Source organism: Calyptranema fuscum S582 (assembly GCF_055793305.1).
This window is the reverse complement of record NZ_JBSLYH010000043.1, coordinates 1-57,671: the sequence shown is the minus strand read 5'-3', so window position 1 is coordinate 57,671 and position 57,671 is coordinate 1. Positions and strand designations below refer to the sequence as shown.

44 protein-coding genes (1 of these 44 running past the window's edge) are annotated in these 57,671 nt (G+C 49.5%); 30 read left to right on the top strand and 14 right to left on the bottom strand.

Annotated features, from left to right (window positions below; genetic code table 11):
• From ACR6Z4_RS24180 to ACR6Z4_RS24160, 5 genes are all read left to right on the top strand, one after another.
• Positions 1-162 carry the final stretch of a hypothetical protein gene (locus tag ACR6Z4_RS24180; protein ID WP_479719898.1) on the top strand. 975 nt of this gene lie to the left of the window's left edge, so only the last 162 of its 1,137 coding nucleotides appear in the window; the start codon falls outside the window, past its left edge; its stop codon occupies positions 160-162.
• 458 nt (positions 163-620) lie between these two features.
• A complete protein-coding gene (locus ACR6Z4_RS24175) occupies positions 621-2,360 on the top strand; it encodes a hybrid sensor histidine kinase/response regulator (RefSeq protein ID WP_479719897.1) in 1,740 nt (579 codons plus the stop codon).
• Positions 2,357-7,123 carry a PAS domain S-box protein gene (locus ACR6Z4_RS24170; RefSeq protein WP_479719896.1) on the top strand — a complete coding sequence of 1,589 codons (4,767 nt, stop codon included), beginning with the start codon at positions 2,357-2,359 and terminating at the stop codon, positions 7,121-7,123. Before ACR6Z4_RS24175 ends, ACR6Z4_RS24170 begins: the two co-directional genes overlap by 4 nt.
• Complete coding sequence (locus ACR6Z4_RS24165) at positions 7,120-8,568, top strand: hybrid sensor histidine kinase/response regulator (RefSeq protein ID WP_479719895.1); 1,449 nt, start codon at positions 7,120-7,122, stop codon at positions 8,566-8,568. Before ACR6Z4_RS24170 ends, ACR6Z4_RS24165 begins: the two co-directional genes overlap by 4 nt.
• Positions 8,569-8,674: 106 nt before the next feature.
• The gene (locus ACR6Z4_RS24160; RefSeq protein ID WP_479719894.1) at positions 8,675-8,848 is read left to right on the top strand and encodes a hypothetical protein; all 174 of its coding nucleotides are present in this window, start codon (positions 8,675-8,677) and stop codon (positions 8,846-8,848) included.
• A 91-nt stretch (positions 8,849-8,939) separates the two neighbouring features.
• Here ACR6Z4_RS24160 and ACR6Z4_RS24155 read toward each other — a convergent pair whose 3' ends face one another.
• A complete protein-coding gene (locus ACR6Z4_RS24155) occupies positions 8,940-9,236 on the bottom strand; it encodes a hypothetical protein (RefSeq protein WP_479719893.1) in 297 nt (98 codons plus the stop codon).
• Positions 9,184-9,315, bottom strand: coding sequence for a hypothetical protein (locus ACR6Z4_RS24150; protein ID WP_479719892.1), 132 nt, complete (start codon positions 9,313-9,315; stop codon positions 9,184-9,186). The genes ACR6Z4_RS24155 and ACR6Z4_RS24150 overlap by 53 nt, the downstream gene beginning before the upstream one ends.
• 176 nt (positions 9,316-9,491) lie before the next feature.
• Between ACR6Z4_RS24150 and ACR6Z4_RS24145 the strand changes: the two genes are divergently transcribed.
• Positions 9,492-9,686: a hypothetical protein gene (locus ACR6Z4_RS24145; protein WP_479719891.1), complete on the top strand. Its 195-nt coding sequence runs from the start codon at positions 9,492-9,494 to the stop codon at positions 9,684-9,686.
• A 175-nt stretch (positions 9,687-9,861) separates the two neighbouring features.
• Here the strand turns inward: ACR6Z4_RS24145 and ACR6Z4_RS24140 are convergent, their stop codons facing one another.
• The 4 genes from ACR6Z4_RS24140 to psaC all read right to left on the bottom strand — a co-directional run bounded on the left by ACR6Z4_RS24140 (position 9,862) and on the right by psaC (position 12,971).
• On the bottom strand, positions 9,862-10,131 hold the full coding sequence (locus ACR6Z4_RS24140) for a DUF4926 domain-containing protein (protein ID WP_479719890.1): 270 nt from the start codon (positions 10,129-10,131) through the stop codon (positions 9,862-9,864).
• Positions 10,132-10,133: 2 nt separating this feature from the next.
• Entirely contained in the window at positions 10,134-10,472 is a 339-nt protein-coding gene (locus tag ACR6Z4_RS24135; protein ID WP_479719889.1) for a DUF6883 domain-containing protein, read from the bottom strand.
• A 26-nt stretch (positions 10,473-10,498) separates the two neighbouring features.
• The gene (gene glmS / locus ACR6Z4_RS24130) at positions 10,499-12,406 is read right to left on the bottom strand and encodes a glutamine--fructose-6-phosphate transaminase (isomerizing) (RefSeq protein ID WP_479719909.1); all 1,908 of its coding nucleotides are present in this window, start codon (positions 12,404-12,406) and stop codon (positions 10,499-10,501) included.
• A 319-nt stretch (positions 12,407-12,725) separates the two neighbouring features.
• Positions 12,726-12,971, bottom strand: a complete 246-nt coding sequence (gene psaC / locus ACR6Z4_RS24125; protein ID WP_012307203.1) for a photosystem I iron-sulfur center protein PsaC — start codon at positions 12,969-12,971, stop codon at positions 12,726-12,728.
• A 782-nt stretch (positions 12,972-13,753) separates the two neighbouring features.
• On the opposite strand from psaC, the gene ACR6Z4_RS24120 reads away from it, so the two are divergent.
• Positions 13,754-14,134, top strand: coding sequence for a phospholipid-binding protein (locus ACR6Z4_RS24120; RefSeq protein WP_479719888.1), 381 nt, complete (start codon positions 13,754-13,756; stop codon positions 14,132-14,134).
• 459 nt (positions 14,135-14,593) lie between these two features.
• Positions 14,594-15,139: a DUF937 domain-containing protein gene (locus tag ACR6Z4_RS24115; RefSeq protein ID WP_479719887.1), complete on the top strand. Its 546-nt coding sequence runs from the start codon at positions 14,594-14,596 to the stop codon at positions 15,137-15,139.
• 99 nt (positions 15,140-15,238) lie between these two features.
• On the opposite strand, the gene ACR6Z4_RS24110 is transcribed toward ACR6Z4_RS24115, so the two are convergent.
• Complete coding sequence (locus tag ACR6Z4_RS24110) at positions 15,239-18,505, bottom strand: CHAT domain-containing protein (RefSeq protein ID WP_479719886.1); 3,267 nt, start codon at positions 18,503-18,505, stop codon at positions 15,239-15,241.
• 654 nt (positions 18,506-19,159) lie between these two features.
• Between ACR6Z4_RS24110 and ACR6Z4_RS24105 the strand changes: the two genes are divergently transcribed.
• The 4 genes from ACR6Z4_RS24105 to ACR6Z4_RS24090 all read left to right on the top strand — a co-directional run bounded on the left by ACR6Z4_RS24105 (position 19,160) and on the right by ACR6Z4_RS24090 (position 23,181).
• Complete coding sequence (locus ACR6Z4_RS24105; RefSeq protein ID WP_479719885.1) at positions 19,160-20,098, top strand: class II glutamine amidotransferase domain-containing protein; 939 nt, start codon at positions 19,160-19,162, stop codon at positions 20,096-20,098.
• A 248-nt stretch (positions 20,099-20,346) separates the two neighbouring features.
• Entirely contained in the window at positions 20,347-20,628 is a 282-nt protein-coding gene (locus ACR6Z4_RS24100; protein WP_479719884.1) for a glutaredoxin family protein, read from the top strand.
• 84 nt (positions 20,629-20,712) lie between these two features.
• Positions 20,713-22,212: a UDP-N-acetylmuramoyl-L-alanyl-D-glutamate--2,6-diaminopimelate ligase gene (locus tag ACR6Z4_RS24095; protein WP_479719883.1), complete on the top strand. Its 1,500-nt coding sequence runs from the start codon at positions 20,713-20,715 to the stop codon at positions 22,210-22,212.
• Between the two features lie 462 nt (positions 22,213-22,674).
• A complete protein-coding gene (locus tag ACR6Z4_RS24090) occupies positions 22,675-23,181 on the top strand; it encodes a DNA topology modulation protein (protein WP_479719882.1) in 507 nt (168 codons plus the stop codon).
• Positions 23,182-23,246: 65 nt separating this feature from the next.
• Here ACR6Z4_RS24090 and hisG read toward each other — a convergent pair whose 3' ends face one another.
• Entirely contained in the window at positions 23,247-23,894 is a 648-nt protein-coding gene (gene hisG, locus ACR6Z4_RS24085) for an ATP phosphoribosyltransferase (protein ID WP_479719881.1), read from the bottom strand.
• Between the two features lie 508 nt (positions 23,895-24,402).
• On the opposite strand from hisG, the gene ACR6Z4_RS24080 reads away from it, so the two are divergent.
• Complete coding sequence (locus ACR6Z4_RS24080; RefSeq protein WP_479719880.1) at positions 24,403-25,812, top strand: J domain-containing protein; 1,410 nt, start codon at positions 24,403-24,405, stop codon at positions 25,810-25,812.
• Positions 25,813-25,910: 98 nt separating this feature from the next.
• Here ACR6Z4_RS24080 and ACR6Z4_RS24075 read toward each other — a convergent pair whose 3' ends face one another.
• Complete coding sequence (locus tag ACR6Z4_RS24075; protein WP_479719879.1) at positions 25,911-29,363, bottom strand: DUF4394 domain-containing protein; 3,453 nt, start codon at positions 29,361-29,363, stop codon at positions 25,911-25,913.
• A 486-nt stretch (positions 29,364-29,849) separates the two neighbouring features.
• Between ACR6Z4_RS24075 and ACR6Z4_RS24070 the strand changes: the two genes are divergently transcribed.
• A complete protein-coding gene (locus tag ACR6Z4_RS24070) occupies positions 29,850-30,374 on the top strand; it encodes a Tic20 family protein (RefSeq protein WP_479719878.1) in 525 nt (174 codons plus the stop codon).
• 227 nt (positions 30,375-30,601) lie between these two features.
• Here the strand turns inward: ACR6Z4_RS24070 and ACR6Z4_RS24065 are convergent, their stop codons facing one another.
• A complete protein-coding gene (locus ACR6Z4_RS24065; protein ID WP_479719877.1) occupies positions 30,602-31,411 on the bottom strand; it encodes a fumarylacetoacetate hydrolase family protein in 810 nt (269 codons plus the stop codon).
• A 155-nt stretch (positions 31,412-31,566) separates the two neighbouring features.
• Between ACR6Z4_RS24065 and rpsF the strand changes: the two genes are divergently transcribed.
• The 9 genes from rpsF to ACR6Z4_RS24020 all read left to right on the top strand — a co-directional run bounded on the left by rpsF (position 31,567) and on the right by ACR6Z4_RS24020 (position 37,400).
• Positions 31,567-31,866 (top strand): 30S ribosomal protein S6, encoded by a 300-nt coding sequence (gene rpsF, locus ACR6Z4_RS24060; RefSeq protein ID WP_479719876.1) that lies wholly within the window; start codon positions 31,567-31,569, stop codon positions 31,864-31,866.
• Between the two features lie 25 nt (positions 31,867-31,891).
• The gene (locus ACR6Z4_RS24055) at positions 31,892-32,899 is read left to right on the top strand and encodes an NAD(P)/FAD-dependent oxidoreductase (RefSeq protein WP_479719875.1); all 1,008 of its coding nucleotides are present in this window, start codon (positions 31,892-31,894) and stop codon (positions 32,897-32,899) included.
• Positions 32,896-33,450 carry an Npun_F5560 family protein gene (locus tag ACR6Z4_RS24050; protein WP_479719874.1) on the top strand — a complete coding sequence of 185 codons (555 nt, stop codon included), beginning with the start codon at positions 32,896-32,898 and terminating at the stop codon, positions 33,448-33,450. The genes ACR6Z4_RS24055 and ACR6Z4_RS24050 overlap by 4 nt, the downstream gene beginning before the upstream one ends.
• Complete coding sequence (locus ACR6Z4_RS24045; protein ID WP_479719873.1) at positions 33,450-34,190, top strand: hypothetical protein; 741 nt, start codon at positions 33,450-33,452, stop codon at positions 34,188-34,190. The genes ACR6Z4_RS24050 and ACR6Z4_RS24045 overlap by 1 nt, the downstream gene beginning before the upstream one ends.
• Positions 34,191-34,612: 422 nt before the next feature.
• Entirely contained in the window at positions 34,613-35,251 is a 639-nt protein-coding gene (locus ACR6Z4_RS24040) for a DedA family protein (RefSeq protein WP_479719872.1), read from the top strand.
• A gap of 2 nt (positions 35,252-35,253) precedes the next feature.
• Entirely contained in the window at positions 35,254-35,508 is a 255-nt protein-coding gene (locus ACR6Z4_RS24035) for a DUF3285 domain-containing protein (RefSeq protein WP_479719871.1), read from the top strand.
• A 9-nt stretch (positions 35,509-35,517) separates the two neighbouring features.
• The gene (gene ybeY, locus ACR6Z4_RS24030) at positions 35,518-36,096 is read left to right on the top strand and encodes an rRNA maturation RNase YbeY (protein ID WP_479719870.1); all 579 of its coding nucleotides are present in this window, start codon (positions 35,518-35,520) and stop codon (positions 36,094-36,096) included.
• Positions 36,097-36,270: 174 nt separating this feature from the next.
• The gene (locus ACR6Z4_RS24025) at positions 36,271-36,756 is read left to right on the top strand and encodes a diacylglycerol kinase family protein (protein ID WP_479719869.1); all 486 of its coding nucleotides are present in this window, start codon (positions 36,271-36,273) and stop codon (positions 36,754-36,756) included.
• A 35-nt stretch (positions 36,757-36,791) separates the two neighbouring features.
• Entirely contained in the window at positions 36,792-37,400 is a 609-nt protein-coding gene (locus ACR6Z4_RS24020; RefSeq protein WP_479719868.1) for an anthranilate synthase component II, read from the top strand.
• A gap of 314 nt (positions 37,401-37,714) precedes the next feature.
• Here ACR6Z4_RS24020 and ACR6Z4_RS24015 read toward each other — a convergent pair whose 3' ends face one another.
• Together ACR6Z4_RS24015 and ACR6Z4_RS24010 are read right to left on the bottom strand one after the other, a co-directional pair.
• Positions 37,715-38,830, bottom strand: a complete 1,116-nt coding sequence (locus ACR6Z4_RS24015; protein ID WP_479719867.1) for an ATP-binding protein — start codon at positions 38,828-38,830, stop codon at positions 37,715-37,717.
• A gap of 296 nt (positions 38,831-39,126) precedes the next feature.
• Positions 39,127-43,437: a PAS domain-containing protein gene (locus tag ACR6Z4_RS24010; RefSeq protein ID WP_479719866.1), complete on the bottom strand. Its 4,311-nt coding sequence runs from the start codon at positions 43,435-43,437 to the stop codon at positions 39,127-39,129.
• 852 nt (positions 43,438-44,289) lie between these two features.
• On the opposite strand from ACR6Z4_RS24010, the gene ACR6Z4_RS24005 reads away from it, so the two are divergent.
• Positions 44,290-46,221, top strand: a complete 1,932-nt coding sequence (locus ACR6Z4_RS24005) for a response regulator (protein WP_479719865.1) — start codon at positions 44,290-44,292, stop codon at positions 46,219-46,221.
• Positions 46,222-46,409: 188 nt separating this feature from the next.
• Positions 46,410-46,796, top strand: a complete 387-nt coding sequence (locus ACR6Z4_RS24000) for a response regulator (protein WP_479719864.1) — start codon at positions 46,410-46,412, stop codon at positions 46,794-46,796.
• A 286-nt stretch (positions 46,797-47,082) separates the two neighbouring features.
• Here the strand turns inward: ACR6Z4_RS24000 and ACR6Z4_RS23995 are convergent, their stop codons facing one another.
• Positions 47,083-49,215, bottom strand: a complete 2,133-nt coding sequence (locus tag ACR6Z4_RS23995) for a sensor histidine kinase (RefSeq protein ID WP_479719863.1) — start codon at positions 49,213-49,215, stop codon at positions 47,083-47,085.
• Between the two features lie 350 nt (positions 49,216-49,565).
• Between ACR6Z4_RS23995 and ACR6Z4_RS23990 the strand changes: the two genes are divergently transcribed.
• The 3 genes from ACR6Z4_RS23990 to ACR6Z4_RS23980 all read left to right on the top strand — a co-directional run bounded on the left by ACR6Z4_RS23990 (position 49,566) and on the right by ACR6Z4_RS23980 (position 51,455).
• Positions 49,566-49,859 carry a hypothetical protein gene (locus tag ACR6Z4_RS23990; protein ID WP_479719862.1) on the top strand — a complete coding sequence of 98 codons (294 nt, stop codon included), beginning with the start codon at positions 49,566-49,568 and terminating at the stop codon, positions 49,857-49,859.
• Positions 49,860-49,883: 24 nt separating this feature from the next.
• Complete coding sequence (locus tag ACR6Z4_RS23985) at positions 49,884-50,198, top strand: hypothetical protein (RefSeq protein WP_479719861.1); 315 nt, start codon at positions 49,884-49,886, stop codon at positions 50,196-50,198.
• Positions 50,199-50,411: 213 nt separating this feature from the next.
• Positions 50,412-51,455, top strand: a complete 1,044-nt coding sequence (locus tag ACR6Z4_RS23980; protein WP_479719860.1) for an EAL domain-containing protein — start codon at positions 50,412-50,414, stop codon at positions 51,453-51,455.
• Positions 51,456-51,552: 97 nt separating this feature from the next.
• On the opposite strand, the gene uvrA is transcribed toward ACR6Z4_RS23980, so the two are convergent.
• Positions 51,553-54,663 (bottom strand): excinuclease ABC subunit UvrA, encoded by a 3,111-nt coding sequence (gene uvrA, locus ACR6Z4_RS23975; protein WP_479719859.1) that lies wholly within the window; start codon positions 54,661-54,663, stop codon positions 51,553-51,555.
• A gap of 242 nt (positions 54,664-54,905) precedes the next feature.
• Between uvrA and ACR6Z4_RS23970 the strand changes: the two genes are divergently transcribed.
• Together ACR6Z4_RS23970 and ACR6Z4_RS23965 are read left to right on the top strand one after the other, a co-directional pair.
• Positions 54,906-57,155 carry a tetratricopeptide repeat protein gene (locus ACR6Z4_RS23970; RefSeq protein ID WP_479719858.1) on the top strand — a complete coding sequence of 750 codons (2,250 nt, stop codon included), beginning with the start codon at positions 54,906-54,908 and terminating at the stop codon, positions 57,153-57,155.
• A 299-nt stretch (positions 57,156-57,454) separates the two neighbouring features.
• Positions 57,455-57,671 (top strand): hypothetical protein (locus ACR6Z4_RS23965; protein ID WP_479719857.1); only part of this gene is annotated, 217 nt, incomplete at its 3' end.

Sequence of the window (57,671 nt, the reverse complement as noted above, 5' to 3'; positions counted from 1 at the left end):
ATCTATCTAGGCATGATGGGTGGCATCAAAAAAGGTAAACCTTACAAACGGGCGGAACTGTCGTGGGTCTATGAAGACAACATGCCATCCCGCAAACTGATCGAAGCCTCCGGCGGCAAGATCTATAAAACCTATCGCATTTATGAAAAGTCGCTGGTGTAGAGGCATGGCATCGGCTGATCGTGCTCAGAACCTTTGTGGGAGAGATAATTTTGGACAGGTTCCAACCTGACATGGCTAAGCACAGAGGCAGTAGTGGGCATACTATATTGGAAATATCCTTTGACAGCACTTTATTTTGTAGTGAACCCTGCTTACGGTTTGAGAGCGGCGTGACGCGAAACTCTCAAACCGTAAGGTAGTAATGGTTTGGGGTATGAATGTGCAGGTGAAGCCTACACATTCATACCCCAAACCAGTAACATCCAAAAATAACGTATGGCTAATATAGAGGGCTAGAGGGCTTTATCCCCGTATGGGAGACGAAGTCACACACATGTCCTGTTTCCAGATCTACCGTGGTACTAAAATTTTGCACCATGGGTGTGGGGGCAGTGCTTGCACGCAAGAGTGGAACCTCTGCACCCCGCTACAAAACTTGATTGAGTCTACTAGGCTTTATGGGTAAACCCGTCATTATATGTGTCGATGATGAGCCGACCGTTCTAGAGAGTCTCAAGATAGAGCTAAAGCGTGTATTGGGTGACTCGTGTTTGATTGAGACGGCTGAAGGTGGAAGCGAGGCACTAGAACTGATTGCAGACTTGCAGGAGGACGACTATGAAGTTGCCTTAGTTCTGGTGGACTACATCATGCCCGATATTAAGGGGGATGAGTTATTACGAGAAATTCATACGCGATCGCCTCATACCCTTAATATTATGATTAGCGGGCAAGCTGACCTGGAAGCTGTCAGCAATGCCATTCGAGAAGCCAAACTATTTCGATATATCGCTAAACCCTGGAAGTCTGACGACCTACAATCCAGTGTGGTTGAAGCGGTTCAAAGTTTTCTGCAAGACCGCAAGCTAGAGGCACAAACACATCGGCTACAAGAGCTTTATCAGCAAGTGCAAGCGTTTAATCTGGTGCTAGAGCAGCAGGTAGATGAACGAACGGCTCAACTCAATCGGTTGCTTGAGTTTGAAGCCATGCTCAATCGTATGACCGACAAAGTACGAGAAAGTTTAGATGAACGTCAGATTCTCCAAACGGCTGTGCAAGAGCTAGTTACAGAGCTGAAATTGAGTTGTTGTACAGCATCTTTGTATGACCTCGATCAGGGCACGACTGAAATTCGTTATGAATCTGTTGCGTCCGATGCGGAATCGTTTAGAGGCGTGATTACCCATCTAGAAGATAGCCCCCATCTTTACGCCCACATCTTGCAGGGACAGCAGATGCAGGGCTGCATCATTCCTCTGGCAACAGAGCCGCACTGTGAGTTAAAAACACAATCAACGGTGCTTATTTGTCCGTTGCGTGATCAGCACAGTGTGATTGGGGATCTGTGGTTATTTAAGCCCCAGTTAGAGATATTTGATCAGATCGAAATTCGGATTGTGCAACAAGTGGCAGATCAATGTGCGATCGCCCTACGTCAATCACGGCTTTACCAACTGTCGCAAGCACAAGTCAAAGAGCTAGAGCGACTCAGCCAGATCAAAGACGACTTCCTCAGCAGCATTTCCCATGAGTTGCGATCGCCCCTCACCACGATTCAGATGGCAATTCACCTGTTAGATGCCATGTTGACCTCTGCCGGGATGGGAAAAACTGTGCAAGATCAGGCAGCTCGATATCTACAAATTCTGCGGGATGAATGCCAGCGAGAGACCCATCTGATTAATGAGTTGCTGGATATGGCACGGCTAGAAGCGGGTGCGGCTCCGCTGAATGTCACCACCATCAGCCTGTCTCTCTGGCTGCCGATCATCGCTGAGCCATTTATAGAACGGACTCGCAACCAGCAGCAACAATTAGTCTTAGATATTGCATCCGAGATTCCTGACCTGAAAACCGATCCATCCTATTTAGAACGGGCGTTGAGCGAGCTACTCCACAACGCCTGCAAATATACTCCGGTTGGCAAAATGATTGTGTTAACGGTTCGTGCCAGTGGGGCAACCGTTCAGCTCACCATCAAAAACTCTGGGGTTGAGATTCCGGCAAGCGAATACGACCTGATTTTTGATAAGTTTTATCGCATTGCTAATAGCGATCGCCGACATCAGGGTGGCACTGGGTTGGGGCTGGCACTGGTTAAAAAGCAGATCGAGCGCCTTCACGGCAGTATCGCCGTCACCAGTGGCAATGATTGGACAATATTTACGATTCAACTTCCCAATCTTACGGTATGAAGCGGATTCAACCACTGAGCAGGCTCAAGGTCAGACGGGGCAACCGACTGAGATTACCGTTGCAAACGATTTTGATTGCGGCATTTGTCATTCCCATGGTTGGAGCCGTGGGGTTAACGGGTTATTTTTCGTTTAAGAATGGGCAGCAGGCGGTTGAAGATTTAGCGCAGCAATTGATGGCAGAAGTCAGCGATCGCGTTCAGCTGCACCTGTATCACTATTTAAGTCATGCTCAGATCATTAACCAACTCAATGCGAACGCCATTCAAACCGGACAACTGAATACTCAAGATCCGAATGACTTGATCCAATATTTTTGGCAGCAGCGATTTTTGTTTGATAGTGTCTGTGGAACTGCGATGTATTTTGGCAATCCTCAGGGAGAATTTATTGGACTGGGGCGGCACCGACCGAGCAACACCTGGCGGGTCGGGCGATCGGGTCAAAGCACTGGGGGTAGATATTATAGCTATGCCACCGATACTCAGGGTCATACCACCCAGATCTTGGAACAGGGTAATTTCTTTGATCCGAGAGTTCGTCCCTGGTATCAGGCAGCTATCCGATCGGGTCATTCAACCTGGAGCGAGGTTTATCCCGACATCAGTCAACAAGATTTGAAAATTGCGCTCAGTCAACCTATCTATGACACCGCTGGGCAATTGCAAGGGGTGGTTGGGGTAGACTGCCTGTTCTCAGCCATCGGAGACTTGCTCAAAGCGACCCAGGTGGGGCAATCGGGCATTATTTTCATTACAGAACGATCGGGTGACTTAATTGCCAGTTCTACTCACCCGCTTCCCTTAAATCAACAACACTTACGCATTAATGCCCGTGATCTGGATGATTCTTTGATTCAGCAATCAACCCAAGTCTTGCAAGCCGAAACTGGAACGCTGGCGAGAAGCGATCGCGCTCAGCCGTTGATGTTTTATCACCAGGGTGAGCCATACTTTTTGCGGGCAACTCCCTTCACAAAAGAAATGGGACTGGATTGGTTGATTGTGGTAGTGGTGCCTGAATCTGATTTTATGGCACGCATTGATGCCAACACCCATATCACACTGGGGTTATGTTTGGCGGCATTGGGTCTGGCGATCGCCATTAGCGTGATCACCGCTCGGCGGGTAACACGACCAATCATGAGAATGAGTGCTGCCAGCCATGGCATTGTTAATGGTGAATTACAACAACCGATTGCAGATTCTACCATTCAAGAAGTCAAAACCCTGGCGGATGCTTTTAATGGCATGAGTCAGCAAGTCCGTTTATCTCGTCAACAATTGCAAGACTATGCGCGATCGCTAGAAGACAAGGTTTTAGAACGCACGCAAGCACTGGAGCAAGAGATCTTAAAACACCAGCAAACCGAAACGGCATTGCAACAGGGAAAAGAAGCATTGCGACTGATTGTCGAAGGCACCGCATCCCAAACCGGCACCGAGTTTTTTCGGGCCTGTGTCCGTTACTTAGCCAAAGTATTGCAGGTGAAGTATGCCATCGTCTCTGAATTTGCCAATGGCGAAAAAACACAGGTGCGCTCATTAGCCTATTGGACAGGCACCGATTGGAGTCAGCCGATCGCCTATGACATTGCCAATACACCCTGTGAAACAGTGCTGGCAGGTCAAATTTGCTATTACCCAACAGATGTCCAAACGAGATTTTCAGGCGATCGCGAGCTGATTGAACTGGGCGTCGTCAGCTATTTGGGGATGCCGCTGGTTAACTCTGCGGGGCGGATATTGGGTCATTTGGCAGTGTTGGATGTCAAACCGATGGGCACAGACCCCGATCGAGAACTGATTCTGCAAATCTTTGCGACCCGTGCCGGGGCAGAGCTAGAACGCAACCACATCGAAGATGACATTCGGCGACGTGCCCAGCAAGATACCCTGTTGAGTGATATTTCGCGGGCGTTTGTCAATCAAGACATGGAATCTGCGATCGCCTATACGCTTTGTAAACTGGCAGAATTAACCGGCAGCGACCACAGCTATATCCATAAATACGATCGGGAGTTGCACGAGTGGAGCACCACCCACGAATGGCACACGCAGGGGATTCAGCCGCTCAAGCCTTCATTTCAAAGGGTTCCCATTCACCAGTTTGCCTGGGCATGGACTCGGGTGCTCAACGGGCAAGTTGTCGCCATCACGTCCATTGATGACCTGCCGCCAACTGCCGATCAAGAGCGAGCCGCATTAGAGCGGTTAGGCATTCAAGCCTTTTTGCTCATCCCTATTATTTACAATCAGAATGTCTATGGAGTAATTGGCTTCAATCAAGTATTTGACCCGCACCCCTGGAATCCAGACCATACCCAGCTGATTCAAGTGGTGGGCGAACTGATCACAATCGCCCGCATTCGTGAACAAAGCGAATTAGCATTGCAAGAGCAAGAAGCCATGCTACGTTCGATTGGCGACAACTTAAGCAACGGCGCAATTTATCAACAAATCCGCCAACCAGATGGACGCGATCGCCTCACCTATATCAGCGCTGGAATTGAGCAAATTGCTGAAGTGAAGCCTGCTGCTATCTTAGACGATATCACCGTGTTATATAGTCAGATTGTTGCGGCAGATTTGCCCCAGGTGATGGCAGCGATGGAGCGATCGAGTCATGATTTGTCGGTGTTCAATCAGCAATTTCGCCAGCGAACTCCCAGTGGCAAACTCAAGTGGATGCATTGCCGTTCTACCCCTCACCGTTTAGCCAATGGAGACATCTTGTGGTCAGGCATTGTTCTCGATATTACTGATTTGAAGTATGCCGAAACGGCTCTGCGCCAAAGCGAAGAAAGGTTTCGCAGTATCGTCGAAAATGTCAATGATGTCATTTATATCCTCAATCCAGATGGCACGTTTGCTTACTTTTCTCCCAGTTTGACGGCTGCACTCCAGTATGATCCGCTTGAATTTGTCGGGCATCATTTTGCCCCCATGATTCATCCAGACTACCTTCAGCTATGTATGGATGCTGTGCAGCAATTAGTGGAAACCGGGCAAACCATTTGGGGTCTGGAGTATTTGATCAAACCTAAATATGGAGATTGGCTTTGGTATATTTCTAACATTTCTGCTGTGTATGATGATGCCGGTAATGTGCTGTACTGTGTTGGGGTTGCCCGTGACGTGACACAACGCAAGCGCATCGAAGAAGAATTGCGGCTGGCAAAGGAAGCAGCGGATGCTGCCAACCAGGCTAAAAGTGAATTTTTGGCAAACATGAGTCATGAGTTGCGATCGCCCCTGAATGCGATTCTTGGATTTTCACAACTCTTAAATCGCAGTACCACCCTGAATGCCGATCAACGAGAAAATGTAGACACCATCATTCGCAGTGGCGAGCATTTATTAACCCTGATTAATAGCGTCCTCGACCTCTCTAAAATTGAAGCCGGACGCACGACGCTGAATGAAACTAATTTTGATTTATATCAATTGCTGAATGATGTAGAAGCCATGTTTCAGATAAGAGCACAAGAAAAACAGCTTCAGTTGATCTGCGATCGCGATGCCCAGTTACCCCAATATATTTGCACCGACCTGATTAAACTGCGTCAGGTATTGATCAACCTGCTGAGCAATGCCGTTAAATTTACCCCATCTGGACAGATCACCTTGCGTGTGAAAGTAGGAGAACGCCCCTCCAACCCATCCCTTCATCCCACTACCCCTTCATCCCTTCATCCCTCCCCCTCTCCATCCCTTCATCCCTCCCCCCCTTCATCCCTTCACCCCACCCCCTCTCCATCCATCCATCCCCCCTGTGTCCTTCACTTTGAGATAGAAGATACGGGAGTTGGCATTGCTCCAGAAGATGTGGAAAGTTTGTTTGAAGCGTTTGCCCAAACCCAATCAGGAAAAGTTCAAGAGGGCACGGGGCTAGGCTTAGCAATCAGCCGCAAATTTGTTGAGCTGATGGGAGGGATGCTTTCACTCAGCAGCCGATTAGAGAAAGGCACTGTTTTTCACTTTGATATCGTGGCGACCCTGGCAGATGCTGGGGATCTGTCTCAACGCTTGCAGCCTCCGTCCCCGCAAGTGGTGGGATTAGAACCCAATCAATCTCATTACCGCATTCTCGTGGTGGATGATAAAGTAGCAAATCGTCAATTACTGATCAAACTTCTGGCTCCTCTGGGGTTTGAGCTACGAGAAGCCAGTGATGGTAAAGAGGCGATCGCTATTTGGAGTGAATGGCAACCACACCTGATTTGGATGGATATGCGAATGCCGGTAATGGATGGCTATGAAGCCACCAAGCAAATCAAATCAACGACCCAGGGACAAGCCACTGCCGTGATTGCGCTAACTGCCAGCGCCTTAGAAGAACAGAAAGCAATTGTTTTGTCCGCCGGATGCGATGACTTTATTCGCAAGCCATTTCGAGAAACTGACATTTTCGCCGCGATGCAAAAACATATTGGAGTGCGCTATATTTACGCGGAACCATTGATACCAGAGAGTCGGCGATCGCAGTCTCAAGCATCATTCTCCCGCCAGCACTTATCAGAGCAACTGCGATCGCTGCCAGCATCCCTGCTTACCGCACTGACACAAGCCCTCTACAACGTTGACCTGGAGACGCTGACGAGCCTGATTGCTCAGATCGATGAAATGAATCCGGCGATCGCAACAGTACTACACCAGCAAATTAGTAACTTTGAATATGAGCGAATTTTGGCGGCCATGCAAGCGATCGAACCACCGACTCCAGCGATTGAACCGCCCACTACAGGGGAATTATCACTATGATTGCCACTGAGATCGATCGAACCGCTTTCAGCATTTTGGTGGTGGATGATACGCCCGATAATTTACGCCTATTGGTCGATCTATTATCTGAACAAGGCTACAAAATCCGTCCAGTAACCAATGGCAAAATGGCACTTTCTGCCGCTCAAGGGATGCCGCCTGATCTAATTTTGCTAGACATTAATATGCCTGAAATGGATGGCTATCAGGTCTGCGAACAACTGAAAGCCGACTCACGCACTTGCCACATTCCCGTCATCTTCTTAAGCGCTTTGAATGATGTGTTTGATAAAGTCAAAGCCTTTGCCATTGGCGGAGTTGATTACATCACCAAACCGTTCCAGATTGAGGAAGTATTGGCTCGCATGGATGCTCATTTAGCTATTCGCTCCTTACAAAACCATCTGCAACAAAAGAATCAAGATCTAGAGCACACCTTGCAAGACTTGCAAACCACTCAAACACAATTACTGGAGTCTGCAAAGCTGGCAGCTCTGGGGCAATTGGTAGCAAATGTTGCCCATGAAATGAATACACCGTTAGGCGCGATTCGCTCGTCTGCTCATACAATTACCAACTTCTTCAATCAGCATTTAGAATCGTTGCCTCAGTTTCTTCAGACCCTCTCCAGCGAACGACAACAAGACTTTTTCAGATTACTAAATCATTCGGCGCAATCCCATGACATGCTGCGATCGCTCTCCAGTAAAGAAAAACGTCAGCACAAACGTAGTTTAATTCAACAGCTTGAAGCCTATGAGATCGCAAACGCTGATACGATCGCCGATACGTTGATTGACATTGGCGTATTAGATCAGCTTTCGACTCTGTTGCCGTTGCTGCAAGACGCCAATAGTTCCACCATTTTGAGTATGGCGTATGAATTGGTCAGCATCCGCAGAAGTGCCCAAACAATTGAGACAGCGAGCGATCGCGCTACAAAGGTAGTGTTGGCATTAAAAAGCTATGCCCATCAAGACTCTACCGGCATCACCGTGCAGACCCATGTGATTGAGGGAATCGAAACAGCGTTGACGCTCTATCACAATCAACTCAAACAGGGTGTTGAAGTGATTCGACACTATGCGGACTTACCGCCCATTCTCTGTTTTCCAGATGACCTCAATCAAGTCTGGACTAATTTGATTCAAAATGCATTGCAAGCGATGAATTATAAAGGGACACTTACCATTGATGCCGTTCAACTCGACAATCAGATCCAAATTAGTATCACCGACACTGGCAGTGGTATTCCCTCAGAGCTGCAATCAAAAATTTTTGCCCCCTTCTTTACCACCAAAGCAATGGGAGAAGGCAGCGGCTTAGGATTGAGCATTGCCAAGCGGAATGTAGAAAAACAGGGGGGTGCGATCGCTGTAGACAGCATCCCTGGCAAAACCACCTTTACAGTCTCTTTGCCACTCTCTGGGATAGAGGTAACATAAAGTCAAACATTCTTTCTAGCTTCTCATGATTTTTCAATCATGAAATGGCTGGATTCTCAATAAAATTTCAGACGATGTGTACGATCGCGGCACCCTCGAAATCCGTATGCCTCTCGATTCCTACAAAACTTACAACAAACTCCTCGGTTATCTGATTGAAGCCACAACCGAAGAACTCGATCTGGAAATGCGCAGCTTAGGCTCCCGCACCTGCGATCGCGAAGACCTGGAAAGGGGATTGGAACCAGAGCAATGCTATTACATTCAGAACGAGCATTAGTACGAGATATCGAGCAAATTGATTTAGCGCATTTCCTACACCCCAATCTAGCGGTTGAAGTGGACATCACCGGAAGTCCCTTCGATCGTTTTCAATTTACACCGATTTGGGAGTTACAGAAATCAGGTACTATGACGGGCAATCGCTCTTTGGGCAAAAAGGGAGCATAAAACGGATAGAGCGTATGATGTTGAATCAACTCTTCAACCGTAACGGGTGAGATGAATCCTAGATTTGCAACCAGGGGCTTTAAGTTGCAGGGAAGGTCAGCCGTGGCGATCGCACAGTTGGACTGAAACAACTCTTGCAGTGTGAGTTTGAGACTGAGATTACCACTACGAATGAGACTGGCGATCGCCTTTGCTGAGAATGACCAGAGCTTTATCAATCTCTTTGGTTTTGATGCCGCGCAGAGCAATTAACAAGGATTTGAGCAGAGCAACTTCATCATCGGAAAGGGTAATCACGTATAAAACTCCGCAGGAATATTGCCCAGACACCTTGGTATCCGAGTGTTTTTGATTTGAGATTAATCATACATTAATTGCGGCGTTACGCAAATACGCATAAAAGCGTAAATCAAAAACGGCGCTAAGCCTGTGAGATGATTGAGCCTCTGAGTTAGGTAGCTAGAGGCTTAACAGTGGCTAAGAAAAAGGAATTTCGGGGGTATATCACACAGGATTTAGATAGGCTAGTTCGTGCCTTAGCTGCGCTCAAAAATGGCGATCGCGATTGGTCAATTTCTGACGTTTTACAAGATGCTTTAGAGAATTGGGTGAATCTGCCCGAAAATCAAGAACTAATCAGAAAACATAATTTGAATCAACTAGACTAAAACTGAAATTTCTACTTGTTTGAAGTGTGAGTAGTTGAACAGAGAATTCATATGATCTGATTGCGATCGCCATTCCTGCTTTAGAATAAAGTACTTTGAAGCATTGATTCATGAAAGAGATGCGATCGCATCCAACCCACAACTTTGGAGTGATTTAGACATAACACAATTAGCCTTAATACTTGACTAATCGGAGTTGCTGCGGGGAAACAACTTCAACGCCCAAAGTCTGCATAAATGCCCCCTCTTCGTTGGGTTGTGCAGGGATGAAGCACCCCTGTGAATCTATTTTCATCCAGCCATCAAAGAGTTCCACCATATAAGCTTCGCCCTGGTTAAATACCTCGACAATTGCTCCTGGTGTGCCAGCTTCTGCTATGCCCCCGTCGGTCAGGGGGATGGATTCGTTGAGTTTTACAGAATCGAGCAGTTGGAACTGATTCATAGCTACGTCTTGGGTCTTGCTGGATAAGCGGTTACAAATCTAGCGATGTCTTCATCCAACAGGACGATCCAACAAGTTTCAATGGATCGAATGATGCCAGATGTTGAAGTAATTGAAATCGTTGCTTGGTATCTTTCGCCGTAGGAGTTTTGCCCTTTAGCTTCGAGGAGATCGACAGATAGTTCTCTTAAAATCACTTCACGGATGGCTTCAGCAGATCGAAAACCCATGATGGTGTACCAAAACTTGCGTTTATCACCTCCGTCTCCTGCTTCAGTCGTGTAGTTGAGTAGGTATTCCGCTTTAGCGAGTGAAAACTCTAAACGCTTAGGTTGACGCATAGTGTAGGAATAAAGCACACCATGACTTATTCAACCGTAACACTTTTAGCCAAATTCCTGGGCTGATCGACGTCTAGACCGCGTCGTGCGGCGATGTGATAGGCAAGGAATTGCAACGGAATCACGGTTAGCAGTGGCGACAGCAATTCATCGACGGAGGGGACGGGTAAGATGTCGTCAAAAATTTCGGCAGCGTGGGGGTCGGTGGTGGGGGTGACGCCGATCAGTCGAGCATCGCGGGCTTTGGCTTCTTGAGCATTAGATAGCACTTTTTCGTAAACCTGACCCGGCATGGCGATCGCCACGACGGGTACTTTGGCATCGAGCAAGGCAATCGGTCCATGTTTCATCTCTCCGGCTGGATAGCCTTCGGCATGGATGTAGCTAATTTCTTTGAGTTTGAGTGCTCCTTCCAAGGCGATCGGGAAGTTGATGCCTCGACCGACGAAAATAAAGTCTTGGGTTTCGGCAAATTCATGTGCCAGTTCTTCAATTCGTTGTTCTTGACCTTCGAGTAAGATTTCCATCGCCGAGGGTACTTGGCGTAGCTGGGTGACGATCGCCACAATGCGCTCATAGGGTAGGGTGCCTCGTCGATAGGCAAGATCCAGTGCCAGACAGTAGAAGGCGACGAGTTGGGCGGTAAAGGTTTTGGTGGCGGCAACACCAATTTCAATCCCGGCATGGGTATCAATCACCTGATTGACCATGCGTGCCAGGGTGCTTTGCATCCGGTTGGTAATGCCCAGCAGACGCGGACGGTAGGTGAGATCGGCTTTGTCTTCGCGCCGTTGCTTTTCCATGTTGAGTGCCGAAATCGTATCGGCAGTTTCGCCCGACTGGGTGACGCCAATGATCAGAGTTTGGGACGTCAGGGGCGGTGGGGCATAGCGAAACTCGGAGGCATATTGCACCTGGGTTGGAATTTCGGCAAGTTGCTCTAGCAAGTATTTACCGACGAGGCTGGCGTGCCAGCTGGTACCACAGGCAACAATCTGGATTTGCTCTAAGTCGGTGTAAAATTCTTCGGGCAGGTTGAGGTGAATGGGGTTGCTATCCTGATCGCCTGTCCAGTTGCTATCCACATAAGCTTCCAGGCAAGCGCGGACGACGCCAGGTTGCTCATAGATTTCCTTCAGCATGAAGTGGCGGAAGCCATGCTTTTCGGTGGCAACGGAGGTGCCGCTGAGCAGATGGGGATGTTTGCGCAGGCGATCGCCTTCAAAGTTATAGACTTCGACACCCAGGGGATTGAGCACTGCCATTTCGCCCGTTTCCAGGGTAACGACGGCTTGGGTATGGGGCAAAATCGCCGGAATATCGGAGGCACAGAAAAATTCACCTTGCCCAAAGCCGATGACTAAGGGAGCAGCATTTTGCCGTGCGATCACAATTTCGTCGGGATAGTCTGTACAGATCAGGGCGATCGCAAATGACCCTTCTAATTGCTTTACGGCTCGGCGTACGGCTTCAATAAAGGGGGATACATGCTGATGCAATTCGTTCTGGCTGCGCATCTGATCCAGACAGACTGCCACGAGGTTGGGGATAACTTCGGTATCGGTTTCGGTGACAAACTCATACCCCTTTTGTTTCAGGGCTTCTCGCAGTTCTCGATAATTTTCAATAATGCCGTTTTGCACGACCGCGACGCGACGCGCCCGATCTAAATGGGGATGGGCATTGTGTTCTTCAGGCTTACCATGGGTTGCCCAGCGGGTATGTCCAATGCCAATCTGACCTGGCATCTCTTGCCCTGCCATCTTGGTTTGCAAGTTATGCAGTTTGCCTTTGGCTCGAATGCACTGGATTTTGTCGTCCCAGATGGTGGCAATTCCGGCAGAATCATAACCCCGGTATTCCAGCTTGCGCAATCCTTCTAATAAAATGCCACTGGCTGTTTTTGTACCGATATAGCCGACAATTCCACACATGCCACACGCTCCTGAAAGCGGATCGAACAGACTCACATCATTGTAAGGGTTTGTTACAAAAATGGCGTTAAGACTTATGCAACAAACGGTATTGCAAACTTTAGGGGTGTTCACACCCCTAAAGTTTGCAGCATGGGGGATGGGGACTGCGCCCCTACGCAGGGGTTCCACCCCTGCACCCCTGAGATGCGGAGGGAGTGCCGCGCAAAGCGCGGCACTCCCTCTCGATCAAATCAGCCACACCTACAACAAAAAACAGGGGAGAAAGGTTTCTCCCCCGCCGCAATATCCAGGTATGTCAAATTGACAGGATAAGGCTCTAGTAAGCCAAACCCATGCTTCGAGTCGTTTCCGCACCCAGGTAGACCCGAATGCTAAGAAAGTCAGTTGGGCAAGCCGTTTCGCAACGCTTGCAACCAACACAATCCTCAGTACGAGGAGAGGAAGCAATTTGCCCAGCTTTACAACCATCCCAAGGAACCATCTCGAGGACATCGAGAGGGCAGGCACGAACACACTGGGTGCATCCGATGCAGGTGTCGTAGATTTTGACTGAATGGGACATTGATATAAGTGCTCCGAACTACTGTGATTTAATATACTTGCTGACGGTCGCTGCTTAAGAGCTAAAACCCTACAGCAGTACGAATCATGACGTTTTCGAATCGACCACTAGTTTACAGCAGTGCTTTTACCCGATTCTGCAAAAGGCATAAAAACTTTAAAGAACGTAATACAGTGAACCTGGATCAGCACGGGATCTATCCTTCAGGATCGGCAATTAAATCGGGGTACGGGCACAGGGGTCGGCAGATCACGCTGAGGCGATCGCCATGACGTTTTACCCAATGCAAGCTTCTATGCAGGGAGTTCCTGCTTATAACGGATTTTGTGCTTTATATCGAATAGCTTCCATTAGCCTGACGGTAAAGACGCAATTAATCGCATCTTTACCGGGGGAAACACCTGGATCTCATAAAGTTCTTAATTCTTAAGAGAATTCTGTTGGTTAAATCACTCTTAAAGTAGACGCGGTAATGTAACTGAATATTACAAAAATAGAGATGTTTGTATGCAGTTTTACTGTCTGGCGACCCAACCTTAAACCGATGCAGCTTATGATTTGGATGCATTCCCTGTTTGTAGCTTGCGAGCATCTACCAGACGCGATCGAGTTAGGGATTTGGACAGCTTCTAGATGAGCAGGACTGCAAGGCAACGATCGTTAGTAGATAAAACTTAGATGGTGATTTTTGCAAGCGCGCTGTCGCGTTTCTAGCAACAAATCTGCGGTTTTATAAAATCTGCGATCGCGACGGTACTTTCGTTTTAGGAGAATCACGAGCGATGAGTTGGTTAGATAGACTTTTTCCCGGAAGTAAGCCTGCTACAGCGGTAACAGGTGCTGTTCCCAAAGCAGCCGCCCCGGCTGCGACTGCGGCAACGGCAAAACCAGCCGCAGCGGCTCCAGCGACATCTATTCCCCCTGAAAAAGTAGGGTTAGATGGAAATTTTGATGAAAGTGGTCTGGCAAAGCGTGTAGCTCTGGCATTTGACCACGATGCCCAACTTGATGATGTGGGTACGCTATGGGTGGCACAACTCAGCAGCAAGGTGGTACTCAAGGGCAAGGTTCCCAATCAGGCATATTTGGATAACGCCATTTCGGTTGCCAGGGGTGTTAAGGGTGCCACAGATGTAGACGCCAGCCAGGTCACCATTGGTTAGGATTGTGCGCCGTGCTGAAGATTGACATCACAGCGCACTCAACGTCATATCAGAATTCCGCAATACCGATTTTTATGGGAGCATGGGGCATTGAGCGTCCTATGTTCCCATTTTGCTGAGGGCTGATGGCGATGGGCGATCGCCCCATCTATCCTCTCTGGCGCGGGGACTGTGCCCCCGGATAGGGATTCCACCCCTGCACCCCGTCCTCATTAACCCTGCAATTGCTATAGGATTACAAATTAAATACAGCGCTTCGCGCTTGGATATGGTTAGATTTTTGGTTGTGTGCCGCGTTCCGCGCGGCACACAACCAAAAATCTGTGGCTTAAGCAATTGACCATGGCTGTAAGTCTTGAATGTTTATGTTTAGAGGCATAGCAACGCCGCGCTTCCAACCATAACCATTCGGGCTGATGCAAGCTACGATCCTGACAAATTAAATGTAGGAGTTGATGTATGGGACTGTTTGACCAAATTTTGGGGGCAATCAATGACCCCAATCAACAAGCCAATGTCGGTCAACTGGGCAATATTTTGAATACGGTGCAGCAACTGTCTAGTACGCAAGGGCTGGATGCGTCTCAGACCCAGGTGCTAATGTCTACGGTAGGAAGCTATGTGCGCTCGTCGTTGCAAGAAAAACGGGCAACGGGTGGTAATGCCGCAGTAGAGTCATTAATCAATCAATTTGCAGGCACTCAGCCGAATGCATCGGCAGTCCAGGCATTGTTACCCCCCGCGCAGCAGCAGCAGTTAGCCCAAACGGTGGCGCAGAAAACGGGCTTAGATCCGGCTATGGTGCAATCGTTGTTGGCGATCGCCGTTCCTGTGGTGCTGAATCTGCTCAGTACGGGCAACCGACAGCAACAAGCTGCACCCCAAGCCGGTGCTGCACCTGCATCTAACTCGGTGTTGAATGCGTTTTTAGATACCGATGGCGATGGCGATGTTGATTTAAGCGATACGCTATCAATGGCGGGTCGATTCCTCAGCCAACGCTAATAGAAGCGATCGCTACAGCACTCATTCTGAATAAAATCCATGAGAATAGTTTTGGGGCGCAGCGAAGCTGCGCCCCAAAACTATTCTTATCAACACGACCTATACGCCATCGAGCAGGGCTTGATCTAAGAGCGATCGCCACTCGCTGATGGCATCCTCTCTCCACAGCCAATCGCGTTCCAGTTCATTGGGTTGTAGGTCTGTGCGATCGGAGACTTGATTGCGCAGGGTACGCGCCTGATCTAATCGGATCTGCTGCTGCTCGGGGTCAAGGCTCGACAATTGCATCCAGGCTAAGGCTTGAATGGCACAACCGGCAGGATTAGTATCACAGTCACTCGGGGCAGTTTCCAGGGTGGCAATGGTTCTTGACCAGCGATCGTCTGCCAAATCTGGACGGGTTTTTCCTTCGACGTAATAGGCAAACGCCAGAGCGTTGCGGTAAAGCTTGGAATCCGGGTCTTGCGCCACTGCCCGTTCCCAAAACTTGCGGGCATCTTCGATGCTATACACCGTGGAATAGCCTTGCCGAACTGCCATCCATGCCAATCGACCACGCAAAAAGGTTGTCATCGGGTCGTCAATTTCCCCGGCGGCTTGCAACGCGCGTTCTGCTAACGCCAACTCATTGCGATCGAGCAACACTTTGACGGCACTATTGCCAACCGCCAGGTTTGTTGCTGCCGTCGAGGGTTGAGCCGCTGCCAGCTCAAAGCGACGGCTGGCGATCGCATTTAGCTCATCGGGTAACACTTGCAGGAGTAATGATTCGTCGAACAGAGGCGAAACGGGTGCAGCAGCGGGTTGAGGGTCAACGTCTGAAGGACGGCGATAGGCAACAGGACGGCGATCGCTAACGGGTACGGCTCGATCGGGTTCTCTGGGGTCTGGTTGGCGGAGATGGGCAGGGGTTGATTCAGGCGGCGCAACGGCGATCGGGGCAGGGGGTTTGGGGCGTGGGGTCATCGCGGGGGGGCTAACACGGTCGGATCTGATCTCGGGGGTCGGGAGTGGGGATGTGGCTGTGACCGGGTCTGGAGTTGGCGATCGCCAGAAGTGCAGCTTGGGAATCAGGGCAATGCTCAAGGCGATCGCCGCAACACCCGCGCCAATCAACGGCAGCAGCAACCACCGATCTGATCCCCGTTGCGACATTGCTGGCTCAGTTTCGCGATCAGGTTCATCGGAGGACATCGGAGGAATCGGTTCGATCTCAGCAGCAGTAGCAGGGATCAGTTGCCCCTCTGTGCCCAGCGGAGTAATGCCGGAGGGCTGGCGGTCAGCAAGATTGGGCAATAGCGGTGGATAAAACGGCACCTGCGGCAAGGTAGGAGCAGGAGCGTCCTGCGGCAAGGCAACCCCCGATGGAAACAAGCCCGACAAAAAGGCTCCGACCGTTTCCTCTAGACCTGGCTGGGAAGTCTCTGCTTCTGCTTCTGTGTCTGGTTCTGTGGCTAAATCGGGTTCGAGAATGGGTTCTACTTCTGCTTCTGCTTCTGCTTCTGGCTCCAAGTCAGGTTGGAGATCTAAAAACGCCAGAGGATCAACGGCTGCAAGACTGGCGTCGGTTGGGGGTGGAGCAGGTGGGGTTGGAACGGTTGGGATAGTTGGAATGAACGGGAAGGGATCGGTAGTGGGAACTGGCGGTGAGGTGAAACTCGGCTGAGGTGATGAAAGACGTTGCACCATATGGGCGATCGCCTCTCCTGACGGTTCATCGACCAGGTCATCCGCTAATTCCTCATCCAGATCTAAATTTTCGTCATCGCTGAGGTCTGCACTATCCAGGGTTTCCAGGCGATCCAACAGATCATCGGCTGTTCCTAACACGGCTTCTGCCATGATTTCTAATTCTCGATCATCCGCGATGGGCAGATAGTCAAACAGGTCAGAGACAGCGTCTTGCCAATTCAAATCGGTGGCAACATCAGCCGTTAGCAGAGAACGAAACAGGCGATCGCCTAGCGGGTCAGCCGTAGGGTCAGCGGTATCGGGCGATCGCTCTGGTTTGACCAGATAGCCATCAAATTCGGGGTGCATATACAGCACAGGCAATGCCCAATACAATTGCTGCGATCCATAGGACGAAATTAAACCCTGACGCGCTCGGTTGAGGCTGAGATCGATCGGATATCCTTGCTTCAAATTGCGATAAAACAGCCGCGACAAATTCAACGCGACATGGTCGGGAATGCGTTCTGCCATCGCCAATACTGCCGGCACCCCACGGCTGATCAATGCCTCTGCCAGGTTCCATCCTTCAATTTCTGCGGTGGGTTCAGGAGCTGCCGTAAATGATCCCTGGCAGGAGTTAAACACTGCCATGTAGACATGGTTATTGACCAACAATCCCGCCAGATCATCGCCTCGCAAAATCTCCGACAGCCCGGTTTCCCGATTAACCAGATAGAGATTGCCCCCCGATGCGCCAAAGGTGCTATGTCCGGCATAGTGAAACACTTGATAGTGTCCCTGTTCTAGCGCTTGCGTCAGTTGTTCGCGCCCCGGTTGTTCTAAAATCGTCAGTTGGATCTCTGGCATCGTTCCCAATGCCGAGGGGGTTGCCCGTTCCTGCCGCAATTCCTCTTGCAACGACAGGGCTTCTTGCTTCAGGTTCAGGCGATCGCGATCGGAGGGAGAGGCGATCGCCATCAAAATTCGCAACGGTTGCCCCGGTTGAATCTGGGGCGGTGCGCCTGTTCCCGCCAATCTCATGCCAGTCAGATAGCGCGAAAACAAAACCGTCTGCCCGGTTGTTAGAGGACGCAGCATCGTTTCCAACGCATCCGACGGACTCAACCGTTCCATCACCTGATCGGTTTCACACAACACTTCCCATGGCAAACGGGGCAAGCGCAATCCGCGTAACCCCAACCGCAAGCGCAACGTTTCACCCCGATTGTGGGCAATACCCTGAGCGGTCACCCAACTATCGCGCAAGCTGCCCCGAAACAGCGCATTGTGAAATGCTTGCCCCAGTCGGACTAAATTTAACGACGAATCGCTGTGCAGTGCCGCTGCCTGAGCCAAACCTGCGGCAGCCGCCAGTGGATCGGCATCTTGCAGCAGCGTCAGCAACGGATCATTGAGCAATTGGTGCGTTTGTGCCAGCCAGGCTTCCACAGACCAATGGCTTTGTTCTTCTGCCAACGGTACGCCCGGTGCAACCCGTTCTGTGCGCACCAAGTAGTTTTCATCACTCAACGGGGTTACAGAGATGTGGAATTCCTGAGTCACGGGTCCAGTCTTCTTACGTGCAGGTGGATAACAAAGGTGGGTGAACCGCTGAATAAACCATCGTTCCGTCGGTAACGGACAACCCATGGAGTCATAGCCCCAGGCGGTAAAGGCTATAGCCTTACGCATTCAGGTGAAGACAAGGGATATGGAGACTTCGCCTCCACGCAGAGGGTTCACCCCTGCACCCCGGCATCATGTAAATGCGTTGCACTCTAAAAAACGAAAATGCTGACCTTGTAGGCAATACCAAAGTGCGATCGCAACCCAATCTGCTTTCATAGCGCTTCGCGCCTGAATAGATCACGGTTGGTATATAAAAGAGCCGCACTAGTGCGCAACTGAAAGGTTCAAGAGGTCTGCCCTTAACGGAGAGCGCAGCCCCCAACCATCCAATTTCTGCCTGAAATTCTGTTTAAATCGGTCTCAGTACTAATTGACTGTGGAGGAAGTATAAAAGGTTCCTCTGCAAACGACAGCCAGTGGATCGATTCCACTATTGGTCAGCAGAGATGTGGTGATGCGAAACCCTTCTTTAGACATTCTACTTTGGATTGAGCCAGATGGGGGTCTCTGATGCTAATTGTTACTTGAGATATGGCGTTCCTGAATCCGTTGCGACAGCGTCCGCCCTTCGGGCGGACGCTTTCGCAACAGGCTATTTTCACCCTAAAGCACAGCCTCCTCAGCATCTGTCTGAAGCGGTAGGCGTAGCAATCTATACAATTTCTCGCCAGCCTGCTTGTTATAACCAGTGGGAACCGTTCCCTCCTGACCCTGACCATGTGCGGCATTGCAGGTATCATCTATCGAAATCCAAGCGATCGCGACCATTTGGGAAGAGATTTGTTATCTCTGATCCAACCCCTTGAAAGTCGAGGTCCCGATTCTTGCGGAGTTGCCCTGTATGCCCCAGATGCGTCACCTCAACAGCTAACCCTGGTGCTCAGGGGACAGGCGAACTGGGCGGGGGTGTTGGAGTGGATTCGTCCCTTTGCCACGATCAAACGGACTGAGGTGCTAGCCGATAGCTGGCGACTGACGGTGGTTTTAGAACCAGGGTTTGATTGGCGTCAGTTTACGCGATCGCTGCATCAGCAATTTCCTGCCCTGCATTTGAGCAGTCTGGGACACGCACTAGAAATTTATAAAGCCGTAGGTGTCGTCGAAAATCTAAGCCGCCACTACCAGGTGGATGCCAGGTCAGGGAGCCACGGCATTGCCCATACGCGCATGGCAACTGAATCGGTGGTTGATATTGAGCATTGCCATCCCTTCACCGCAAACATTGACCTATCGATTGTTCACAACGGACAGATTTCTAACTATTACAAACTGCGGTTTCAACTGGAACAGGCAGGCATTGTCTTTGAAACGCAAAATGATTCAGAGGCGATCGCCCATTTTATTGATTACCAACGGCGGCTGGGGCATTCTCTGGAGATTGCTCTAGAAAAGTTTCTCACCGCAGTCGATGGGACGTATACCTTCCTGGTTGCCACGGCGGATCAAATGGCTCTGGTGCGCGACAAATTTGCTGCCAAACCCGCCGTAATTTATGAAACAGACGATTGTGTGGCGATCGCCTCTGAATATCGAGCATTTCTAAGACTGCCTGACTTTAACCCCAATGCCACCCTGCGCGAACCTGATGCCGGAGAAATCAACATCTGGACAACCGTTTCTGCACCGCGTGACGTACCCGTGGGAGTAGGAGGATAGGCGATCGCCTATCTTTACAGCAGTTTTCAATTGCATAAGCTACAGATTTTTTGTTGTGTGCCGCGCTCCGCGCGGCACACAACAAAAAATCTAAACAGATCCAGGCGCGAAGCGCTGTAAGACACAACGTTTTACCCGTGCCTCATTGCATCGCGAGACTCATACGTTGGGATTCATGTCATGATTTTGGGTGGTGTGGGCAATGCCCGCACCACCCAAAATCATGATCTTTTTATGTAAACCTGCTCATGCGTTTAATCTTATATAGCAAGCCGGGATGTCACTTATGTGAAGGGTTACAAGAGAAGCTAGAGCAAATTCATCATTTGGCATTTGATCTAGACATTCGCGATATCACCACCCAACCCGACTGGTTTCAAGCCTATCAATACGAAATTCCAGTACTGGTTTTAGAGCAAGAGGCTGAACCGCGATCGCCTGTTCCCCTACCACGTCCGTCGCCGCGTGCCTCCGTGACTCAATTGGCGCAGATGTTACAGAAATATGGTTGCCCTAGTAAGGCAGAATAGTCCTCTTGAACTGTGTTTTTTGATTGAGTGTGTGCGTAGGCTACAGCTATCGATAGAATCGGCAAACTGTGAGTAGGTGTTGATATGAAGCTAAGAGAGTTATTAGAACAGATTGACGGAAACTTCTCTTTTGCAGAACATCCGGCGCTCGATCAAGAAGTCAAAGGATTGGCGACCAATTCTCATGCCTGTCAGCCTGGGGATGTATTTATCGGCATGCCCGGAACACGGGTGGATGGGGGTGAGTTTTGGATGAGTGCGATCGCCGCAGGGGCGATCGCCGCTTTCGTGTCGGTAAGCGCGGCTGAGAAACATCCCCCGACGGGTGAATCGGCATCTGCCTGTGTGATTGTGATGGATGATCTGTGGCGGGTCTGCGCTGAAGTTTCGGCAGCATTTTATGGCTACCCAGCCAAACAATTACACCTGGTAGGCGTAACGGGCACCAATGGCAAAACGACTACAACTCATCTGATTGAATTTTTCCTGCAACAGGCGCACCAATCCGTTGCCCTGATGGGGACGTTGTATACCCGGTGGGCAGGATATCAGCACACTGCCGTCCATACCACCCCGTTTGCTCTGGAATTGCAAGAACAGCTTGCTGCTGCCGTCACCGCAGGTTGCACCGCTGCCGTCATGGAGGTGAGTTCTCATGCGCTATCTCAGGGTAGAGTCTGGGGATGTCCGTTTGAGGTGGGTGTATTTACCAACCTGACCCAGGATCATCTCGACTACCACCGTGATTTAGAAGATTATTTTGCGGCAAAGGCATTATTGTTTAACCCGGATTATCTCAAAGGTCGGGCTGTGATCAATCACGATGACCCTTACGGGCAACGGTTGATCGCTCAGATGGAACGCGATCGCCTGTGGTCGTATAGCGTACAAGATACGACTGCGGATCTATATACCCGCGAGTTAACCTATGGGGTCGATGGAGTTGAGGGTATTTTGCACACGCCCAAGGGTGAAATTGCCTTTCGTTCTCCCCTCGTAGGACAGTTCAATCTCTCGAACCTGCTGGCAGCAGTCGGTGCAGCATTGCATCTGGGGGTTGAGTTAGAGGCGATCGCTCATCACTTACCCGACTTTACCGGCGTGCCAGGTCGGATGGAGCAGGTTCAGATTGCGGCGGATCAAGATATCAGCGTCATCGTAGACTATGCCCACACGCCCGATAGTTTAGAAAATATGCTGAATGCAGCTCGACCGTTTATTCAGGGGCGGATGATCTGTGTATTTGGCTGTGGCGGCGATCGCGATCGTACCAAGCGCCCTCAAATGGGTGGCATTGCAGCCCGTTTAGCAGATTGGGCGATCGTTACCTCCGACAATCCCCGCACTGAAAATCCAGACCGAATTTTGCAAGATATCGTCGCCGGTATTCCGGAAACGGTTACCCCGTTAGTCATTGCCGATCGGGCAGACGCTATCCGCAGAGCCATTTTAGAGGCAAAACCGGGGGATGGCGTATTAATTGCCGGTAAAGGGCACGAAGACTATCAAATTTTGGGCACTGAGAAAATTCATTTTGACGATCGAGAGCAGGCACGGGCTGCCCTAGCCGAGCGGCTATCTTAGGTCGATGACAACGCTTCGCGCTTGTTTTTGGTGTGTGCCGCGCTCAGCGCGGCACACATTGTTTCTGTACTGCACGAACTTGTACACCGCTATGTAAGAACTCAGGAAATTTCTGAAAAAGATGTTACCTCCTGTAAGGGCGAAGCATTCGTTAGATAGTCTTTGGTAAATGGTGAAAATCATAGTTCGAATGCTTCGCCCCTCCGATCTGCGGGGATGACTTTTTCTAGAAATCGCCTAATACCAATCTTTTATGAAGTTGCGCCAAACTAGAACCCCCTGTAGTCCCCCTTGGCAAGGGGGACGGCGACAGCCGGGGGTTGAATAAGGCGCAGCTTCACATTAAATCGGTATAAGAGCAGGATCAAGGGTAGCCCCCTCCATCCTGCTGCTTAATCCGTTCAGCTCAGGAATCAGCTGACACAAAGCTGTAGCTAGCGCATTGCAGCATTTGTGCCTGATATGCAGAAAATTCTCATCATTGGTTCCGGCGGCGCAGGCAAATCAACTCTGGCGCGACAATTGAGCCAATTGCTCAACATTAACCTGGTTCACTTAGATGCACTGTATTGGCAACCCGGTTGGGTGGAGACGCCTAAAGCAGAATGGCGTGCGATCGTTCAAACTGTTCTGGAGCAAGATGCCTGGGTGATCGATGGCAATTTTAGTGGCACGCTGGATCAGCGGCTTCAGGTTGCAGACACGGTTATTTTTCTTGATTTTTCCCGTTGGCTATGTATTTGGCGAGTGATCAAACGCTGTTGGATGTATGCCGGACGCACTCGACCGGATATGGGAGCGGGTTGCCCTGAGAAAATTGATTGGGAATTTTTGCAGTGGGTTTGGACGTATCGCGATCGCCGTCGGTCTGCCATTTTAGACAAGCTGAGACAGGTGGAAACCGAGAAGCGCGTGTTGATTTTGCGATCGCCTGCTGAGGTCAACCACTTCATCCAACACTTGTCTTAGAATTTTACCGTTGGTAGAGACGCGATGAATTATGTTTCCGACAGAATCACGTCTCCACCATCCGCCTAAACCGCCGCTGCTAACGTCGTCTGCCGAATATTTTCGATCAATTCGTGCAATCCATCCAGATTCAGCCGATAGCTGAGCGGATGGGCAATCAACCGAGCAGTACTTTCATACAGGCGATCGATTTCCAGCAAGTTATTTTCTTTCAGGGTTTTACCTGTTGCCACTAAATCGACGATCGCTTCCGACATTCCCGTAATCGGACCCAACTCAACCGAACCGTAGAGAGGAATAATTTCAACGGGTAAATCTAAGCCATCAAAATATTCACGGGCACAGTTGACAAACTTAGACGCCACCCTACAATGGGGCGGCAACTCCACCGCAGAACGGTAGGAACTTGATGCTTTGACCGCCACCGACATCCGGCATCGCCCAAATTTGAGATCAACAAGATGAGCAACCTGGGGTTGTTTTTCGCGCAAAATGTCATAGCCAACAATACCCAGCTGTGCCTGCCCATATTCAACATAAACGGGCACATCGTAATTGCGGACTAAAAACGCCTTCGCCACTCGCCGAGTATCCCAAATTTCGAGTTGGCGGTTAGAAGAATCGAGAAAGGCACTGAAATCTAAATCGACCGATTGCAACAGACGAATACTGTCTTCAAGCAACCCGCCTTTAGGCAAGGCGATCGTAAGCATAAACTCCTTCCAAGGTTTTTATCGTCTGGTTCGCTACCACAGCATTGCTTAAGAGTGGGATGAATTTGAACGTGAACCCTTTGGGTTCACGTTCAAATTCATCCCTAAAATCAGCAACGCCCGCTGCCGCTTCATCAAGAAGTGGGGTTCGTATTCATTGTCCTATTAACCTGACAATTCAGGATCTATAGCAATCTCAAATAGAGGGTGAGAGGCGCACCCCTGCGGGGTGCGCCTCTCACAACACAAACATAATTCACCTGGGCAGGAAGCACTATAAATAGTGTGTAACCGATACGTCATGCCCCACAATATCCAAATTCTGACCAGATCCTGACAATTGAAGCGATCGCCTTCATCGGCAGAGCTTAATAGCCGCATGAATGTGCAGGTGAACCCTTCGGGTTCACCTGCACATTCATCCCTAAAATCAGCAACACCCTTTCTGCGATACCTGACTTCTTGCGACCGAAGAGTAAACTGAAGAAATTGCCAGAACACTGACCCTATGCAGTCGAAGTCGTTGCGCGTGACTGTGAGCTTAGAAGCGGAAACCTGGGAGGAGGCGATCGCCGATCTCCAGGGTCGTTTTCTGCGAGTGACGAAGGCGGGGTGTAAGGTGGTGCGTCAGGTCACGGAGTTTAATCTGGCGGCTCTGCTCCAGGCGTTGATCGACGATTGGAAAAGTGGCAAAGTTGCCTATGGTAAAGGCGACATCACGCTCAGTTTTGGGTCAAAAGGATTAGCACCTGTTGCCGATTTAGTCGTGTATAAACCCACCGCAGGCGATCGCTTTATCTACTCCAAACCGCCAACTGCCGAGATTCCTCAGGCTACTGCAACACAACTGGAGTTACAAAGCAGTGCCGCACCGCCAGCCAACACCGCCACCCAGGATCTACTCCAGACCTTGACCCAAACAGTGCAGATGGCGATCGCAGCCTTTGGCGAACTGACGGAGAACCAACGCGCCGTTGAAAGCCGCATCCAAACGCTGATCAGCCAAAATGCCGAACTGAAACGCCAGCTAGACGAACAAGAAAGCGCCTTTGCTCAGATTGTTGCCACCCAAATTACAACCACGGCTCTGCATTTTAGCCAGCGATTAGACGACCTCAAAGCACAGATAGACGTGCTGACGACGCAGGTACAGCAACTCGATGACCTGGCAGACGAGGTCGAACCGATCCCCCAGACCGAAGCCGAATGGCTCAGCCGCATCAAGCAAGCCTGGGGAACCGTGGGAGACTACGAGCAATACAGCAGCAGCTATCGCGATGCCAATGCTGAAACTCCCATCTACCCGATCCCTGATTGGATTGCCCTGTGCGAACTGGACTGGGCACGAAAACTATCGCCTACCCTGGCAGTGCTGCATCACTTGATTAACGACGAAGGCGGCATCGGCTATGAAGGAGCCAATATTTTGCACCAATTTGGGCGGCACCTTGATCCCCAAACTGGCGATCGCTATTATGTCTACCGCCGCAGCGGGTTTAGCCCCTATGATGCTCTGTGGCAAACGGTGCGCAATCCCGACCATTCATGGCTGCCTGAAATTCACTTGATTGCCACCCGTGTGGCAAAACACCATCCGGATATTTTTCAATTATTTGGGTGGGAACCCGAGGCGATCGCCAGTCTAGACAGTGTGGTTGAACGGGCACAACGCGAACAAAAATCGACCTACAACAGCCGCAATTCACATCCCCAATCCCCTGGAGAAACCCTGAGCGATTATTTAGAACTGTTGAATATTGGTCCCTTCAGCCCCATCACAGTAGAAGCCATTAAACGTGCCTACCGACAAGCGATGAAAACCGCCCATCCCGATATTGGTGGCAGCAAAGAACATGCGCAACGAGTGAATGAAGCGTACGAAGCAGTCTTACGTCATTACTTTCCCCAGGCAACCTGACCATCCGTCACATCGCAGTCGTTCAGTACAGAGACGGTGTTGTGGGGCGCTCCGCGCCCCACAACACCGGACTGAATCAACCCGCACAGCGCTATAGATCAAACAAAGTAATCTGCGACCGTCAGCACTCCGGCACGCCGATCACCCGTGTTGAACTCGATGCCGGTGACGTTAACCAGTAGATCGGTCTTCGCTGAAAAGCCGATAGAGCCGTCATTCACCGAAAGGTACGTTTTGCCTTTCCAGGTAAACACGACCGCTTCATTGGCTTTCAAGGCTTGCTTGCCGCGCTGACGCTGGTTTTTATCCGCATAGGCAGAAGTTGCCGCATCGCTCAACCGGGTACCCCTTTCGACACCGGAATTAAACAGGCGGCTGGGGAGATTGGGCGTGGTTACCTTGTTGTCGAAATCGAGTTGGACGCGATCGCCCTCTGCCACACTGAAATCCAGCACCCGATCCATCGACTTCAGCACCGAATTGGATAACGCTGCTTTCTTCGTACCACCTTTGTAGATAAAGCGATCGCCTCCTGCACCCCCAATCAACCGATCGGCTCCTTTGCCACCATTTAGCCCATCATCACCCAGACCGCCCAGTAATCGGTCGTTGCCACCCAACCCCAAAATCGAGTCGTTGCCATCACCACCCGTCAGGGTTTCCCCGGCTTTAGTGCCCACAATCGTTTGATTTTCCAGATCGAGGATAGTGAGCGTGGCATTCTTTTGACCACCCACAGTGGTGCCAACGGGATTAGACACCTGTAACACAACGGTTTCGTTGCCTTCGACCAGAGTATCGTCGGTGATGGTGATGGTGGCAGTAGCTGTCGTTTGACCATCCGCAAACGCAACAGTAACCGGGAGTCCCGTAAAATCGCTGCCACTCGTCGCCGTTCCGCCAGTCGCCAGCACGTCTACCGTGACCGCACCCGCAGACCCCCCGGTGCGCACTAAGCTAATGGCGATCGCCGTGCCATCTTCACTCACTCGATAGGTAGCGTTGCCAAACGCCACCGTACCCGCAGCGGGTACATCATCATCCAAAATCGTCAGCGTAGCGCCGTCCTGCGCTGCCAATACAGCACCCGATGGATTAGATAACGACAACAAAACGCTCTCATCCCCTTCAACCAACGTGTCGTCGGTGATGTTGATGGTAGCGGTAGCCGTGGTTTGACCATCAGCAAAAGAAACGGTAACGGGAACTCCAGCAAAATCACTGCCTGCCGTTGCGGTTCCCCCGGTCGCCGTTAGATCTACTGTCAGCGCACCTGTCGATCCCCCTGTACGCACCAGGTTAATGGCGATCGCCGTGCCATCTTCCGAAACTTCATAGGTAGAATCCCCAAAGGCGATCGCACCCGTTGGTGCTTCGCCAACCGCAAGTCCTCCTAACCCCGTTGTGCCCACGCCAATATTGCCCAACAGCGTAGCCGCTCCAGTGTTGAGATTGATCTGGTACAGTCCAGTCGTTCCCCCTACCGTTAAGGCTGCTAACCCTAACCCATTAGCCGCCGTGTTGGACGTCGCAACCTTGACCCCCTTAGAAATATCGAAACCATTGACAGCCGTGAAATCTAAGGGACTGCCGTTGAGCGTAATGGCGACGCCTGAGGTTTGGGTGCCGCTGTTGGGTGGCGTTTGAATGAATAGCTGATCGGTGGTGGCATCCAGCGTGTATTGCGTGGTTGCCGTTGTTCCCGCAAAGCTATTGGTGTAAGCCGTTCCATCAACCCCAGTTGCGCCCGTATTGATAGTACCGTCTGTGTTAGTTCCAGTGACACTGCCTGCCGTTCCGCCATTGTCGCCATCCACAGGGGCTCCTGTAATGGGATTGATGCGAAAGTTCAGACCTGTACTTGTCACAACGCGAATCCGATCGACCGTTGGGTTGAAGTCAACGCCATAGCCCGTAGCCGGTAAATCTACCGGATTGCCCCCGGCATCAACAAAGGCAATGCTGCTGGCTACTCCTACCACCGTGGCGGCACCCGTCTGGGGATCAATCATGTATGCAGTTCCGGTGTTAGCAGCGGCGTCTACACCCAAACCAAACAACTGTCCGGTGGCAGGTCGAAAATCGATCCCGACTAATGTTTCACCGGCCGTAATGTTGGCGATCGCCACCGTCGTTACCGTTCCGGGAGTAGCACTGTTAAAGCGCAGCAAGTTCGCGCCCGTAGCATCTAACCCAATCACAGGCGCACCGTTAGCCACGGCTTCACTTTGAACCGCAAACCCTTGCACTGGCAGCGTACCCGTGCCAATGGGTCCAACCAGCGTTGCCGCTCCAGTAGACAACTCAATCGCGTATAAATTGGTCACACCCCCCACCGTCAGCGATGCCAGAGCTTGTCCCGTCGCGGCTGTGCCAGAGGTGGCAACATTCACCCCAGACGGCACATCAAATCCGCTGACAGCCGTAAAATCTAGCGGCGATCCGTTGAGCGTAATCGTCAATGGACTGGTCTCCGTGCCGCTGTTTGGGGGCGTCTGGATGAACAAACTATTGCTAACCGCATCCAGCACATATTGCGTGGTTGCCGTCGCATTGGCAGCGTTGTTGGTGTACGCTGCCCCATCTACCGTAGTGGTGCCACCATTAATCAAGCCATCGGGGTTTAGCCCGGTCACACTGCCTGCGGCACCGCCCAAATCACCATCAATAAAAGCTCCGGTATTGGGGTTGATGCGGAAGTTCCAGCCACTATCTGTAACCACACGAATGCGATCGACCGTTGGGTTAAAATCAAACCCCACATTACCTGAGATCACAACGGGATTGCCCATCGCATCCACAAACGTGCCTGTCGTGCCGATCGCCGTCGCTACACCCGTCTGAGTGCTAATGGCATACAGCTGGAGACCGCCAGCGCCATTGCTCGCCAGTCCATAGAGCATGCCATTTTGCGGTCGAAAATCAATGCCCACCAGCGTTTCGCCACCTGCCAAGCCACTAATCGCCAGGGCGCTACTGGTCGTATCCGGGTTGGTTGTATCAAAGGCTATTAAACTGTTGTCGCTCAAAACATAGGCAACACTTAAAACCCCGGCATAGCTCTGCTGAATTTCTGGCGTAAACGCGAGGGATGCCGTCACAGAGCCAATGTGTTGATCTAAGTGCCAATATCCCTGCCCGACGAGTTGACTGGATGCGGCAATATTAGCTCCCGTGAGGGTGTGCAGTGCTTGTAGCAGTCCAGTCCAGCCCTGTTCGGCAACACGACAGCCATAGATCAAAATGTCTGCACAGGGGGCTAATGCCTGACGCCATTGCTGGAGGCGATCGCCATAGTGACTCAAGGTTTCCAGATTCAGTGGAGTATTGCCCAGATGCAACTGACCCGGACTGCCGTGGGCAACTAAATGGATTTCCTGGATGTCGTGATGAGTCTGTAAGATGTCGTGCTGCAAGATGTCATTAATTTGGTCAATGCCATCGCGATCGCTCTCTAACAAAACCACTCGACGTCCCGGTTTTACCTGCTCGACCAGGCTTTGGTAATCTGTGACACTGCGATCAATGAAAACATAAGACATCATATTCATTGTTTTTCTCCTGCACTAATCCAATCAAGGGTTGTTGAAGAGCCAATTGCTCAGTTATTCAGGCAGCAAAAATCAGCCCTCCCAACCCCCGGTCAGGGTGGTGACGGCAACTTTTTTCTTCTATGAAGGCATGCCCAATCAATCGCTGCTGTGATGGAGTACGCGAAAATCACAGAATCGGATGCAGCTAACGGAGACTAGAAAGAATGAGGTTGAGTCGCGCCAGGGTGCTCAGATTTCAACCCGTTTGTAGCTAAGCTCTCAAAAAAGTTACGTTATTCTAGAAATGATGGATTGAATAAATTGAATAAACTTCCGAGTTTTCTTGAAACGTTGTGATCCAACGACCGACTCCAGGGGCGCAAACCTTAAATGGTGCAACATATCACTCCCTGTTAAAACGTTGCAGCTTCCTACGGAGTTGGTATAAAGGAATTACCGTATTTTTCTCTTCAGTCTGTCGGCTCTAGCTTCAGTGAGGACAACATGACTTGGCGCGGTTCCACCACCCCTCTCGATCGAACATTTGCTTGCTTGCCCTATCTCATCCCGTTGATGGATGCCATCCTGTCTTACGGTAGCGACGCAGGTGGCATTGGATTTTTTAACCAGTTTCCTGACTTGCGCATTTTGTTAATTCCCCTTCTGCCTTTTCTGCTGATTTATCAATTCATCCTCACATCCTTGTCATTTGGTGGGATGGGCTTGGGCGGACTTGTGCTCTTTTTCGCACTTTTCTTCTTCGTGGTGAGAAACGAATCCATCAATCACTTCATCCGCTTCAATACGATGCAGTCGATCATCATTGGCATCGTATTAAGTTTGTTTGGGATCATCTGGTCTTATGCCCTAGCGCCGATTATCGGAGATGGATTAATTGCAGAGACGTTGTTTAACGTAGTCTTATTAGGAACGGTTGCAGCAGTCGGTTATTCTGTTGTGCAGTCGGTCATGGGTCGCTATGCGGAAATCCCGACCCTATCAGATGCGGCTTATATGCAAGTCCGATAAAAGATTGCCAGATCGACAGCTCGTAACGGTTTGAGGTTTTATGAGAGAGCCGCGCTCCGCGCGGCTCTCTCGCAACAATGTACACTTCACATCCTTGAGAGTGGCTATGGTTTGGGGGCGCGACGGCTCTGCCGTCGCGCCCCCAAACTATATAGTGATTCAGGACGGTGTTGTGGAGCGCTCCGCGCCCCACAACACCGTTTCAGTACTAGAACAAACGTGATGCGTTATGCCGTTTGATTGTCAGGCACAGACGATGAGATAGGACGGATAATCACTAAATTTTCCAGGGAGCCGATGCCCTCAATTTCTACTCGAACGCGATCGCCAACCTGCACGGGTCCAATTCCTTCGGGAGTTCCCGTAAGAACGACATCTCCAGGGAGCAACGTCATCACCTGGCTGATATACGCCACCAAAACGTCCGGTGGAAAGGTCATTTCCTCAATCGAAGCAGACTGGACGGGCGTCACGTCATCATTTAGAAACGTTTGCAGACGCGCACCGGGGCTTAACTCCCGTACGATCCATGGTCCCAGCGGGCAAAACGTGTCAAACCCTTTCGCTCTGGTCCATTGCCCATCCTTGCTTTGCAAATCTCTGGCGGTGACATCATTGGCGATCGTATACCCCCAAATTTTAGAGCGGGCTTCTTCTGGGGTGCAATCAACACAGCGATCGCCAATCACCAACGCCAGCTCCCCCTCATAGTCCACCCGCTGCGACTGCGCTGGATAATAGATCGCTGCTCCCGTCGCGATAATTGATGTCGAAGGCTTAATGAACAATAACGGCTCTTTGGGTGCGGCTCCGCCCATCTCAGCGGCGTGTTTGGCATAATTTTTGCCAATCGCTACAATTTTAGAGGGAGCGCAGGGCGCAAGCAGTTGATAACTCTCTGCCGCCAACTCTTGGTCAGTAGGTTGCCCTTTCAACCAGGGAGGCGCATCCAAAACCCGAACCTTTCGATCAAGGTTCAACAAGCCGTAATGGAGATGCCCAGTTTTGGATTGAACTCGGACATAGCGCTGTGCCATAGTGGATTGACTCTACCTGGTATATGATTGTAATTCCTTGCCTCTGCCTTGAAGGTGCTTAATGGAGAACCACCGTCTTTGACAGTTTCTCTATTCTCCTAGAACGAGCAATCTTTTTTGAGCAGAAGCCACTTGTCCATAAGGAGATTATCACGATGAATTTCTACGAAACGATGTATATCCTCCGTCCTGATTTGGGGGATGACCTGGTAGATCAGGCGATCGCCAAATATCAAACCCTACTGAAAGACCAGGGTGCCGTCGAAATTGAGACTCAGCATCGCGGCAAACGCCGTCTGGCTTACACCATTCAAAAGCAACGCGAAGGCGTTTACGTCCAGATGAACTATCAAGCAGCGGGTAACGCCGTTGCTGTCCTTGAGCGTTCCATGCGGTTAAGCGAAGAAGTGATTCGCTATCTAACCGTTAAGCAAGATATGCCTGTTGCTAATTGAGCCTTCAGTCGGGTGGTAATCCGCAATGAAACTTTCAAAGAAAACTCTTGAGCAACGCCAAGATCACCTCTACGATGTCATCATCGTCGGGGGTGGGGCAGGGGGTCTGTCTGCGGCAATCTATTTGCAGCGGTACCGGCTCTCGTGTTTGGTGATTGAAAAAGGGCGAGGACGCTCTTTTTGGATGCAAGACCTGCGAAATTATTTAGGATTATCACCCAACACCCCAGGTCGCGAGATCCTCTTGCAGGGGCAAGATCATGCGTTAGATTTGGGCGCAGATCACCTGCGGGGGTTTGTGGAAGAGGTGCAGGACGAAGGCGACACCTTCGCGGTGCGGGTCAAAGTGGGCAAGCAAGATAGTGTCTATCCGGTGTTTCGGTCAAAATACTTAATTGCTGCCAGTGGCATCATTGACCATCTGCCTCAACTCGAAAACATGCAGAATGTTTACGATTATGCCGGGTTTAACCTGCATGTCTGCATGATCTGCGATGGCTATGAAATGGCAGATAAGCGCTGTGGCTTATTTGTCAATTCTGAAGGAAATATCAACACTGCGTTTGTGTTGAATTGGTTTACACCATATATCACCGTGTTTACCCACGGGTTAACTGAAGTCAGCGCAGAGATGCGCCAGAAGCTCAATGAGTATGGGTTCCCCTTAGTCGAATCCCCGATTCGGCAATTTCTGGGGCATAACCACGAAATGACGGGTGTAGAGCTAACCGATGGTTCTATCGTTGAGTTAGAAACCGGACTGGTGGCAATGGGCTCTCACTATTACAATGAGTATCTTAAAGATCTACATCTCGAATCGAAAGGCAATAATCTGGTCACAGATTCGATGTGTCGGACGTCTCATCCCAGGGTGTTTGCGGTCGGAGATTTAAAAGAAGGTCTCAATCAGGTGTCAATTGCAGTGGCAGATGGTACATTAGCTGCAACGGCAATCTGGAGAGAGATTCGTCGAGCCTCCCCTCCCCGCCGGTGGCAAGAAAACCTTGTACAGCCTATTGGAGCCGTAACGTGAGCCAAACAGTTACCCCAACTCTTCCCGTACTTCAGGCAGAGACTGCGCGTTTGCGCGATGAATTGCAGGTGCGAGATCAACTGGTACAGCAGTTGTCTCAGGAATTATTTCGGTTAGTGAAAGGCAATGCCAGTCTTGCACCCAAACCTGAGCTGTCTGAACGACACATGGCAGAAATGCGGGCACTGCGAGAGCAACTGCAAAGTGTCGAACAGCAAGTATTATTTTATCAAGAGCAAATTGCCGAGAAAGATGCAGAGATCTATCAACTGCGTCAGTCTAGCCGCGAGTTAGCCGAACGCGCTCGCATGTTAGAGCAAGTCGTGCAAGAATTACCTCGAATTTATAAAGAGAAATTTGCAGAACGCATGGCTCCGTTGCGAGAAAAAGTGGCGATGATTCAGCGCGAAAACCGACAACTTCATGCGGAATTGCAAAGTGTTAGCTATCGCCTGGCAGTGAGAAATCGCCAAAAATCGCAAATTGATCTGCCAAGTTTTCCGAGGGGTGGCATTGGCTCCTCGCCGATCCCTACCTTTGGCAATATCTAGTGGCTCATGTTCTGATTGTGGTTGATCCTGGGGTGGATGAGCAGGTCAAACGTTCCCCAGAGGCTTCTGAGTTGTCACGTGTGGCGATCGCCATGCAACAGGCAATTCACCACAGCTCACCCGATATAGACATACAGATTGTGGCAGCAGATGCCGTTTCGGTGGCACCCGGTTCTGAGCTGCAAGATGCGATCGTGTGTCCGTTGACGCTGGCGTTGCCCGACGCCTGGACAGCCCCCGAACAAGCTCTCTATGCCGCTTGTCGAGATGTAGAAGCTCTGCGACATCAAGTACAGCAGTTAGGATATTCTGTTGGCTCCGGGATATTCTGGTTGCCGATTGTCTGGACGGTGAAGGGACCGTTGTATGCCGAGATCATCACCCCAGTCGATCGGTCTTCCTTGTGGCAATCTGCGGCGATCGCTCCATCGAGTGGCTATTACCAACCGTTGCATCTGTCAGATCGTTGGCGTCAAGCAGTCTATCAAATGGGTTATCGGGTGTTGCGATCGCTCCCCGCAGTACCTGCCACCTATCTGATTCAGTTTGGGTTTCAGGGCGACCAGGTACAGTTCGATCGACTGTTGCCATTTCCGGCGGCACCTGCGATCGCGAGTCTTGGAGTTCAAACCCCCGACTTATTTACCTGCCACTGGCATTGCCGGATCGGTAAACCCATTCTAGATCTGACGATTTTCAATACAACAGCAGGGAAAGTCTACGACCCCTCAATGTCCTGAGGATCACAGATGCCTGAACGTGTCATTCTGGGTCGTCCTAAAAAAATCACGACATGATCCATTGTGAAAGCGATCGCCTTTCGGGCGATCGCTTTCACAATGGATTGAGAATCGCTGGAGTGCCTCGCACCTGGATAGATTGCGGGTATTGAGTGAGAGCCACGCTCCGAGTGGCTCTCACTCAATACCGTGGACGTTAAGCCATTGAGAATTGCTATATTGCCGATTCAGGCGAATACCGTGGAATATGCGATAGGCATCTCTAACAAGTTAGTGCTAAGGTAACAGAAGGTAAAGGACGATTTTCAGAAACCCTGTGATTGACTCTCAGCAAATCTTCAGCAGAGAGAATTGACATCTCCACTACCACTCATTACAAGATCACGAGAAAGCTTTATTAAGTTTTTTGAAGGCTGTGTTGCATGTCATTTGAGCTGATCTCTTTAGAAACGATTCAAGAACTTGCCCGTCAGTATGGATATGCCACAGTCTTGTTTGGGATCATGCTTGAAAATATGGGCATCCCGATCCCCGGAGAAACCATTACCTTGGCGGCTGGTTTTTTGGCAGGAAATGATGAATTGACGTACTGGGGCGTTTTGGGCAGTGCTGTCACTGGAGCTGTGATTGGCGATAGCTTTGGCTATTGGGTGGGTTATTACGGCGGTTGGGCATTGCTGACGCGTCTCGGAAAAATCTTTAAAATCGACGAAGAGCAGTTGCACACTGTGCGCAAGCGCTTCAGCCAAAATGCTCCTCAAGCCGTCTTCCTGGGGCGTTTTGTGGCATTGCTGAGAATTTTTGCCGGACCCCTGGCAGGGATTGCCCAAATGCCTTACCCCAAGTTCTTGCTCTACAACATTGCAGGGGCAGCACTCTGGGCCAGCACGACGGTTACAGCGGCTTACTTTATCGGACGGGTGGTAGCGCTCGATCAGATTGTTCAGTGGGTCAGCCAGCTGGGAGCCTTAGTTTTAGTGATGATTGCAGGGGCGATCGCCGTCTCGGTTTGGCTAGAGCGTAGAATTAAGCCTGCAAAACCCGTAGAGTCTCAGGAATAGTTATGGATCAGCCTGTTTCGCCAGCGAATGCTGTAGAACCCGCTCCAGTCGATACGGTCGTTGAGTCAGCCTCAGGAACGACAGCGAGCGATGAACCCTCACCTGCTTCAACCTTACCCCCAGAACCCAAGCCCAGTTACGTCAAGCTGGCAATGCGCAATATGGTGCGTAAGCGGGGTAAATCGCTATTTCACTTTGCCCTGACGACGATCGGACTGTTGGGCTTGTTCGTCGGTTTAGCCTATCTAACCCGGTGAGGATGCAGAATGACCCCAGTGCAATCTGTTCGGGTTGAAGTCAATCTTCAGGATTATTTTTTTGCCGAGTCAGACGATCTGGCGATCGCCCCTGAGTCCTCAGATTCCACTCAACCGCATCCACCAGCGATCGCCCCACCTATCCCCAGTGCAACCTGGTCAAGCTGGTTTCAAACCTGGATTGAACACCTCAATCCAGAGATGTCTCCTGTCTCTCTGTATGAACTGAGTTTGCGATTGACGAGCGATGCTGAGATCCACACGCTCAATCAACACTATCGCAACCAGGATAAACCGACCGATGTGCTGGCATTTGCGGCGCTAGAGGTCGATTGTCCGCCAGTCGCAGACCTGCACGCGTCTGACCCAACCTATTTGGGCGATATCGTCATTTCTGTAGACACTGCCCAGTTGCAAGCGCAAGAAAATGGACATTCTCTAGAAAAAGAGTTAGCTTGGCTAGCAACCCATGGTTTACTTCATTTGCTTGGATGGGATCATCCTGACGATGAAAGTTTGCATGAAATGTTGCACCAACAAGCCGCATTACTACAGACAGTAGGTTTAGATGTTCAGTATGCTGGATGAGCAGCAAAAAAAGCTTATAGGGTAGCAATTCTCACTAAAGCCGAAATAAGCTGTAACATAAATGCAACTGAATTTAATACTTGCGTAGAAGTAGATAAATAAAGTGGCGGGAGTAAAACTTACCGATCCCGCATGGTGCTTCTGCTAATTCGTTCGTACGGAACTGATCTGCCTATGCCTCCAGAACTCTCAACAGAGACTCCTGCTCGTCCCGCTCCCCTGATCCACCCTCCCAATCGAGAGCTGGCTTGGCGAGTGGCTGCTAATCTGATCACCAGTTTTAGGTATGCCTGGGCTGGGATTAGTTATGCCTTTCAGACGCAACGTAATTTCCGGATTCATCTGTTTGTCGGCAGTACGGCGATCGCCCTTAGCTTTTTACTCAAACTTGGATCGATCGAAATTGCCATTATTGGGTTGACGATTGGAGCTGTGTTAACGATGGAACTATTAAACACAGCGATTGAATCGGTGGTGGATCTGACAGTAAAGCAGAGCTACCACGAGCTGGCAAAAATTGCTAAAGATTGCGCCGCTGGCGCTGTTTTAATCTCAGCTGTTGCCGCTATATTTGTGGCGGGTTCATTATTGCTGCCACCTCTATTAGAAGCTTCTCAAACTGCGATCGCCACGCTGTCTGCCTACTGGTCGCACTTGTGATCCAGTCGTCTTCCTAGTCCTTTGCTGCCAATGCCATGATTCTTGTCATCGACAACTACGATAGCTTTACCTATAACCTGGTTCAATATCTGGGTGAATTGGGGGCTGAATTAGCGATCGCCTCAGATATCCAGGTTTATCGCAACGACCAGATTTCTCTGGCGCAAATCCGTAAACTTCAACCCGATGGCATTGTCATTTCTCCGGGGCCCGGACGACCAGAAGACGCGGGCATTTCCCAGGCGCTGATTAAAGAGCTGGGGGCTGAATTTCCCATCCTGGGTGTCTGTTTGGGTCATCAAGCCATCGGTCAAGTCTTTGGCGGCGAAATTGGCTCTGCGGCGGAGTTGATGCACGGCAAAATTTCTCCCATCCATCACACGGGCGTGGGCGTATTTGCTGGATTAGAAAATCCATTCGTGGCAACTCGATATCACAGCCTGGTGATCGACCGCGACACCTGCCCCGATTGCTTAGAAATTACAGCCTGGGTAGAAGACGGAACCATTATGGGCGTTCGTCACCGTCAATATCTGCACATCCAGGGTGTTCAGTTTCACCCAGAAAGTGTGCTGACGGTTTCGGGTAAGCAACTGTTGAAGAACTTTTTGACATCCATTCGCAGTATGGTCGCCAGCCGATAAGGCTTTGCCAGCGAATAATATTCTCGTTCGTAGGGTGCGTTAGGCGATCGCCGTAACGCACCGCAATTGCATTTTCTGAGTTCTCGTATATAGCAGTATGCAGGTTCGTTACGTACAGAAACGGTGTTGTGGGGCGCTCCGCACCCCACAACACCGTACTGAATCAACCTGCACAGCGCTATAGCGGTGAGCGTAAGTCGTTCAATGGGGTGCTCACCCTGGGGCGCAATCTAGTATTACAAACACTAAATTTTGCACCATGGGGGTTTGGGGGCTGCGCCGCCGAACCCCCCTAAAACTTTTGAGTTGGTGTACTAGGGTTCAGTCGTCAGGGTGAAATAAAAAGTGGTTCCCAGGTTGGGCTGAGACTCAACCCAGATATTGCCCTTATGATGTTCTACGATTTTCTTGCAGGTCGCTAAGCCAATGCCTGAACCGGGATAGTCTTGGGCAGAGTGAACCCGTTGAAAGACCTCAAAAATTCGCTTGAGATAGTCTGTCTCAATGCCAATGCCGTTGTCTTGAATGCGAAATAGCCAGTGTTCTTGCTGCGAGGTGGCAGAGATCTGGATCAGTGGTTGAGTGTCAGAACGGGTGAACTTAATGGCGTTGCCAACCAGATTTTGGAAGAGCTGGATCAGTTGAATTTCATTGCCCAAGACTTTGGGTAACGGATCGTAGGAGATCTGGACTTGTTTTTCTGCGATCGCCATGCGCAAATTATTGATCGCCTGTTGCAAGACATCATTACAGTCTACCCATTCAAATGCCTGCACCTGTTTGCCCACCTGGGCGTAGCTCAATAGGTCTTGAATCAACCGTTGCATCCGCCCACCGGCTTCCACAATGCGGGTTAAATATTCGACCGAACTCTCGGTAAGGGTGGGTTGATCTTTTAGCAAAATCAGTTTGGCAAAGCCCGTGATGCTCTGCAAAGGCTGTTGTAAATCGTGGGAAACAACATAGGCAAATTGTTCTAGCTCTTGGTTAGAACGAGCCAGGTCTTCGTTTTGGGCATAGAGCTGACGTTGCAAGCGATGCAGCCGCAGTTGATTTTCGACCCGAGCAATCACCTCTGCTTCTTGAAAGGGTTTGGTAATGTAATCTGCGCCCCCAATTGAGAAGGCTTTGACTTTATCAAAAATATCGTCTAGAGCACTAATAAAAATGACGGGAACTTCGCAGGTTTTGGTATCAGACTTTAACACCTGACAAACTTCATAGCCGTCCATTTCAGGCATTCTGATATCTAATAAAATCACCTCAGGAAGATCAACATGCACCGAGGCGATCGCCTGCTGTCCATCTCTTGCCTTACGTACTTCGAATCCATGTTTTGACAACAGTGCAGATAAAACCCGCAGGTTATCGGTCACATCATCCACAATTAAGATATTGCCACGGGATGAGAGTGCTTGATAGTACGTCATTTTCTTCTCTGTTGCATTAACGAAATATAGACTCAAAATCTCGGAGGAGCATGAACTGAGGAACCTGGGCATTTTGGTGGTGAAAGCGCCGTAACACCGTACTAGTCATCACACAATGTCTGGATTTTATAAAAGGTGTCCTCTTTACAGGTCAGGCACGACTGGATGAGGTTGCGTTCCGACTGCATTTCCCTTAAAGTCACCTCTAAACGGACGCCTGGGCATTGACTTGACATTTATTTTCAGCAGCGCGGCGACGCCGCGCTGCTGAAAATAAACCTGTAGTTGTATTCAATCTACGATCCTTGCCCCCAGGTTGAGCTAATTTTTTGAGTTAGTTCAATGATTTTGTTAAACAAGAAATGCTCTGTCCAATCTTTTAATAGTTCAGCACAGTATGCGCAGTCCTGTGGGATTTGCTCAATCAGCTGTACGATTTCTTGATCTAAACCTCGAATTGCGGCGTGATGTAGCTCATAAACCCAGGCTTCAGGCATGATGGTAGTGAGCGTTTTGAGCATCTGCTCCTCGCTCAATCGTATCGAAGGGGAAGGATGAATGGGAGTCGTAGTAGCGATCGCGGTTACAGGTAGATGAGCATTAATGAGATGTGATGTGTTGGATAAGTGAGCCAGATGAGACTGAGAAAGTGTCCCTACTTTGATATGAAATCTAAAAATGGTGCCTTTGCCCACCGTACTTTCTACCGAAAGTTCACCATCCATACCTCGTACTAACTGTTGACTAATCGCTAAACCTAAGCCTAACCCTTTTCCCGACTTTCGCCCCAATTTGGCTTGCATAAATGCCTTAAACACCTGCTCAATTTCATCGGGGGCAATGCCTGCACCTGTATCTTCAATCTCAAAATATAAGGTTGAGCTGATCCGCTGAATACTATCAGTGAGCGGTTTTGGGGCGTCTTCACGTCGGGGAAGATAGCCCGCAACCCTCAAGATAATATGCCCCTGGTCGGTGAATTGAATCGCATTGTCGAGCAGATTCATTAAAATTTGTCGGAGATTGCGTTCGTTCGTACGGATGTAGCGAGGGATATTAGGCGCATATTCCAGAGTTAATTTTAATTTTTTGGCTTGAATTCTGGCAGTAAAGCTTTGTCGGATTGTTTCTAAAACGTGATGTAGGTCAATTTCTTTTTCGTCCGCTGAGCTGGATTGGGTATCCATGCGGGCGATCGCCAAAATATTATTGATCAGCTTGAGCAAATGCTCGCCACTGTCGTAAATGCTGTTGACATAGTCTTGGTAGTCGTCCGAAAGGCTGGGATCACCTTGCATCACTTGCGCAAAGCCCAAGATGGCATTCAAAGGAGTGCGCAGCTCATGACTCATGTGCGCAATAAATTCACTCTTGGCATGGTTGGCGACTTCAGCGGCTTCTTTGGCGTGTTGCAGGGCTAATTCTGCCTGTTTGCGATCGCTAATATTCGTCACCGTGCCGACATACCCCACAATATTGCCGTTGATATCCAGTTCGGCAACCGCTTGGGCAACAACCCAGGTAATCATGCGATCGGGTCGGAGGAAGCGAAACTCGGCGACAAATGGCTGTTGGGCATGTGATGCCTGGTTCCAGGCGGTTGTGACGCGATCGCGATCGTCTGGATGAAGGGCAACTCTCCAGCCATGACCAGCCGCAGCCGCAGGGTTAAGCCCTGCCATCTGGCACCACGTAGGGTTGACATAGACATACTCACCCTCGATATCTGTGCGAAAAATACCGACAGGTGAAATTTCCGTCAGGGTGGCATAGCGTCGCTCACTATGCCGTAAGGCTTCTTCTGCCAGCTTCAGTTCACTGACATCCCGAAACGAGCCAACCATCCGCACCGGGCGACCTGTCTCATCCCATTGCGCCTGACCGCGTGACTGAATCCATTTATAGGAACCATCTTTGCAACGGATGCGATATTCAATGGCGTATGTCGGAATCTGGCGATTGAGATAGGCTTGATCAGTCGCCATGACTTTTTCGACATCTTGAGGGTGCAAACGGCAAGCCCATTCCTCATTACTAAAGCTGATGCCATCATTTTCGTAGCCCAAAATTTCGTACCACCGTGGCGATCGAAATGCTTCACCCGTGACAATATTCCAATCCCAAATACCGTCGTTGTTCCCCTGGATTGCCAACTGCCATCGTTCTTCGCTGTGATGCAACGCCTCTTGAGACTTTTTGTATTCGGTAATGTCTTCTGAGATTCCCATTAAATATTGAGGATTGCCGTCTGGATCGAGCAGGGGAATTTTTTTAGTGTGCAACAGCCGAATACCGTTGTAGCGCGTCTGAATCGGTTCTTCGGGAATATCGACTAACTCGCAATTGTGCAACACCTCTCGATCCTTGGCGGTAAAGAAATCTGCTTCCTCTTTTGGAAAAAAATCGTAGTCATTTTTGCCCAATAGCTCGTGCCGCGAATAGCCTAGCAGGTCTTCACCAGCCCGGTTTAAGCGGACAAAGCGTAAGTCTCGGGCATCTTTGACAAACACCATATTGGGTAGATATTCAATAATCGAGTCGAGGAACTGCTGGGTATAGCGGCTTTCTAATTCGGCTTGTTTGCGATCGCGTGCTTCGAGTGCCAATGAGACGAGGTGCGCCAGATAGGTGCCAAAGTTTTGCTCATCTAATAACCAGTTTCGGGTTGTCCCAGTATGTTCGAAACAAAGGACGCCTACAGTTTGCCCACCCGACCGGATGGGGATGTCGAGCATCGCCTGGATATTAAGCGGGGTGAGATAGGATGCCGAAAATTCTCTGGTTCGCGGATCGTGATGGGCATCGTGTGCAGCAATAATTTGGTCGAGTTCTAATGCCTGAAAGTACGCGGGGTAGTCGTTCAGGTCAAGGGTTATGGGGTGGGTATGCCGATGGGAGCTAACCTCATACAAGTCAACACAATCAATTTGCTGGCGATCGCGGCTATAAAACCAAATGCTGACCCGTTCGACCTGAAGGGTATGGGCAGCAACCTGGGTAATCTGCTGCATTGCCGCTGTCAATTTGCCCGAGTAGATCGCGTGCGATTGAGATAACTCAATCATGGCGGATTGCTGAAGCCAAAGCTGATTTTCTCGCAGTTTGCGCGTTGCTTCGACCTGGTTTCGTTCGGCTTCGATTTGCTTGCGATCGCTAATGTTGGTACTGACCACCGTCACCACCCAGGAGTTCGTCGTTTGATCCCAACGGGATGTTGAACTTTCCGAGATCCAATGCACTGCGCCATTGGCATGACGAAACCGATATTCGACCGTAATCGGTTCTTGCGCAAAAATAGCTTGATAGCGGGGCAACAAAATATTCTGCCAATCTTCTTCAGGAATTTGGCGATACCAGAGCAATTTATTAGACATCAACTCTGTCGGCGTAAAACCGAACACATGCTCACTACCAGCAGAGCAATATTCATACTGCCAATCGACCTCTGCATACCCCTGAGAAAGATCCATTTGCTGAAAAGGTTGATACAAACGATAGCTAACGATACAGGCGATCGCATGATCCAAAATATCACTCAGCTTTGCCTGAGAAATTTGTAAGGCAGTGGTTCGCTCTTGGATCTGATGTTCGAGCGAGGCATTCAGAGTTTGCAAACTGTGGTGCAACTCCGCTTGTTGAATGGCGATCGCCATTTGTACTGCCACAAGTTTTAACAGGTCTGACTCCGCCTGTTGCCACTGGCGAGATGTCTGGCATTGATGCACCAGCAACAACCCCCAAAGGTGATGAGGATTGCAAACGGAGTGCGACGGGTGGGCGATCGCCTCGGTCACTGGGCAAGTCTGTTTCAAGTCATCCTGATCAACCCAGATTGGGGTTGCCAACACGGCTTTGACCTGAAATGGCTTGAGCAATGACAAACAAGCAGGGGTTAAATCTACCCGGTCAATATCTGCAATGGCGATGGATTTGCCGTGGATCAGATCTGCAAACAACGGCTCTTGATGGCAGGGTTGATCAAACTGATTGCCCAAACACGATGGCAGTGTCGGCAGAACCGATTCGGCAACCACTCGCACTCGGGTGTTCGGATCAAATTGATACACAACCACCCGATCGGCTTTGATGGCTTGACATACTTCTTCAACACTGGTGTCGAGAATCGTTTGCAGATTCAGCGATTGACGAATTCGTAGGGCGATCGCACTAATCAGTTGCTGCTGTTGCTGTTGCCATTTCAACTGTTGCTGCAAGCGAAATTGCTGGATGGTAGTGCGGGCGATCGCACAAAAGCTTTCGGATGTGAGAGTGCCTTTGACTAAATAGTCCTGGACACCTCGTTTAATCACTTGCACAGCCAGTCGTTCGTCACCCTGCCCGGTGAGAACAATCACTGGAGTTGCTGACATGCCAAACTGCTGTTCTAGCATGTCCAAAAACTCCAACCCATTCATATCAGGCAGGTCATAGTCGAGCACAATTAGATCTGGCAAAACTTGCTGACACAAAGCGATCGCCTCTTTGCCAGACGTTGCTTCTAGAACGATATATTGGCTCTGGCTATCTCGCAGCAAAAACCGACGATAAATCGTTTGATCCGTGATCGAATCTTCAATTAGCAAAACTGTTGGGCGATCGCTCATCATGTTTTATCACAGCTTGTTCAATCAATCTCAATGCTGTTTCACACTCGTGCTTTAGATTCTAAATTTTGCAGGGGTGGAGGGGATAACCCCCCTTCTGGGGACGCAACCCCCAATCTCACATAGAGCAAAACGTAGTGGTTACACGACTAGGGCATTGAGTCATTTTTAAATAACGGATCAACTCGATCGATTTGAGAAACTATAGCGGTCCTCAATCAATTGTGAGATAGGTAGTTTGTGAGAACCGCACCCCTTCGGGGTGCGGTTCTCACAAACCATTTGAGGTTGCAATAGACGGTTCTATGCAGAAAATCTCTAGTTTTTCAAGGAAACGTTGATCTCACCCTCTTTCAAATTAACGGTTTAGATTTAGTTTTTAACTAGTGTTGCAAACACGAAATTTTGCACCATGGGGGTTTGGGGGCTGTGCCCCCAAGAGGGGGTAAAACCCCCTCCACCCCCTCTAAAACTTTTAAGTTGGTGTACTAGTGTTGCAAACACGAAATTTTGCAACCTGGGGGTTTGGGGGCTGTGCCCCCAAGAGGGGGTAAAACCCCCTCCACCCCCTCTAAAACTTTTAAGTTGGTGGACTAGTGTTACTGAATGGACGGATGAATTTGCCTTCAGACCCCGATTTTAGGAAAATCGGCTGACCATCAGGATTGAAATATAGCAGTACGCATTAGGGTTAGGACGGTGCAGGGATTTAACCCCTGCGTGGGGGCGGTGCCCCCACCCCCCTGATGTCTTAACTAGCCTGCGTAGAGTCATAACAGGATTAATTGTCCCCATTTTCCACTAGAAATGTGGAATACCTGGGTATAGCAGAAGGCTTTATCGGTTGCCCATAAAATGTTACGTTTTGACAGCGATCGCGGCTCTGGTTTGGGCACTATAAAGCTGATCGAGTGTGAGCCCTGGCGGGATAATATGCGAATTCTGCTGGTTGATGATGATGAAATCCTGACACAAACGTTGGTGCCCATTCTCACAGCCCAACACTATGCCGTAGATGTGGCTGTAGATGGCGAAGATGGTTGGGACTATGCCCAGGCAGCAACCTACGACTTAATTGTGCTGGATGTAAACTTGCCCAAATTTGATGGCATTCGCTTATGCCATCGGTTGCGGCAATCGGGGTATGACAAACCTATTTTGCTTTTAACAGCAAAAGGCACCAGTTCTGACAAGGTAGTTGGACTAGATGCGGGTGCTGATGACTATGTCGTCAAACCTTGCACCCCTGAAGAACTGGGCGCTCGAATTCGGGCTTTGTTGCGGCGTAAAAATCCATCTGCCTCTCCTATCTTAACGTGGGGAAATTTGCGCTTTGATCCGAGTCTGTGCGAGGTCACCTACAACGGTAAGCCCCTCACGCTATCCCCTAAAGAATATGGTTTGCTAGAGCTATTTCTGCGCAATCCACAACGCATTTTTAATAGCAGCCTTATCCTAGAACACCTTTGGAGTTTTGAAGATATTCCCAGTGAAGAAACGGTGCGATCGCACATTAAGCGGTTACGCCAAAAACTGAAAGCCGTTGGGATTGAAGACATGATTGAAAATATTTATGGCATGGGCTATCGCCTGAAGACGGCTATCCCTCAGCCTAGTGCTGCCGATCAAGCAAGAACGGCGGCAGTCGCCGCATGGGATCGGCTAAAAACACCGATTTTAGAACGGGTCTCAGTTATAGAACAGGCGATCGCGGCATTGCGCACCACTACCCTGTCAACCGATCTGCATCAGCAAGCCGAACATGCGGCTCACAAGCTAGCCGGATCTCTGGGGATGTTTGGATTTGCCGACGGATCTCAAATTGCTCGCAAAATTGAAGATTGGTTTCATGGCAATCCCACCCCTGGCGACTTTGCCGATTTAGAACTGATGGTGGCACGCCTGCGTCGAGAACTGGCAAAACCACCTTATTCTACCGATGAAGATTGGTTGTCGCTGTTCAATGCCGAAGACACTCAGCCCCCGGCGCGTGATATTCCGCTGGTGTTGATCGTAGAAACTGATGCCCACCTGGCACAGCAACTGAATGTGGAAGCCACGAAGCGGCAGATGCGAACCGTCATTTCAGCGAATCCAGCTCGCGCGATCGCCCTGATTGAGGAAGAATTGCCCGATGTCGTGTTGATGGATCTGACCTTTCCCAACACCCCCTATAAAGGGCTGGACTTGTTGCAAGATGTATCCACGCGATTTCCTCGTTTACCGATTTTGGTATTTACTGCCAATGATACGTTTAGCGATCGCCTGGAAGTTGCTCGCCGCTACGGACATGGTTTTATCTCTAAATCTTGTCCTGTGGGTAATGTTTTAGACATTGTTCAAAGTAAGATTCGGACGCGTCAGCCGACGGTGGTTACCGTACTGGCCGTAGATGACGATCCATTAGTGGCAGAGATCTTGCAGCGTTTTTTGCAACCCTGGGGCATTGAGCTGAAAACGCTCCATGATCCGCGCCATTTTTGGGAAACCTTAAACAACATTCGACCCGACTTGTTAATCTTGGACATCGAAATGCCTCATATCAATGGCATTGAGCTATGCCAGGTGGTTCGCAATGATCCACAGTGGGAAAGCTTGCCGATTTTGTTCCTCTCCAGTCGCCGAGATGCCGAAAGTATCTACAAGATTTATCGTGCTGGAGCCGATGATTATATTGCTAAGCCGTTTACCGAACCCGAACTGGTGACCCGTATTTTCAATCGATTAGAACGTCATTACCTTTTGCGGCATCTAGTAACCACTGAAAAGGTTACACAACCCCATTGAAGGCACTGATGCCGAGGGAACTCATCCTGCTTCCCTGACCGTATGAGTGTTGGTTATCAACAACTTGGTTTGCCATACTTGGTTTACCATTCGCATTTCCGCATTTGCTGTACAGCATCGGAGTAGGGTAGGTTGCATCAGTATCTCCCCTGTCTATTTATTTATCGGAGTCCTAGAGGAAATTTGAGATGGGTATTAAAAGTGTTCTCATAATTGATGATGAGGCGGATATTCGCGAAATTGCCAAAATCAGTTTGCAAATCACTAAAAGTTGGAACGTATTAACGGCTTCATCGGGTACAGAAGGTATGGCGATCGCTATTAGCCAACAACCCGATGTCATTTTGCTGGATGTCATCATGCCAGAAGTTGATGGTCTCACCACCCTCAAAAACCTCAGCACTAACCCCAAAACTCAGCATATCCCTGTGATTTTGTTAACCGCCACCGTGAGAGCAGCAACCCGACAACAATATGCCCAACTAGGTGCCAAAGCCGTATTGGTCAAGCCTTTTGATCCGGGTATCTTTGGGGATCAAATTGAAGAAGTATTAGGGAAAAATGCAGTCGCTTAAGAATCGTGGATGTCATAAAACCTGATTCCATTGGAGAGGGCGACGGCTGAGCCATCGCCCTCTCTATCTATTGGAATTACACAAGTTCCTATAGCAATGCTCAACGGCATGACATATACATTGTGGCGTGAGAGCCGCACTCTGCGCGGCTCTCACACCGTTTCTAGATGAAGACGTGCTGAATGGATGTGCAAGTTCGTTAAGTACAGAAACGGCATTGTGGGGCGCTCCGCGCCCCACAATGCCGTACTAAATCAACCTGCACAGTGATATAAATCTGTGCTCCTTAACGAGACCGTGTTTCGTTAGAGGTCATCGCTTGAAACGGCGTTGGGAAAAAAATTACATTATTCGGCTCTGGATTTCGACCGTTTCGGTAAATCGGGAGTTCAACCACAAATTCCGACCCTTCACCCGGAATTGATTGGCACTTCAGTTCCCCGTTGTGATTTTCCACCACAATTTGATAGCTAATTGATAAACCCAGCCCTGTTCCTTTACCAATGGGCTTAGTTGTAAAGAAAGGATCAAATAACTTGGTCTGCACCTGATCCTGGATCCCGGCACCCGTATCGGCGATGCGAATGGCAACGCACTCTGAATTCACTAATTGGGTCTGAATCCGAATCTCGTAGACCAGAGGATGAGAGACAGGGGAACGGTTTTCATACTGTTCTTCCAGGGCATCGATCGCATTGGAGAGCAAATTCATAAAGACTTGATTGAGTTGCCCAGGATAGCAGTGGATATCGGGTAGCTCTCCATACGCTTTGATCACTTGAATTTCAGGACGATGCAGGGTGGCTTTGAGACGATGTTGCAAAATCATCAAAGTGCTATCCAACCCTTCATGGACATTGGCAGTTTTTAACTCTGCTTCATCTAACCGTGAAAAAGAGCGGAGCGATTGCACAATATCGCGGATGCGCTCTGAACCCACTTTGATGGACGATAACAGCCGGGGCAAATCGATTGACAGAAATTCTAAATCAATGGTCTCAATGGCGGATTGGATTTCAGGTTTTGGGGTGGAATAGTGTGTCTGATAAAGCATCAGGATGCGCAACAAATCATTAATATAATCGTTGGCATAGGTCACATTGCCATAGATGAAATTGATTGGATTGTTGATTTCATGCGCAACCCCTGCCACCAGTTGACCCAGGCTTGACATCTTTTCGCTTTGCACCAGTTGCGACTGGGTTTTCTGCAATTGTTGCAGCATTTCTTCGAGCTGCTGAGTTTGTTGTTTGAGTTGCTGTTCCGACTGTTGTAGTGCGTGTTCAAACTGCTTGCGTTCGCTAATATCGGTCGAAATCCCACAAACAGCCTGAGGATGTCCGTCCGCATCAACTAAAGGAAATTTAACGGAAATATAAGTATGCAAGCCGTCTTTCAGCAGGATGCTTTCCTCTTGGCTGATAGGCTTTCCAGTCAAAAGAACAGCCTGGTCACTTTCCCAAAATACATCGGCGATCGCCTGAGGAAAAATATCGTAGTTAGATTTGCCTTGAATGTCTGCCTGAGTAATATCAAACAGCACTTCAAACTGATGATTGATCAGCAAAAAACGTCCTTGACGATCTTTGACATACATCACCGTTGGTGAATTATCCAGAATTGCTTGGATTTGGGCAACACTTGCTTGCAAAGCTTGTTCTGCCTGTCGCCGCTGCATAAAGATGTCATTAAAAGTGTGGGCTAAAAATCGAATTTCATTGTTGGGTAACGCCGATGGCAACGCAAATTGGTTGAAGCTGAGGCTATCTCTGACGGATTGATTGAGCTGTTTTAAGGGCTGTAAAATATTGCGCCGAATTAGCCACCACATCAATCCCAGCATCCCCAATGTGCCGACTAACATAGTGACGCTAGACGTGGCGACGATGCGCCAGGTGATGGCTTGCACGTGCTCTGTTTCCTGAGCAACTACGACTAAGCCATGTTTGCCGGGATCAAACGCTTCATTGTAGAGGGAGGATAGTTGCACGATCGTTTCTTTGCCATGCAACATCATATGCGTTTGGATTTCACCATCGTGGCGCAAGCTTTCTTGAATGGCAGCTTGCAACTCAGGATAGTTGTTGGTGTAAGACGTCTGATCGGCGTCTGCGGAGGCATACGCCAAAGCACGACCACTGGGATCAATGATCAGGACTTCGACGATTTCATTAGGGGTAATGTATTTTTCGGTAATGCGTTGCAGTGCGGTCAGGTCAGAGGTTTCTAAGAGTTCTTGAGACGAGAGTTGTAGCGATCGCACTATCGAGTCAAGATGTTCCTGTTCCTCCTCAACTAAATTTTCTTTGACCAAAAAGTAGTTAACGCCTAACGTCATACAGCCCATCAGCAGCAAGGAGATGCTGAAGCCTGTAAGCAATTGATCGGATAAACCCGTCTGACGAAATAAGCGTTTCATGACGTTTCATAGAGATGGTCTTAAAACTTGAGGTAGTAGTACTCATGTAATGAATTTTGGTGGCACGGGCGACGCCCGTGCCACCAAAATTCATTACATTTTTAGGACTACCAAACTTGAGATGTCTAAATTCTGGTATGACACTCCTGCTCATACCAAGATGACGGTACTGATTTTCAAACGTAGACAAAGAATGTGGCAACTTTGTGACAACGCACTAAAATGTGGCGATCGCATACGCATGCTTGTCTTTCCACATGAATGCCACATTTAATCTTTAAGATTCAATGTAGTGATTCGGTCATCGATATGGTGCAGAATCACGGGTTCCACTTCTTTGAAAGTATGTGATGCAGTTGGAATTTCCTGAATCTTCCTCATCTCAACATTCACCGGAAGGGATGTTGCCATTAGTAATTGATGAACGCTTGGTGCATTCGTTCAATTATTGGAACCAGGGTGTGCAAAAAGGGATGCGATATGGCAACCATCTCTACGCTCACATTCGTTCTTATGCTGTAGGACAACGGTCTCAGGCCTATGAACTTGGGTGCGAATGGGCAGAGAAACACGCAAAAGTCTGTATAACGGTTACTGAATATGGCTACTCAATTTGGGTGAATCTGCGATCGCTTCAGTTCTAAATAAGTAGATTGCAAGGATTTGAGATGAAACTCTCTCCCATGACTCGCTACTACATTCGTAAATTGTTAAATCAATTTTCTCAAGATTTAAAAAGTGTTGTTGCACCTGGAGCTGGGTTGTATGCTGACTCTTTATCTGACCTGGATGAAGTGCTGCATAGTCTATATTTAGAAGCCGAAGAACTCAACACGGTCATGCAAAAATTGGAGAATTTGACCCATGTTCATCAGGCAATTAAATCTCAAGTTTCCGTCCGAAAAGAGTATTGCGATAAGTTAACTGAATTAGAACAACAAATCTTTTGGCTGTTGGGTTTTAAACGGGAATCAGGGTGTTAGAGAGTTACTGATTCTGAAGATATTTTATAGTTCAAACTATAGCAGCCGAGAGGCTGGTTGAACGAGGTGCAGGGGTGGAACCCCTGGCTGGGGGCGCAGCCCCCACACCCCCACTGTCCTAAGCATCTACTCAATGGCTATAAATCTTGATTTCTAAAATATCTGCTCCATTAAGCAAGGCTGAGTACTAGCGAGTTGATCTGAGGAGAAACTATGAATCAGGTGACATCTGGACATAATGATTTGGCTGATTTTGGTGTTGATCATGCCTTCAAAGATTTGAATACATTAATCAGTCATGAATTGCGAACTCCCTTGACGTCGATTCGCGGTGTGCTGGGGTTGTTGCGTAGTGGTCAACTCACATCATTGTCGGAGGAAGGGCAACGACTACTGGAGATTGCAGTCAATAATACGAATCGGCTAATTCGTTTAGCGAATGCAATTGACCAGGACACCATGCTGGATATGACGATTTTGTCAGCTCGTGATATCGAAGAGTTTCAATTAGAAAATGATCTGCATTCTGCTCTCGAACGACAAGAGTTTCGGTTGTTTTATCAGCCGATCGTGTCTACAGAAACTGGGAAGATCAATTGTTTTGAAGCCTTAGCTCGCTGGCATCATCCAACCCGAGGCATTGTTTCTCCTGATATTTTTATCCCCATGGTCGAAAAGAATGGGTTAATTCATCAACTCGGGATGAATTTAATGAATCAGGCGTGTGAACAATTGAAGATTTGGCAGGCAGACTATCCGACCAAGCAAGCCCTTTCGATTAGTGTTAATCTTTCGCCGATTCAATTATTACAACCCCGCCTGGTTTATCAAGTCAGAGAGATTTTAGAAAAAACGAATCTGGCTCCCCATTGTCTTAAGTTAGAAATTACAGAAAGCGCTTTAATATTTAATCGAGACGTGGCGATCGCCATTATCTCAGACCTCAAAGCCATGGGCGTACAAATTTATATTGATGACTTTGGTACGGGCTATTCTTCACTGGGTCGGCTGCAAGATTTTCCCATTAATGCGCTAAAGATCGATCGCTCTTTTATCTACCATCAGCAGTGGGATATTACAGGAGCCATCATTCTACTGGCATCTCGTCTGGGCTTAGATGTAATTGCGGAAGGGGTAGAGACCCTGGAAGAAGTGACGTTTCTAAAACAGTTGGGCTGCAAACGCATTCAAGGATACTTCTTTTCTAAACCCGTCGATAGTCAAGCTGCCACCGTGCTTCTGAAAAATTCTCTATAGTCGTTCACGTCTCGGTAGTCTCATAGGGCTTCGCATCTAGATGGAGTAATAGTGTTGTGTGAGAGCCGCGCGAAGCGCGGCTCTCACACAACACTATTTAGACTTCAGCCGCCTGAGGTGGATGTAGTGCCAGCACCTTTTTCAAGTACTGTCCGGTGTAAGACTGTTCTACGTTTGCAACAGTTTCGGGGGTACCCTGGGCAATAATTTCGCCACCGCGATCGCCGCCTTCGGGTCCCAGATCGATTACCCAATCTGAACAGCGAATCACATCCAGATTATGTTCGATCACCAAAACGGTGTTGCCCATATCTGCCAAACGTTGTAGCACATCGAGCAACTTATGGACATCGTAAAAAGATAAGCCGGTGGTCGGTTCATCAATAAGATACAGAGTCTTACCTGTGGCACGACGAGAGAGTTCGGTTGCCAGTTTTAAGCGCTGAGCTTCACCTCCCGATAGGGTGGGCGCAGTTTGCCCCAGACGGATATATCCCAGTCCCACATCCACCATAGTTTGTAAGCGAGCTTTGGCTTTAGGGATATTCTCAAAAAATTCTGAGGCTTCTTCCGCTGTCATATCCAGCACTTCGGAAATAGACTTGCCTTTGTATTTCACCTGAAGTGTTTCTCGGTTATAGCGTGCGCCTTTGCAGACTTCGCACTGCACATAGACATCGGGTAAAAAATTCATCTCGATGACATTCACCCCTTGGCCCCCGCACGCTTCGCAACGTCCGCCTTTGACGTTAAAGGAAAACTGACCGGGTTTGTAGCCTCTCGCTTTGGCTTCCAGGGTTTCGGAAAATAGATCGCGGATGACATCAAATACCCCGGTGTAGGTGGCGGGGTTGGAACGGGGCGTGCGTCCGATGGGCGATTGGTCAATCACGATCGCCTTATCCAGAGCATTCAAACCCTTGATTTGCTCCATTTCTTTGGGATGGGGGATTTTATGCCCAAAGTGATGTTGCAACGCAGGATAGAGCAATTCATTAATCAGCGTCGATTTGCCCGAACCGGACACGCCAGTAACACACACCAGTTTACCCAACGGGATATCGACATTGATTTGCTTCAGGTTATTGCGATAGGCATCCCGGATGCGCAGGAAACAACCGTTACCGGGGCGTCGTTCCATGGGGGTGTGAATTACCCGTCGCCCAGACAGGTAAGCGCCGGTGAGAGAATCGGCAGCCTTGAGAATGGCATCGAGATCGCCCTGAGCCACAATGCGACCGCCATGAACGCCAGCCCCCGGCCCAATATCCACAACATAATCAGCCGCTCGAATCGTGTCTTCGTCATGTTCGACCACGATCAGGGTATTGCCCAGATCCCTTAGCCGATTCAGGGTAGAGAGCAGGCGATCGTTATCTCGTTGGTGTAGCCCGATGCTGGGTTCATCCAAAACATAGAGCACTCCGGTCAGCCCAGAGCCGATCTGGGTTGCCAAGCGGATGCGCTGAGCTTCACCACCCGACAGGGTCATCGCCGTGCGATCGAGGGTGAGGTAGTCGAGTCCGACATCTAGCAAAAATTGCAGACGAGCGCGGATTTCTTTGAGTGCCAGGTCGCCAATCTGGGCTTGTCGAGAGCTGAGTTTCAAGTCTTCGATCCGTTGGAGCGATTCTCGAATGGATGTGCTGGTCAGGTCTTTGAGACGATATTGTCCCAGACGCACTGCCAGAGATTCTGGTTTGAGGCGATCGCCACCGCAGACTTCGCAGGGTTGATCGATCAAATATTGTTCGAGTTTCTGCTTATAAACTTCCGAGGTCGATTCTCGATATTGTCGATCGAGAATCGTCATGGCACCTTCATAGCGCCGATGATAGCCTTTGGTATCGCGGTAGCGAGAGTCGGTTTCGACGTAAATTTTTTCGTCCGATCCATACAAGATTACGTGCTGTTGATCGGGGGTGAGTTTGTTCCAGGGGGTTTGGATTTCGAAGCCAAAGGCTTGACCGACCCCGTACAGCAACGAGAAATAGTAGGTGTTATCTTTGTCAGACCAGGGCGCGATCGCCGCATACACCGGCAGCGTTGGATCGGGAACAACTAAGTCTGCCGAAAATGTGCGCAGGCTACCTAAGCCATGGCAGTGGGGACAGGCACCATAGGGCGAGTTAAAGGAAAATAGTCGGGGCGACAATTCTTCCATGACTGCACCATGTTCGGGGCAGGCAAAATTTTCAGAAAAGACGATTTCGATCGATTTCGGAGATTCGTCTTCCTCGGGCGGCTGACCGTAACGTCCGGCGGGTTCGGCTGCCATTTTAGGTAAGACTGCCAATTGCAAATCGGGGTTGGTGATCGGCAACGCGACGACGGTTCCCCGTTCATCGGGTAAAACTTCGATCATGGCGATGCCTTCCGATCGCTTCAGACAGGTTGAAAGCGAATCAACCAGCCGTTCCTGGATGCCGTCTTTTTTCACCAGGCGATCGACAACAATTTCAATATTGTGGCTGTGGTTTTTGGGTAGTTCGATATTGTCCGACAGTTCGCGCACTTCGCCATTCACCCGCACCCGGACAAACCCTTCGGCAGCAAGGCTAGACAGCAATTTTTTATGCGTTCCCTTTTTGCCTCGCACCACCGGAGCCAAAATTTGAAAGCGGGTGCGATCGGGCAAGTCCAAAATGCGATCGCACATTTCATCAATCGTTTGCGGCACAATCGAGCGATCGCAATGGGGGCAATGGGGTTCGCCAGCCCGACCAAACAGCAACCGCAGATAGTCGTAGATTTCCGTGACCGTACCGACGGTAGAGCGGGGGTTGTGGGAGGTGGATTTCTGGTCGATCGAGATCGCAGGACTCAAGCCCTCGATAGCATCAACATCGGGCTTATCCACCTGTCCTAAAAACTGACGGGCATAGGCACTCAGCGATTCGACATAGCGCCGTTGTCCTTCTGCAAAAATCGTGTCAAATGCCAGCGACGACTTACCCGAACCCGATACGCCCGTGAGGACGATGAGGCGATCGCGCGGTAACTCCAGATCAATATTCTTGAGGTTATGCTGCCGTGCGCCGCGAATGCGGATGCAGTTATCTGGGTCGATCGTCGAGGACAGGCGATGAATCGTTGAGGGCTTGGTTTTGCCTTTCCCATTGGCAGGTTCGGGGGTTGAGTTAGCCGTGTCTAACTCAGAACTCAATACTGAGACCTTAGAACTCTTGTCAGTCGTCCGTTTGGGCATAGGGGCAGGCAGTTGGGCTGAATAGCAACAGATTTTAACAATTGTATCGTTAACCTCACGATACTTGCCGAACCACAGGCACGGAACTTGATCGCTCGATGCCTATCCTAGCGCGATCGCTTAATTTAGTACATAGGTTCTAGCGATCGCAATGGTGGTTAGCAGTTGACTATGAATAACGGTTTGAATTTTTGCGGACTAAAATCGTGGAGGAGTGCGATCGCATTGTTTGGTAACAGCGAGTGGAAATCGTTCATCAACTTTGGCGGCTTTGCGAAAATCTGTGGCAATTTGCACTGGCGCATGAAGACTTAACCCTTGGTATTACCACAGGTTTACTTACTTTATTGGGGTGGCTAATCTCGAAACTTTGGCGATGGTTGCGACGACACAAGCCACTCATACCACCAGCAGATACCTTACCATTTGACATTATTCCGCCTTATGCCGACGCGCATCAGGTATTACGGCAACTTCTGGGTAGCCCCAAAGATATTGCTGATGATGCGCTGGCAGATTTCAACATTCCCTATCAAATTCGGCAGACGGGACGGAACATAACCCAGGAACTACAACAAATCCTCAATCAAACAGGTTGGGTTTTGGTTTTGGGACAAACGGGATTAGGCAAAACACGGGAATCCGCAGAACTTGCTCAAAGGCTAAATGCACAAGGTTGGACGATTCTAAAGCTGAAAGCCGGAGAATGGCTTGATAAAACCCATAGTCCCGATTTTGCCCAGATTGGCACCGATCGCCAATTACTCTTTTTCTTCGATGATCTGAATCGTCTCTTTTATCGCGATCAACGCTTGCGGCAAAAAGGGACGCAAGAGACTGACCAATTAGCTCTACCATCATTGCCAGAACGATTGTTAGACCTCATACAAGACTACGAACTTGCCTGCCGTCGAGAACAGGTTCGGGTGATTGCAACAGCACGTAATGAAAAGGAAACCTCAGATCCGTCAGAACCGAGTGAATGGGAAAAACTAGCACTCGATCGCTATCCCAAACTCAGCGAACGGTTTGGGTACTATGAGTTGCCTAAGCCCCAAAAAACAGCCTTTGCCCAATTATTATCAGACACCATCCCCAACACCCAAATTCAGGCAGATGCCCGAGAGTACACCCAAATTGCCCGATACAACGATGACACGTTTCGTAATGTAGTTGTGAATTTGCGCAATGCCCAGTTTGAACACCGTGTTCTGATGCTACAAACCTACGAGCCAACCTTGCAGGGCAGTTGGCGTAACCGATTTGTCTTGGCGCAAAAACGCTATCAAGGTGCAACCTACATTTACGATGCGGTAGAACTCCTGCGAACGGTAGGGGTTGATCTGTACGCATTTACAGTGTTACCAACCGCAGAAATGATTGCACATCATCGGAGGCATTGGTGGCAAAAGTTGCGCCACAGGCAACAAATTCGGGCAGCTCTGCGTTATCTGATCGAGGTCGAAAGCATCCTCAGCCCCAGCGATGGACAGATTGAAGCAAAATCGACACCCAGTCTTCCCATCGAATCCTATTTAGCTCAATTAGTCGAGTTAATCCTAAAACTCTCGCAACAATACCCCAATCAACTCCTCGATTCAGTGTTTTACCTGGGAAATACCGCATACAATTTTGGCTCTAAACAAGACGCGATCGCCAGTTATGATCAAGCGATCAAGATTAAAGTGGACAAATATGACGCATGGTACAACCGGGGGGTTGCTCTTTCTGCTGTAGGGCGACAGCAAGACGCAATCGCCAGTTATGATCAAGCGATCGCGCTCAAAGCAGACTTACACAAAGCCTGGTACAACCGGGGGAATGCCCTGTCTGCCTTGGGGCAACAGCAAGAAGCAATTGATAGCTATGATCAAGCGATCAAGATCAACGCGGAGTATCACGAAGCCTGGAACAACCGGGGGCTTGCACTGGGCACGTTAGGGCAATATCAAGAGGCAATTGCGAGCTATGGTCAGGCGATCAAGATCAGAGCTGACTTACATGGAGTCTTATACAACCAAGGGAATGCCCTGTCATCCTTAGGGCAATATCGAGAGGCGATCGCCAGTTATGATCAAGCGCTTAAGATCAAAGCGGACTACTACGAAGTCTGGAACAACCGGGGGCTTGCCCTAGAGGCATTAGGAAAACAGCAAGAAGCGATTGATAGCTATGATCAAGCGATCGCGCTCAAAGCAGACTTACACGAAGCCTGGTATAATCGGGGGCTTGCTCTATCTGCCTTAGGGCAACAGCAAGAAGCAATCGACAGTTATGACCAGGCAATAAAGCTCAAAGCAGATTACCCCGACGCTTGGTATAACAAAGCCTGTTGTTATGGGTTGCAAGGAGCGGCGAAACCTGCCCTTGAGTCATTGCAACAGGCGATCGATCTTGATCCGAAGTGTCGAGAGTGGGCAAAAAGAGATGCTAATTTTGAGCCGATTCGAGACGATCCGCGGTTTCAGGCATTGATCAATGGCGCTGGATAGATCTTCCATACCCTCTCCGGTAGAGACGAAGCGGTTACTTTTATCGCGACGATTTCAAACTAAAATTTTGGGTGAAAACACTTTGTCCCAATAAGCCCATAGATGGGGTTGAGATTCCCGGCATTTATGAAAATGCCAGAAATCTTGAAACGCCGGGAATCTGAAACGAGATACGCCAATGGTTGGCTATTTCACGTCATGGGTTGGCATAAAGTTTGCTTGTTAGCCGTTTGGCATGAGCAGTAACCAAGGTTAATAACGTGGATCAATAGGTAAAACTGCAATAGATATCGCCAGGGATGGTTAGAACGGTGTGTCAGTGCGAATACCTTACCCGCATTCCCCGTAGGCAACGAAATGCGATCGCCCTAACTCAATCACCCTTCACCTCTCCACCCCTTTACCTCTCGGCGGTGCCGATGTTGGGGATGAATTTGAACGTGCAACCAAAGGTTTCACCTTCAAATTCATCCCGCTGGCAAGCAATGCCTACCTCTCTACCCCTTCACCCCTCCA

Excerpts from the sequence above, each read along its gene's own strand:
- ACR6Z4_RS24090 (WP_479719882.1), top strand. The coding sequence starts at position 22,675 with ATGCAGAAAATTCTCATCATTGGTTCCGGCGGCGCAGGCAAATCAACT.
- ACR6Z4_RS24095 (WP_479719883.1), top strand. The coding sequence starts at position 20,713 with ATGAAGCTAAGAGAGTTATTAGAACAGATTGACGGAAACTTCTCTTTT.
- ACR6Z4_RS24110 (WP_479719886.1), bottom strand. The coding sequence starts at position 18,505 with ATGCGTAAGGCTATAGCCTTTACCGCCTGGGGCTATGACTCCATGGGT.
- ACR6Z4_RS23995 (WP_479719863.1), bottom strand. The coding sequence starts at position 49,215 with ATGAAACGCTTATTTCGTCAGACGGGTTTATCCGATCAATTGCTTACA.
- ACR6Z4_RS24020 (WP_479719868.1), top strand. The coding sequence starts at position 36,792 with ATGATTCTTGTCATCGACAACTACGATAGCTTTACCTATAACCTGGTT.
- ACR6Z4_RS24035 (WP_479719871.1), top strand. The coding sequence starts at position 35,254 with ATGGATCAGCCTGTTTCGCCAGCGAATGCTGTAGAACCCGCTCCAGTC.
- ACR6Z4_RS24025 (WP_479719869.1), top strand. The coding sequence starts at position 36,271 with ATGCCTCCAGAACTCTCAACAGAGACTCCTGCTCGTCCCGCTCCCCTG.
- rpsF (WP_479719876.1), top strand. The coding sequence starts at position 31,567 with ATGAATTTCTACGAAACGATGTATATCCTCCGTCCTGATTTGGGGGAT.
- ACR6Z4_RS24135 (WP_479719889.1), bottom strand. The coding sequence starts at position 10,472 with ATGCGTCAACCTAAGCGTTTAGAGTTTTCACTCGCTAAAGCGGAATAC.
- ACR6Z4_RS23985 (WP_479719861.1), top strand. The coding sequence starts at position 49,884 with ATGAAACTCTCTCCCATGACTCGCTACTACATTCGTAAATTGTTAAAT.
- ACR6Z4_RS24065 (WP_479719877.1), bottom strand. The coding sequence starts at position 31,411 with ATGGCACAGCGCTATGTCCGAGTTCAATCCAAAACTGGGCATCTCCAT.
- uvrA (WP_479719859.1), bottom strand. The coding sequence starts at position 54,663 with ATGCCCAAACGGACGACTGACAAGAGTTCTAAGGTCTCAGTATTGAGT.
- ACR6Z4_RS24010 (WP_479719866.1), bottom strand. The coding sequence starts at position 43,437 with ATGATGAGCGATCGCCCAACAGTTTTGCTAATTGAAGATTCGATCACG.
- ACR6Z4_RS24080 (WP_479719880.1), top strand. The coding sequence starts at position 24,403 with ATGCAGTCGAAGTCGTTGCGCGTGACTGTGAGCTTAGAAGCGGAAACC.
- ACR6Z4_RS24000 (WP_479719864.1), top strand. The coding sequence starts at position 46,410 with ATGGGTATTAAAAGTGTTCTCATAATTGATGATGAGGCGGATATTCGC.
- hisG (WP_479719881.1), bottom strand. The coding sequence starts at position 23,894 with ATGCTTACGATCGCCTTGCCTAAAGGCGGGTTGCTTGAAGACAGTATT.
- ACR6Z4_RS24120 (WP_479719888.1), top strand. The coding sequence starts at position 13,754 with ATGAGTTGGTTAGATAGACTTTTTCCCGGAAGTAAGCCTGCTACAGCG.
- ACR6Z4_RS23980 (WP_479719860.1), top strand. The coding sequence starts at position 50,412 with ATGAATCAGGTGACATCTGGACATAATGATTTGGCTGATTTTGGTGTT.
- ACR6Z4_RS23990 (WP_479719862.1), top strand. The coding sequence starts at position 49,566 with ATGCAGTTGGAATTTCCTGAATCTTCCTCATCTCAACATTCACCGGAA.
- ACR6Z4_RS24005 (WP_479719865.1), top strand. The coding sequence starts at position 44,290 with ATGTTACGTTTTGACAGCGATCGCGGCTCTGGTTTGGGCACTATAAAG.
- ACR6Z4_RS24160 (WP_479719894.1), top strand. The coding sequence starts at position 8,675 with ATGCCTCTCGATTCCTACAAAACTTACAACAAACTCCTCGGTTATCTG.
- glmS (WP_479719909.1), bottom strand. The coding sequence starts at position 12,406 with ATGTGTGGAATTGTCGGCTATATCGGTACAAAAACAGCCAGTGGCATT.
- ACR6Z4_RS24055 (WP_479719875.1), top strand. The coding sequence starts at position 31,892 with ATGAAACTTTCAAAGAAAACTCTTGAGCAACGCCAAGATCACCTCTAC.
- ACR6Z4_RS24100 (WP_479719884.1), top strand. The coding sequence starts at position 20,347 with ATGCGTTTAATCTTATATAGCAAGCCGGGATGTCACTTATGTGAAGGG.
- ACR6Z4_RS24040 (WP_479719872.1), top strand. The coding sequence starts at position 34,613 with ATGTCATTTGAGCTGATCTCTTTAGAAACGATTCAAGAACTTGCCCGT.
- ACR6Z4_RS24015 (WP_479719867.1), bottom strand. The coding sequence starts at position 38,830 with ATGACGTACTATCAAGCACTCTCATCCCGTGGCAATATCTTAATTGTG.
- psaC (WP_012307203.1), bottom strand. The coding sequence starts at position 12,971 with ATGTCCCATTCAGTCAAAATCTACGACACCTGCATCGGATGCACCCAG.
- ACR6Z4_RS24075 (WP_479719879.1), bottom strand. The coding sequence starts at position 29,363 with ATGAATATGATGTCTTATGTTTTCATTGATCGCAGTGTCACAGATTAC.
- ACR6Z4_RS24175 (WP_479719897.1), top strand. The coding sequence starts at position 621 with ATGGGTAAACCCGTCATTATATGTGTCGATGATGAGCCGACCGTTCTA.
- ybeY (WP_479719870.1), top strand. The coding sequence starts at position 35,518 with ATGACCCCAGTGCAATCTGTTCGGGTTGAAGTCAATCTTCAGGATTAT.
- ACR6Z4_RS24140 (WP_479719890.1), bottom strand. The coding sequence starts at position 10,131 with ATGAATCAGTTCCAACTGCTCGATTCTGTAAAACTCAACGAATCCATC.
- ACR6Z4_RS24105 (WP_479719885.1), top strand. The coding sequence starts at position 19,160 with ATGTGCGGCATTGCAGGTATCATCTATCGAAATCCAAGCGATCGCGAC.
- ACR6Z4_RS24170 (WP_479719896.1), top strand. The coding sequence starts at position 2,357 with ATGAAGCGGATTCAACCACTGAGCAGGCTCAAGGTCAGACGGGGCAAC.
- ACR6Z4_RS24115 (WP_479719887.1), top strand. The coding sequence starts at position 14,594 with ATGGGACTGTTTGACCAAATTTTGGGGGCAATCAATGACCCCAATCAA.
- ACR6Z4_RS24165 (WP_479719895.1), top strand. The coding sequence starts at position 7,120 with ATGATTGCCACTGAGATCGATCGAACCGCTTTCAGCATTTTGGTGGTG.
- ACR6Z4_RS24070 (WP_479719878.1), top strand. The coding sequence starts at position 29,850 with ATGACTTGGCGCGGTTCCACCACCCCTCTCGATCGAACATTTGCTTGC.